Genomic DNA, 47,428 nt, shown 5'->3' with positions numbered 1-47,428 from the left:
GGTAACACGTGGGAGAGTAGGTCGGTGCCAGATCTTAAAAGAGGGAAGGTCCCCGTAGCGGAAACGCTACGGGGACCTTCCTGTTTATGGACTTTTTTTTATTTCTATTTGGATAACATTGGATATACAATGGATTTTATACAGGATGCCCGCCACGATATTGATGTCATCCTGGGCCTTTACGATTCGGCAGCTGTCTGCCAGAGAGAGAAAGGAATGGTCAATCGGCGGGGATTTGAGAGAAGCTTGGTGGTAAAGACGGTAGCCGAAGGTCTCCAGTGGCAGATCGTGATGGATGGGGAGATTGCCTGTGTATCCGGCCTAGCTTTAGGCGACCCATCGATTTGGGGAGAACGGGACGCCCAACCGACAGTCTATATACACCGTATCGCTACAGATGCCAAGTTTAGGGGCAACCACTTTGCAAAACATATCATCGCTTGGTGTGCCGGATATGCGTTAGGCAATGATAGGAACTATAATCAGGTCGGATACCCTTGGCGGCAACGAACAGTTGCACAAGCTTAAGTTGTGGCTTCGCCTATCTTGGGGCCGTTGGGTTAAAAGAAGTAACGGGCCTCCATCCATTACAGGAATGGGGAGTTTGGTTTGTTTGAAATAAAGCTCCGTTAATGCTTGGTTAGTGGTAGCCGGTTATGTAGGTTTGCGACAAGTTTATATTAGGCCTAATCGTTCCTATGACTAGTCGACACAACAACCGAATATATGTTATAAAAGTAGCAGATAATGAAAGTCGTTTACCAATTGCTTAACAGCGGAATTTACTGGAACATTATTATGGAGAATTGCACTTTCTCCAAAAGATAAATTGGAAAATAGTAGTGTACGGAAAAGGCAACCTAACAGCTAATGTTGTCTTATTTCTTATTGGAGCTAAATAAAGCGCTAAACTAAATAGGCAGCCAAAGTAATTTTGGCTGCCTATTTCAGTTTTTCAGAAAAGTTAACGGTTAGTGTTACTCTGCATACTTATTAAAATGATTGGCCACATTGTCTTGAAAGTCTTTTCCTTTTGGAAAAACTTGGTGGCTATTTGCCCACGTTTCCCATTTTTCGTCTAGCTTTTTAACAATGTCTTGATGCTGATGAGCCACATTCGTTCTTTCTGTTCGGTCGTCGGTAAGGTCATATAGTTCCCACGCATCCGCCAAAGCAGGTTTTACAATTTTCCAATTTTTGTATCTTACTGCGCAATGTCCCTCGTGTTCCCAATAGAAATATTCGTGAGTTTTTCCGCTGCCTTCTATAAACGTAGGCAACATGCTTATGCCTTCTGTTGGGGTAATTTTGTTCCCTTTAAAAGTGCTTGGATAAGTTGCGCCTCCTGCATCGCAAACAGTTTTCATTAAATCTATAGTGTGGAAAGGGGTTTTGTTTAGTTTGCCAACTTCTTTTTTTATACGGTCTGGCCAAAAGGCAATTAATGGAGCAGAAATTCCACCTTCGTACGTTTGGTTTTTGTATTTTTTATATATGGCGTGTTCGATACGTTGGTCCATCCCATACCGTACGATATTGGGCCATACTTTAAACCATCATTAATTTCACTCATCCTTCCGCCTCCCAATTCTTGGTAAGGTTCTGCACAGGCACCATTATCAGACATGAAAATGATTAAGGTATTGTCTAACTCGTTTCGTTTCTTTAAGGTGGCCATCAAATCGCCTATCTTCTTATCCATTCTATAAACCATGGCCGCATATACGGTCATTCGGTAGGTCACGTCTTTTTTCTGTTGGTCTGTTAGATCAACCCAATGCCGCATTTCCCGCTCGGCTAGACCCCAATCTTGTTTGGTTAATCCCATTGCCACCTGCTTTTTCATTCGCTCATATCTAACAGAATCCCAGCCTTTTTTGTAAAGGCCTTCCATCAATTTTATGTCTTCTGGCAAAGCTTGCAATGGCCAATGCGGCGCATTAAAAGCCAAGTACATAAAAAATGGTTTGGTATCTTTTTGTTCTGTGATAAACTTAATGGCATTGCCTCCAAAAGCATTTGTGGTGTAATAATTATCTGGAAAATCATACTGCATTGCACCGTTATCAGTCGTTATTCCTCTTGGTGGGAAGGGACGCAAATAGCTGGATGCGCCAGAAAGTATCCCATAATACCTATCGAAACCACGTTGTAAAGGCCATTTCTCTTTGCCATGCATGCCTACATGCCATTTTCCGGTAATGTAGGTGTGATAACCTGCTGTACGCATTACCTCTGCGATGGTTACGGTATTTGGAGTTAAAAAGCCACGGTAGCCTGGCACATGCTCATCATGTATGGTTTTATTTTCGGGGTCTTCTGCCATGTCGCCTATACCCGCTTGGTGCGGATAAAGGCCTGTTAAAAGCGAAGCTCTTGTTGGGCAGCACCTAGAATTGTTGTAAAAGTCTGTTAGCCGAACGCCCTTGTTAGCGAGCATATCTATATTTGGCGTGGGTATTTCGCCGCCGTAGCAACCAATGTCAGAAAAACCCATATCATCGGCTAATATGACTATTACATTAGGTTTTTTGGCTGTTGCCGATGTCTTGTTCTTTGCAAAAGTAGAAAATGCGATAGTTTGCAATAAAAACAACGCTGCGAGCGTAAGCTTAAAGGTTAATTTTTTCATGGTTTAGGAAATATTTTAAATGTTGGTTAGGCAGTGCAAAAAGCACAAAACTTACCACATTAAACGTTTTAGTGCAAGAGAAAAAGGAAAGAAAAACCCCTAAATCCCCACCCCTAAATCCCCACCACTAAATCCCCTAAAGGAGACTTGGATATGTTGGGTAGATAGAGACAGACGGATAAAAATACGGGTTGGGAGTGGGATTATTCTTTATGAGGCAACTAAATTTTACCTTGGTGCAAATCCCAAATTGGGAAACAAAGTTCATAGTCGTTCCAAACAATATCGCCAAACTCCAACGTAAAATTTTGAAATTCGCTCTTATCCAAGTATTTTTTGGACGTAGGGTTCTTAGCCGAATTTAAGAAAGGTTCAAAGTTGACTAACTTGTTGCTACCGTCTGAGAATTCAAAGTTTATTTGATAGTCTTTTATATAATCTGCTTTTATAATTTCTATAACCATGGTTATATTTTTAGTGATTATTTCTGTTTGGATTGGTTTGTTGTACACAAAATACGCTATCCATTTGTTAACGATTTCATTTCTGTAAGCCTCAACGAAAACCTTAAAATTTTTAATGTTCTTCGTATCCAACGGTTTTTTACCTTTTACGTCAGAAATCCGAATCTCTTTAAAAACGCCATCAATAAAGATTATTTCCGCCTTACTTTCCGTTCCTTGGTATTTTCCATGTACATGAATGGGTCATGTTCATTAGAGTAAAAAAGTATAATAAGTCTAAGTATTCATATAATTTTGGCATTAAACAAATATAATTAATAATCGTTAAAGTTTGATAAAGAATCGGCTTAGAAAAACTGTGATTCCATATTTATTGGAGATGTCGCAAATTCCTTTACCGGCAGGATGAATATTAATGCGAACTTAGCAGCTAGAATTGGCAATGGATTTGCGTCTAATATTTGATATACCAATATGTATTACTATTTTAGAACTACCATTTTGGATTCTGATAGTCTCTAAATTGATAAAACTATTTCCAGCTTTGTTTGACTTGAAAAATCTAAACTGTTGAAATAACTAATTAATCTAATGGTAAGCAGCACCCTTGCGAATTATAAATCGATGTTAAAGCATTAAACTATGAGAACGAGAACAACTATTCTTAAATTTATCTTACTGTTTTCACTTAGCGGAATTATGTTAAATACAAATGCACAAGATGCCGTAAAGGCCAACCATGTTGCACTTTATGTAAAGGATTTGGCGAAGAGCGCAGCCTTTTATAAGGATGTGATGAAGTTAAAAGAAATACCGGAGCCCTTTCATGATGGTAAGCATGTGTGGCTAAAAACCGGCCCATATACAAACCTACATTTAATACAAGGTGCAGCCGAAATTACCGAGCACGATATTAACTCGCATTTTGCATATTCGGTTGCAAGCATGGCCGATTTTACAAAACATTTAGACGCATTGCACATTAAATATGGCAACTGGAAACAAGATTCTAAAACACCGCAAGTACGGCCAGATGGCGTAAAGCAGATTTATTTACAAAATCCCGATAATATTTGGATAGAAGTTAATGATGAGAAACTTTAAAATTCGCCCTTATCAGAATATTTTTTAGCCTCTATGTTTATGCGCTCAAATCTTACAGATACATTCGCCGATAACATTGTTGTAAATAAAATTTACGAAATAAGAAGTCACAAAGTGATGCTCGATAGAGATTTGGCAGAACTTTATGGTGTAGAAACTAGGGTTCTAAATCAAGCTGTTAAAAGAAACATCGAAAGGTTTCCTGAAGATTTTATGTTTCAGTTAACTAAAGATGAGTTGGAAAATTGGAAATCACAATTTGTGACATCCAATACTATCAAAATGGGTTTAAGAAAGGCACCTAATGTTTTTACCGAACACGGTGTATTGATGCTTTCTAGCGTTCTAAATAGCCAACAAGCGATACAAGTAAATATTCAAATTGTAAGAATTTTTGTCAAATTAAGAACTCTGTTACAAGATCAATCCGATTTAAAAGTTGAAATAGCTGATATTAAACGGCACCTACAAAACCACGATAAAAACATTGAACTCGTATTTAGCTACCTAGACGAACTTATAGAAAAGAAAGCCGAACCCAGAAAACAGATTGGTTTTAAGCCCGATGATTGGTAGAATTGCAAAATATGCCACCCTTACTTTAGAACAAAATGCAAATTGCGCCAATAAATAACAGCTCAAATACAATCTAAATAATCTATTAAAAATATAAGTGTTATTTTTCGGCCATAGGGTTTTTGGTCGAATTTAAAAAAGATGCAAAATCGATTAAGTTATTGCTATCATCTGAGAATTCGAAGTCTATTTGATAGTCTATTGTATAATCTGCTTTTATAATTTCTGTAACCCTGACTTTTTTTTAGTGCTTAGTTGAAGCCACATTAATTGAGTAATTCTTACATTTGGAGTCAATCTAACTAACTCGATGAATTTAAAATTAAAAAAAATTATCGCAAGGGAATTTATTTTACTAATGATTTGTTTAGTAATAGTATTATTGACTTTTTTAATTTTAAATCTTCTAGATTCCTTTAGCCAAGCTAAGATTAGAACTCAGACTGAAAACATAAATTCGATAGAAAATAAAATTGCAACTCGTAGAAATAATCTAGAAACCCTAACGAGCAGAATGAATCATAGTAACGACCCTCTACTTAAGCTTTATAGAAATGTAACGAATAAGAGAATTGATGTTGGTAGTTTCGATAACTTTAAGAAATCGATGGCAAAAAAGGATATTAGGCAACTGATATACAAAGGCATGGTGGACGGTTACGGTAATGCAGTAAAAAAATATATAGGAAAAGATTTTGATGCATTTAATAATATCTACGATCTAACCAATTATAAACCTACAGCCAATTTTACTAATCTTTATAAGAAGTACACCCAAGAGAAAAAGGAAATTGAAATGCTTAATCGCCAATTGGCCTCCTTTACTCAAAAAACCACTTCCTCATTAGATGAGTCAAAAATTATAATTTGGGAAATATTCATCCTTTTAACCGCTATTTATCTGGTTAGGTATTTATATTACGGTGTGAAATGGAGTAAATATTTTAAAGGAAAACTATTAAGATTTAGTGGTACGCAACTGAAGATTAAATACCTCTGCAGCGTAGTGTAATTTTACAAATTAACTTTCTTGCACAAACCCAAGTTCCTAAACCCGATGTCAGCGGCAGCCCGCCAAGCGCAGGGGTTTGTGGGTGGAGCGGCTACAGTGAACAGCGGGGCTGTTCTTACCGAAGAATTTCTGCAATGACGTTTCCCCTAAATCCCCCACCCCTAAATCCCCTAAAGGGGACTTTGGATATTTTGCTTAAAAGCCCCTTTAGGGGTTGGGGTAGATTGCTTGGTGCTTCGCAAGGATGATTTCAGGCGCTTCGACAGGCTCAGCGTGACAATTGTTCGGGAATACGCTAATCTCGCTTTTACAGAAAGTAGTGCGCTTGCAACTTTCAACACTTAACATTTCTGTTTTCTTCGATTTCGGCTAATCCTCGACCTCGGTCTCAATCTTAGCCTCATCCTAAAAATCTTCGCCCAACTATTTGATAACAAAACTATTTACGCTATCTTTGCAGTCCTTTAAAAAAGAGGGAATTAACAAATAATTAATCAATTAAATAAAAGCAAGTGAATACGTTAAGTTACAAAACTGTCTCTGCCAATGCCAAAACTGTTAACAAACAGTGGGTTGTAGTTGATGCTGAAGGAGAGATTTTGGGGCGCTTGTCATCGAAGATCGCAATGATCATCCGTGGTAAAAACAAGCCAGAGTACACCCCACACGTAGATTGCGGCGATAATGTAATAGTTATCAATGCAGAGAAGGTTAAATTGACTGGAAAGAAGTTTACCGATAAGCGGTACGTTTCTTACACTGGCTATCCAGGCGGTCAGCGTTTTATTTCTCCAAAAGAGTTAATGGACAAACACCCTCGTCGTGTAGTAGAAAAAGCAGTTAGAGGAATGCTACCTAAAACTAAATTAGGCAAAAAATTGTACACCAATCTTTTTGTTTATGCAGGTACAGAGCATCCGCATTCGGCACAATCTCCAACAACCATTAAACTTTAATTAAATGCAAGTTACAAACACTTCGGGAAGAAGAAAAACAGCTGTTGCCCGCATCTACTTAAAAGATGGCGCAGGCGCAATTACCGTTAACGGTAAAGATTACAAAGAATATTTCCCTACACTACCTTTACAGTATATTGTTAACCAAAGTTTAGAAGTTGCTGAGCTAGTTGGTCGTTACGATATCAAAGTAAATTTAGCAGGTGGCGGAATTAAAGGACAAGCAGAAGCTGTTCGTTTGGCTATAGCCAAAGCAATTGTGGAACTTGATGCGGAGAAAAAACCTGCATTGCGCGCCAAAGGGTTAATGACACGTGATAGCCGTATGGTTGAACGTAAGAAACCAGGACGTGCAAAAGCTCGTAAAAAATTCCAATTCAGTAAACGTTAATCAAAGGAGACAAACACAATGGCAAGAACAACATATCAAGATTTATTGGATGCAGGTGTACATTTTGGTCACCTTACCCGTAAATGGAACCCAAAAATGGCTCCATATATTTTCATGGAGCGTAATGGCATCCATATTATAGATTTAAACAAAACTTTATCTAAAACAGAAGAAGCAGCAGCTGCAATCAAGCAGATTGTTAAGTCTGGTAGAAAGATTTTATTTGTATCTACTAAAAAGCAAGCAAAAGGAATTGTGGCAGAACAAGCTGCAAAAGTTAACATGCCTTTCGTAACCGAGCGTTGGTTAGGTGGTATGCTTACCAACTTTGCTACCGTGCGCAAGTCTATCAAAAAGATGGGCAACATAGATAAGATGACCAAAGATGGTACTTACACAATCTTATCTAAAAAAGAACGTCTAATGATTCAGCGCGAGCGTATCAAATTAGAAAGCCTTTTAGGCGGTATTGCAGATTTAAACCGCTTGCCAGCTGCACTTTTCTTGGTAGATGTTAAAAGAGAACACATCGCTGTTACCGAGGCGCTGAAATTAAACATCCCAACTTTTGCGATGGTTGATACAAATTCAGATCCTTCGAACATAGATTTTCCAATTCCATCTAACGATGATGCTACAAAATCTATTACCTTAATTACTGATATTGTGATTAACGCAATCCAAGAAGGTTTAGATGAGCGTAAGCGCGAAAAGGAAGACGAAGCTGAAAAAGAAGCAGTAGCTGCAAAAGCTGCCGCAGACGAGCCAGAGGTTAAAGAGCCTCGTAGAAAAAGAGCTGCAAGTGCAGATGCTGAAGCAGTTGCAAAAACAGAAACTCCTGCTAAAGAAGCAGCCACAGCAACTAAAGAAGCAGCTCCTGTAAAGGAAGAAGTTGCTGCTCCGAAAGCCGCTGCAGAAAAAGCTCCTGAAGCTGAAAAAGCTCCTGAAGCTGAAAAAGCTCCTGAAGCTGAAAAAGCTCCTGAAGCTGAAAAAGCTCCTGAAGCTGAAAAAGCTCCTGTGTTAGAAGAAAGCGCTGCTCCAAAAGCTGCCGTTGAAAAGGCAACTGAAGTAGAAGAAAAAGAAGCTAAAACAGAAAAATAAAGCCCCACCCAACCCTCCCCAGAGGAGAGGGCTTTGAAACTTATTAAGATAAACATCTCGCTCCTCCCCCCATTTGGGGGGAATGAGGGGGGCTAAAATAAAAAGAAATGTCTACAGTACAAATTTCTGCAGCAGATGTAAATAAATTGCGTCAACAAACTGGCGCAGGTATGATGGATTGCAAAAAAGCTTTGGTAGAAGCCAATGGCGATTTTGAAGCCGCGGTAGATTACCTGCGTAAAAAAGGTGCAAAAGTTGCCGCTAGCCGTCAGGATCGCGAAAGCAACGAAGGTGTGGTAATAGCAAAAGCTACTGCCGATGGTAAACGAGGAGTGGTTTTAGAGTTTAATTGCGAAACTGATTTCGTGGCAAAAAATGCCGATTTTGTTGAATTGGCGAACAAGTTTGCAGATTTGGCTATAGAGCAAAATCCTGCAACGTTAGAGGCTCTTCTAGCACTTACTTTAAACGGTGCTTCAGTTGCTGATGTAATTATTGAAAACACCGGAAAAATTGGTGAGAAAATCGGTATTTCGAAATACGAGGTTGTAGAAGGTGAAAAGGTTGTTCCTTACATTCACAGCAATTACCGTTTGGGCGTTTTGGTTGCTTTAAACCAAGATGGATCTGGGGTAGACGAAGCAGGAAAAGATGTGGCCATGCAAATTGCTGCAATGAATCCTGTGGCTTTAGATAAAGCCGATGTTGATCCTCACACCATCGAACGTGAAATAGAGATAGCTAAAGAGCAGATCCGTGCAGAAGGTAAGCCAGAAGCAATGATAGAGAAGATCGCAGCAGGTAAGCTTAATAAATTCTATAAAGACAGCACTTTACTAAACCAAGAGTTTGTAAAGGATAGTTCGAAAAGCGTAAGTAAATTTTTAGACGAAACTTCTAAAGGTTTAACTGTAACTGCTTTTAAACGTGTTCAATTAGGCGCTTAATCAAACCTATTTTAATAGGAAAAGCTTCTCGGTGTTCGAGAAGCTTTTTTTATGCTTTGGTTTTTTGTAATAATCTCTGTTATCTAATCTTAAGAATATTGGCAGTTACTAACTGCGGATACTAGTAAAAAAAGCTTCAATTTAATATCGGTTAAAAATTCTTTAAAATTTTAACTAACGAGTTATGCTTTTTGTCTTTCAGTTTTAACTGTCCACTAAAAAGAACCTGCCTATTTTTTTGTTGTCTTCCAGTAATCATAAGGGTTTGATATAAACTAAGTCTCTGGTTTAATGATGGAATAGCTGACTGCGCAACGAGTTTTTGGAAATTAACATAAAGCATGCAAAAACCGCTGGTGTTTACGCCCATTTGTTTAGCTTTAGCAGAACTACTTGTGGCCAGGTAGAGGTTATCGCTATCGTTTGCTAAAAATATTTTGTATAACGGAAAAGCCTGTCTATTTACCTTGTTGCTATCTAAGTTTAAAAAGCCTTGGTTGGCCAAATAGTTTTTTAAACCTTTGGCGTTTGCTTTTATATTGGCAGTTAAATTCGGAATTTTCTTTTTTTGCAAGGTTAGCTCTTCAATCTTTTCAAAATCATCATTATACCCGTAGGTAATAACACTATCTATTTGCGTTGTTGTGCCCAGCCAATTTAAATTAAAACCACCTCCGTAGTATTTTAACAAACTATCGGTCTGCATGCTTAACTGGCCTAGTTTAAATGTTCTATTTTTTATTTGCTTTACATCGGCATCAAGCCAAGCCGTAATGGTGCTACTATCGTAATTAATGGCATTGTGGTAAGCTGTGTTTGGTACTAGGGCCGGCAAAACAGTAGTGGCTTTAAAAGCAACATTGCCGTTGTTAAAATTAAGTGTGGCAAAGCTTTCATTATCTTGGTAAACAATATCGTCGCTGGCTTTTACCAATTGTTTAAAGTTACTATCGCTTAAAGGTGCAAAATCTTTTTCTGCAATAATATCAGCCAATGCCTGGTTAGAAATATTACGATTTATAGAAAAGGAAATTACTGCGCTCGTTTTCGTATAAAAAACGACGATCTTATTGCTTTTACTCCTCGCTAAATTTTGTGTTGAATCTTTTGTTAAGCCCAGGATTTTGTATAAAAAGTTTTCGAGCAATTTGAAGTTTGTAACTTTAAATTTAGAAAAGTAAACGTCTTGCCGTGCGCCGGTATTAAAAAAGTAAATATTTGCTGGCAATGTTAAACCAATATCTGTTTTTTTGGCAGTTTTAGCGGTATCTTTCTTGCTGTAGTAGCCAACACTGGTAATAATATTTAAACCTATTGTTTTATAAATTTCATCTACACTAATTTTTATAACCGCAGTAGCACGTTTAGGGATATAGATGCGATTTGCTAAATATTGGCGGTATTGCAAGCCCAGTACTAAAAAAAGAAGTAGCGATAAGATTATCGCTACGGTTATTTTTATAAATTTTTTCATACCATAAACTAACTAGCAAAATAGACGTGCTTTTTCGTTGATTTATTACTCAACTATTTTGCTGCATTTTCTATCAAAGCAAACAAATATTTTAATGCATTTTCTTGTCCATCTGGTATGGTGGAGCCTAACTCAAACGAAACCACATTGCCCTTTATCGGGTTAGTTTTTAGGTAAATGTTACTCATTAGGCCTAAGGTTTCATTGTATTTTTTAATGGTTTTGGCATCGCCCAAGTCGGAACCAGTTAGTTTGTTGGCTAGGTTTTTTGCATTAAACAAAAAACTGAAGTTACTTTTTCTAGCTAAATTTTTATCCGCTCTACTTATGTTGCCTTTAAAAGTATTATTGCTGATGCTTTGCAATTCTGACAGAGAATTTCCAAAAAACACGATGCCATCTTTAATCATAAAGTAAATGTCTATCGGGCTTTTGGCTGCTTTTATTTTGTAGATACTATTGTCAACTGTTACATAGTTTTTATCTATACCATATTTGATGAGCTTAGTTATCAAACGGGTATCGTCTGATGAAAACATGAAAAGGAAATCTGGCACAGTCTCTTTTTTGGTCTTGATTACTTCTTTTCTATCGTAATTATCATCATAATCATAGCCAGTATATGTTACATCTTTTACTTTCACATCGTTTACAATAAGAAAAGCATCTCCCTTTATCACCTTACTTACCGCTTCTTCATCTAACAGCAAAGAAAATAAATCTGTAGCTAAATCAATTTCTTCTTTTTTATCTGCTAACAGCATACCGTAAGTGCTTCTCATAAACTTGGGGAATTCTTGTAGGTAAGATTTTGTATCAATGGAGTACCCTATAAACCCAATGGCCTTATCGCTATTTACATATTTTAAAAACTTTTTATTTAACTTTCTGCTGGTAATTCTTTTATAAGCATCAGCCCAATTTTTATCCATTTCAATTCCGGTAGATATCCGTACGCTTTTACCATCCATAAAAAGCTTGGCGTTAAGGCCTTTATAGCCCATGGTAGCGCCCAGTTTTCCCGTTAAACCCTTTGTGCTATATTTGCCATAGGGAAAGTATCTAGGCATCATGTAGTTGTAGGCGTTTTGTAAATTAGACACCCAGAACTGTGCAACTGCCTTATCATCTAAACTGGTTTTGTAACTTTTGTTTGTCTCTATAGATGGGTAATTTGAAGTGAAAACTTGTTCTGCTTGTTCAGCTAGCCAAGTTAAGGCCAAAGCTTTTTTCTTTGATTCTTCTGCGGCTCGTGCCAATTCATATTTCGCATAAGCATCTACGTATGTTGTAGTTGCGTAAGCGGTGTCTGTATTGTTAGCCGGATATGCAGGTGTAATGACAGTTTCGACAACAGCTTCATTGGCTTTTGAATCGTGTTTTTTCTTTTTGCCTTTAGTTGGAGTTATTTTTTTCTGTGTAGATTTTTTTACAGTTGTTTGATGTTTTTCCTTTCGTACTATAGGAGGCGGAATATCCACGGCCATACTATCAATATCCTCTGCACTCATTACCGCATCAGCAGCCTCATCGGCCACTACGGCAACACTATCTGTAACCATATCAACGCCATACTCATTTTGGTAGCGAACCTCTTTAATGCCATACTGCGCAGCTTTTGCAGAGTCTGAGAAGAAATTACTTTTTATAGAGCCGCTTGTAATGTATAGCATTTTTTTGTCCCACTTTAAGATACCGCTACTATCTGGAAAAACCATAGTTTTTACATCGCCGTTAACAGAAATTTTGTTTTGCTTTTGGTTAATTAGCCTTTCAAATTTGTTAGCATCCTTTAAAGGCAATAGAAAACAGTTGTAAGAAATGCTATCGGTAAGTTGATTAAAATAATACATGTTTTTTTCTAAATCCACACCAAAATCTTCTATGCTAGAAAATGGTTTTTCTAGAGATTTAGCGGTTTTTTCTAGAATTTTCTTCCCCACATAAGATTGGTTAAAATCCTTAATCAACATTAATTTGAAGATGTTATTACCTTTAACGGTTGCCACGGCAAAGGCATTTGCAGGTATTTTCTTAACTAAATCTTGTGCCCGGGTTTGTACAGTGGCAAAGAAGAGAAGGGTTGCAATTAGAATTTTTTTCATTTAGATAGCTGTATTTGATTATTGATGTTTATTTTTCCATTGATTAAATCGGTGATGAGACCGCGCAGCATTACGGCCTTTTTAGATTTGGATAGTTTTGATGCAGCATTTGTTTTGTTGGTAACCAACGATTGGAAACGATAAATGCTAGTGTATGTGGCGCCCTTAAAAATAGCTTTATCCTTGCTATTAAGTTTATTAAACTCTGTTTTCGCATTGGCAACTGGCTGATATTTCCTAGTAAAAGTTTTGGTTGCCTTGTTGTAACTGTACGAAGAGTTATTGGTGGCTTTTATTTTATGCTTTATTAAGATGTTTTTCGTCAGGTTATTTATGTTTGCAATATCCTTAAAAGAAAACCCGATGGTTACTATAAAGGTGTTAAAATCGCTGGTGCTTTTAACATTGCTAATTCCTTCGCTCTTCTTTAAGTACGCTACGGCTTCATTTATTTCCTGCTGTAGTTTCTGGCAGCTTGGCACTTTATAACCCTGTACGCTGTCTAAAAGCATTATAGATGCTACCTTGGTTTTACTCTGGCTTAAATTAATGGTAAGTAAAACATCGCCGGTGCCATCGTTTCTAACGTTAATTTCTTCTATTACCTGGAAACAAGAGCTTAGTGAAATTGTGCACAAGAGAAGAAACAGGCACTTAAAAGTTTGTTTAAAGCCCATACTAATACTGTTTTTAGTTTAATGGTGATGATTAAAAAAAATGCTTACCTGAAAGCGCAAACTTAACAATTTAAAATATAGCTTTTGTAACTGTCCAGTAATAGGGTCTAACACACATTAAGATGAGTAAATCAAGAAGTTATAATATGCAGCTGTTAAACTCCAAGCCTTTTAACTGTCATCGCTTTTAAACGCATTCAATTAGGCGCTTAATGTTTCGGCATATTATTAAAAAGTCTCGATAAAAATCGGGACTTTTTTTATACTATTTTTTTGCGAGAGCAAAGATAGTTTTTCATCAGGTACGCGGACTATTCTCTAATTCGATTTTTTTGAAAATTTCTGTTGATATGCTTCTTCTTGTAGCGAGGGCAACGCCTCCTGCGGCCTAGTAGTTCGCCTTACATATACAAGGTCTTTCTGCTTTAATCTTTTTTCCCAAAATACTCCAGCCTCAATTCCTCGCCATCAAAAACGCCGTAAGAATTAAAGCTTAACCATTCGCCTATGTTTATGTATCTGCTGCCTTTGCCCAATTCTATTTCGATTGGTAAATGCCTATGACCAAATATAAAGTAATCGTAATGCGCTTTTTGAAGCTGCTCTCTCGAATAGATGGCTAGCCATTCATGATCAGCACCAAAGAATTTTTCTTCTTTGATACTTGATGCGCGGCTCTCGTTTGCCCAAGCATTTGCCAAGCCTATGCCAAAATTAGGATGCACCCTTTCAAACAACCACTGAGAGAGCTTATTTCTAAAAACTTTGCGTAAAAATTTATACTTCTTATCGCCAGGGCCTAATCCATCGCCATGGTGAAGGAAAAATTTCTTGCCTCCGCGCTCCATTATAAATTCATCGCTGATAATCTGCATGCCCAGCTCTTCTGTAAAATAATCTTTTACCCACATATCGTGGTTGCCCTTAAAAAAGTAGATTTTTATTCCAGCATCTGCCATTTGCGCCACTTTACCCTGAAAACGGATAAATCCTTTGGGGATAACCTTAGCGTATTCGAACCAAAAATCAAAAACGTCACCCATTAGAAAGAGCTCGCTGCAAGTGGGCTCTATATAATCTAGCCATTTAACAATGCGCGCTTCTCGCTCCCTGCTTTTTGCGTAGGTTGGGCTACCTAAATGAAAATCAGACGCAAAATAGATGTTTTTAGTCATAAGATAATGCACAAATGTAACTAAAAAGCTTAAAATCGGAAGGCTTGAAAGCACGGTAGGAAAAACATATCTTAGTAAATAGTTTATTTTGATGATGAGAAAGCCGTTGCCTATTTACTTATTTGTGCTCGGGTTGTTTTCTTGCAAACAAGAAGCTCCCGTAACAAAAATTACGTTGATGAAATATCCAGATACCAGAAAAGATAGTATAAAAGACAATTATTTTGGCACCATCATATCCGATCCATATCGTTGGTTAGAAAACGATAGTTCTGCCGAAACCAATGCCTGGGTAAACGCAGAAAATAAGCTTACACAAAACTACTTGTCGCTGGTTCCATTTAAAGAAGACATAAAGAAGCAGCTTACAGAAATATGGAATTATCCAAAAGAAACAGCACCGTTTAAAATTGGCGATTACTATTTCTTCAGCAAGAATGATGGCCTACAGAATCAAAGTATCTGGTTCGTAAAAATGGGAATAGATGGAGCAGAGGAAGTTTTCTTAGATCCAAACACAATAACCAGCGATGGTACCGCATCGGTATCTCTTCTTGGCTTTTCTAAAAATGATAAATACGTTGCCTATTCTATCGCGCAAAGTGGCTCTGATTGGAGCAATATTTATGTGATGGAAATCGCCACAAAACGTAAGTTACCCGACGAACTAAAATGGACGAAATTTTCTGGTGCAGCTTGGAAAGGCGAAGGGTTTTATTACAGCCGTTTTGATGAGCCTGCAAAGGGAACAAATCTTTCTGCGGCAAATAAATATCAAAAAGTCTATTTCCACAAGTTGGGAGAAGATCAAAAGACAGATCAATTAGTTTTTGAGGATAAGACAAACCCAAACCTTTATTTTGGTGCAGAAACTACAGAGGATGAGCATTTTTTAGTCCTCACCGCTAGTGCAGGCACGTCGGGCAATGCCGTTTATTCTAAAGATTTAACCGATGCAAACGGCAAGATTACTTTGCTTGTACCAGGCTACAAAAATAACCATCAGGTTGTAGATAATATAGGTGGCAAGCTACTGTTAGAAACGGATCTTGATGCTGAAAATAAAAAAGTGGTGCTTATAGACCCAAAGAATCCAGCTGCAAAAAATTGGAAGACCATCATTCCAGAATCTAAGCTTGCCTTAGAAGGCATAAATACAGGCGGCGGATTTTTATGGGCCAGTTATTTGAAAGACGCCAGCAGCAATATTGTACAATTTGACTTATCTGGCAAGGAAATTGGTCCGATAGCATTACCTGCCATTGGCACTGCAACTGGTTTTGGCGCACATAAAAACGACAAGAACTTTTTTTATTCCTTTACTAATTTTACTACTCCGAATACCATCTATCATTATAACATCGCTTCGACAAGTTCTTCTGTTTACCGGGAATCAGAATTTAAGTTAAACACAGATAATTACGAAACCAAGCAAGTTTTTTATCCTTCTAAAGATGGAACAAAAGTACCTATGTTCATTGTACACAAAAAGGGAATTAAGTTAGATGGCAACAATCCGGTTTACCTTTACGGGTACGGTGGTTTTCAAATAAGCTTAACCCCTGGTTTTAGTTTATCGCGTATGTTGTTTTTAGAACATGGGGGCATTTATGTGCAGCCGAGTTTGCGTGGTGGCAGCGAGTATGGCGAAGCTTGGCATAAGGCTGGAATGCTAGAAAAAAAGCAAAATGTGTTTGATGATTTCATCGGTGCTGCTGAATATTTGATTAAAGAAAACTATACCAACCCAAGTAAAATTGCTATTTCTGGCGGATCAAATGGTGGTCTTTTGGTAGGTGCATGTATGATCCAAAGGCCAGACCTTTTTAAGGTTGCACTGCCTGCGGTTGGGGTTCTAGATATGCTTCGCTACCACAAATTTACTGTAGGTTGGGGCTGGGCGGTAGAATATGGCAGCAGCGATAAAAAAGAAGATTTCGATTATTTAATCAGATACTCGCCTTTGCATAACATAAAAAGCAACGTAAATTATCCTGCAACGCTTATTACCACTGCCGATCACGATGATCGAGTAGTGCCTGCGCATTCTTTTAAATTTGCAGCAACTTTGCAAGAAAAATATACAGGGAAAGAACCCATGCTGATACGAATAGACACCCAGGCTGGCCATGGAGCAGGAAAGCCAACCGCAAAACAGATAGATGAAGCGACAGATGTATGGAGTTTTGTGTTCCAGAATTTGGGAATGAAGTGGTAAAAAAATAAAAACTACTAAATTTGTAGATTATTTCACAAAATTGACCATTGACCTGCGGTTTTGAATGGCTTTTTTGTAACTTCGCATCAAAATTTTTTTAAATGATCTCTACTGATATTGCCGTTATTGGTGCTGGCCCGGTTGGGTTATTCGCAATTTTTGAAGCTGGTTTGTTAAAAATGCGTTGCCATTTAATAGATTATTTGCCGCAAGTTGGTGGGCAGCTTTCTGAAATTTATCCTAAGAAACCTATTTACGATATTCCAGGTTATCCATCTGTTTTGGCCCAAGAATTAGTAGATAATTTAATGGAACAAGCAAAGCCGTTTCATCCAACGTTTACCCTTGGCGAACGCATTGAGGGCTTGGAAAAGAGAGCTGAAGGCGATTTTTTGCTCACCACCAATATGGGTACAGAAGTACATGCAAAATGTGTGGTAATAGCCGGTGGACTTGGCTGTTTTGAGCCGCGAAAACCAGCTGTAGAAAACTTAGATAAGTTTGAAAACGGCAAAGGGGTTAATTATATGATTTTGGACCCAGAAAAATACCGCGACCAGAAGATGGTAATTGCCGGGGGAGGAGACTCTGCGCTAGATTGGACGATTTATCTTGCAGAAGTATGTTCTGAACTTACATTGATTCACCGTAGCGAAAGTTTTAGGGGAGCACCAGATTCTGTAGCGAAAGTGATGAGCCTTGCCGAAAGCGGAAAAATAAATTTGGTATTAAACAGCAACCTTCACTCGGTAAACGGTGGCGATAAATTAGAGCAGGTAGAGGTAGTTCAAAACCGAACCATGGAGAAAACCTCCATAGCTGCAGACCATTTGATACCGCTGTTTGGATTAAGCCCAAAACTTGGCCCTATAGAAGCATGGAACCTTAACATTAGCAAAAGTGCAATAGAGGTAAATACCGATGATTACTCGACCAATATACCCGGCATTTATGCAATAGGCGATATAAATACGTATGTAAATAAATTGAAACTCATTTTATGTGGTTTCCACGAAGCTTCTTTAATGAGCCATAGTGCCTACAAATACATCAATCCTGGTGTAAAATACACCATGAAATATACCACGGTAAACGGTGTTGCAGAATTTTAAACGAATAAGCGTTTTTGGCTGCTACACGGTTTTTTTGCGATATTTATTGCCTTAACGATTGAAACGGCATGCTTTTTGGCTTTTTTTGCCAAAAGATATAGTGGAAAGTCCCGCACATGCGGGAGCTAAAAAAATGTATAGATTAATAAATCAGATTTAAGCTTTTAGTAAAAAAGCTGCTATTTATGGAGAATAACATTACCATTTACATGCAAGAGCCAGATGGCTCTGTAACAGAGCACGACGCACCTACAGACATGGGGCTAAGCCTGATGGAGTTTTTAAAAGCATCTGAATATGATATTTTGGCAACCTGCGGTGGAATGGCACTTTGCGCTACCTGTTGCGTAGATGTATTGGCGGGCGAAGAAAAGCTACACGAGATGAGCGACGATGAATATGCCATGCTAGATACTTTGCCCGATCTTTTACCCAATTCTCGTTTAGCCTGCCAGTTGCAGTTAAACAACAATATGGAGGGACTAAAAGTAAAGTTACACTAAAGGTTGCTATCCCGATTTTTGTAGCGTAAAGGCAAACGTGGTTCCTACACCAGGGGTGCTTCGCACAGAAATGGTCTGTTCATGCGCCTCGATAATGTGCTTTACAATTGCTAAGCCCAAACCCGTACCTCCAATTTGCTTGGACCGATGGCTGTCGATGCGATAGAAGCGCTCGAATAAACGGAATAGATGTTTCTCCTCGATCCCGATTCCATTATCTGTAACTTCTATCAGGTATTGTTCATGCAGCTCGAAGATTTTAATCGAAGTATCTCCACTTTTTCTCCCATATTTTATGCTGTTGATAATCAAGTTTATCAGCACTTGTCTTATTTTTTCGCGGTCGGCGATAACAAAGGTAGAGGCAGTGTACTTTTCTTTAAAATGTAATTGGATATTTTTGGTTTTTGCGGTGTCTTCTAAATAATCCATTACCTCTTTCGCCAACAATACGAAATCGAATTTTGCAAATATGATAGGTGCTTCGCCACTTTCTAGTTTAGAAATACTATCCAAATCTTCGATGAGGTAACTTAGGCGCTCTACGTTAGTTTCGGCCTTTTTTAAAAATTTTAATGCTTGCTCTGGATCATCCAACAAACAATCTTGCAATGTTTCTATGTACCCTTGTATGGCAAAAAGGGGTGTTTTAAATTCGTGCGAAACGTTGGAGAGAAATTCTCGACGAAACTGCTCTTGTTTTTTTAACAGATCAATTTCCTTTTTCTTGGCACCTGCCCATTCTTTTACTTCTTGTTCTACATCGTTAATGGGATCTGCGCTAACGTACTCACCAAGTGCGTCTTTTAAATCCTGGCCAAGCTTTAGGTTGTGGATTAACTTATAGATGAGTTTAATTTTGGTATAGATGTATTTTTCGAGGAGGTAATAAAATACCAAAAAGCTGCACAAAAATGATACTCCAAATGAGATAATAAGGTAATACCAACTGTGCTGGAAATAGAAATTAACCATCCCGATGGATAACCCAACGGCTAAGGCGGTAAACAAGACCAACACGCTCAACTTCATGCTGCAATTTAGCGGTTTTATGTTAACAGAATGTTAACTGATAAGATTTTTAAATTGTAAGCGATTCGGCATTTGCAGATTAAAATATTTATAATATAAACTAATAGCGCACTATCGATTCGTAAATAAACAGTTTATTATCAAAATGTTAATTAGAAATTAGACACCCCGGTCTGCGACCACCCCTCTGTAAGTGGGGAATTCCCCCTCATGTTTTTTAATACTTTTGCAATTCTCCTCCTTTAGAGGGGAATTGCAAGGCGGGGTGGTTATTTTTAAGAAATTGATAATGTACCATGGGTTAATATAAGTAATATGGGCGTTTTAACACGCTTTTCATTCTATCTTTTGTCTCGCTGAAAGGCGAAACCAAAAGGATGCCATTTCAATCGTTAACGCGCATTCATGGCGACCCAGTTTTACAATTCAGCAATCAAACAATTTAACAAAATCCTCAGTTGCTTAATTAAACTTTACAGAGCCGTAATTTACCTTGATGTTGATGCTTGCGCTACCACCAATTCCAATTTTCCCCGAGTATTTTTTAGAAGTGCTAGAGCTGTTGCTATCTGATTTTTGCGCAACAACATTCGCCCCATAATTAAAACTTCCGTAATCTACACCTAAATTAAAATCGCCGTTAAAGTTCGCAGCAAAAGCTAAGGAAACATCGGCGTAGCTTGCGCTAAGCTCTATTTTTTTGCAATCATTACTTACATTGTCGACATTTAAGCCGCTGTAAGCTAGTTTTGCAGAGATATATCCAGTTGCTTTTCCAAGTTTTACATCGCTGTATTGAGATTTTATAACCAAATTTTTTGCCATAGTGATTGTTAAACCGCTGCCGTATTGTTGGTCTATAGTAGCTTCTCCGGTAATGGAGCCAATATTTACCTTAGAATATTGTGCACTTAAATCTAGCGTGTTTACTGTTTTTATCGTTAAACCACCTCCATATTGCTGCTTTATCTTGGCTGCGTTAATGTTTCCCAAGGCTGCTTTGCCATACTGAACGCTAATATAATTGTTGGTATTGGATAAGTCTCCAGTTGTTAAATCTCCATATTGAACCTTGAGGTAGGTTGCGCCAGAAAAATTTGGCAGTACAACGTTGCCGTATTGTTGCGTTGCCGTTAGCGAGTTGTTTGCTGGCATATATACGGTATAAAAAATTTTTATCTGGTTACCATTCCTATTTTTTCGCTTAGTTTTGAACTCCTCGATGGTAGTCTTGAAACTCGCCTGATCTCCTTCTTTTAATGCCGTAACGTTTACGTTATCGAGCAGTCGGCTAGCCTCTTCCTCAGAATTGCCAGAAGCTTTGATAGATACATCTACCTTTATCTCTTTTTTGTTCCAAATTTTAACAGTAATGCCCCCAAAAATATTACTTAACAAAACTTTATCGTTTTTATTTAGAGGAAAGCCCTTACTCAATACTTTGCTTTTTTCAACATCAAAATGATTGTGTGCTACAGACAGATTTTCACTGCCACGCAAATTGGTGTTTGCCATGGCTACAGCCTGCACATTGCCATCGGGTTGTATGTTGTTGTTGGCGTAACTGTTAGCCGAAAAAATGGCCATTAGACCGATAAGTATCTTCGTGTTTTTCATTCTTCATTTATTAATATTACGGTCGGTTTACCGCAAAAAGCCTTGCGTTATATCTGATTTACTCGATTATAACTGTCGACTTGGTTAATGATTAAGAGCTGTTGCTTTAACAGTTTAAGCTGAATTTCTCTATTCTTAATCATTGCTTCTAAAATAACAGGTCTATTTGGCGTGCTTTGCAGCTCGTCTTTTAATCGAATGTATTCTTCGTCAAGCTTAAATAAATCGGCGGTAAAACGTCTATACAAATCTGGGTTTGAAGAAGCAAAAATTGCCAAGCTGTCTTTTTTCTCTATAATTAGGCTGCGATATTTGGTTTCCTTATTTGCTATTTCTGAGTTAACGTTACCGCTTGTGCCATCGGCATTTATAAATTTTGGGATGTAGAGCAAGGCCATTGCAGATAAGGTTAATACGGCTGCGATGCCGCCAAGCCAAGTAAGCAAGCGAGTAGATCTTTTTGCTCGTTTTCGCTGGAGGTTTATGGCAATTTTTGCCCATACTTCTCCGCTCGGCTCGCCATCGTTAAAGGCTTTTCTATTCGTTTTAATAAAATTTTCTAACTCATCAATCATGTTGATTCCCCTTTTCGTTTAAAAAAAATCGTAACTTTTGTTTTGCCCTCATGTATTGCGTTCTGCTTGTGTTTTCGCTTATTTTTAAGATATGCGCAATCTCTTCATGGTCGTAACCTTCTAACAGGTATAAACTTAACACCACTCGGTATCCATCGGGCAAACGTTTTATTGCATCTTTAACCTCTTCAATTCGCAATGTTGGGGCATTGTCATCTCCAGCTTGTTCTGGCACAATCTCTACAAATTCATCTACGGGTACAAATTCCAGCTTTCGTTTTCGCAGGTAATTGATAGATTTATTTATTACAATCTGCTTAAGCCACAGCCCGAAGGTGCTTTCCTGTCTAAAATCTGCAATCCGCGTAAAGGCGTCTAAAAAAGCTTCCTGTAGAATGTCCTCAGCTTCTTCCTCAACATTAACAATGCGGAGCGCAATATTGTACATGGCTTTGCAATAGCACTTATACAATTCGAATTGCGCGGTGCTACTTCCCTGCATACATTGCTTAACCAACTGTAAGTTTTTGTCTAAGTAAGCTGTTTCCAAATTTTTAAAGGTTCTTGGTATAAGACATTTGTTTTTTCATACTGTTGCACCAAAAGAAAAAAATAATTTTTGGTGAGGGAAGTCGGTTATCGGAAGTTAGAAATTGGCTTCTAGCGCTTCCAAAAAAAGGCAACTGGTTAAAGCGAACGATTCACGCAGATTCGAAAATCCGAATTTTTAATCTTCGAGAGGTGTAATTGCTCTTCCTCCGTAAAGCACTTCAAATCGAAAATTACGACAGCAAAGAAATAGTTTATCGCCTTTTGCCAAAAACCTGACGTTCTTTAATCGCCGGTATAATCTGTTTGTTTTGAATAGGAAGTTCCATCTTCCATTTTATAGAATATATTACCGCCATCAATTATCATAACTTCACCAAATCGAGCCATTATTTTATGTCCTTCTAAAAAATCTGTCTCTTTAGCAAATAGAAATGGCTCTATTAATTTCCTAAAGTGTCTTTTGCTTTTTTTAGAAATCTTAAGGTCAATCGCCGTTGAAAGCCTGCTGTTTTCTATAATTACCATTCGACCATTGATATAGGTGTAGAAGATTGGAAACCTAGCGTCATCGTCATCAAAATTAGTAAATCTCTTATCGAAAAAACACTTTGAAAGCACTTTTCTATCTGGCGTTGGGCGATAATTGACCACAAGCCATATATACCCTTTTCTATTAAATAGTGTATCGTTCTTTGTTTGGCGTGCGATATAGGAATACAGCGCATCTACCAAGGCCGTGTCTTTTAACGTAACTTCGGTAATATTAAAAAGTTCTTTTTTGCCTTTCGAGGACTGAGCATTTGAATAATTGAACGTTGCAACTAATATCAGGATAAAAGATAGGTGCCTAACCAATTTCGATAGAATGTTCATTGGTTTCGGGCTGATACATTATTATATACAGAAGTTTTTAATTAGCCGCCCGAGAAAGTGTAACTAATTGTGCCATCCTTATTTTTGGGCACTTTACTGTCTTTCAGGTTTAGTCTAAAGTTTTTAACGTCTTTTTTGCCATTTTTAAAGCTATCTCCCGATGTCCACCAATAATTAAGGTCATAATGAATAATCGCACCGTTAAAGCCTTTTACGACTTTATTTTTTTCATTCAAAATTAGTTTGGTCAAGTTTTTATTCACATCATAATCTAACCCAAAAAACTCCACTATCTGACCAGAAATAATTACTTTGTTATTCATGTCAAAGAGGAATAACTTTCTCATTGTAACGTTTTTAGTCTCTACTCTGCCTTCTATAGTCGGAACTACTAAATACTCCTCTTCGCTAGTTTTAACTACGGTCCAAGCATCTTTCCACTGAGGTGCGAGAATGACAAAACCGGGTATTTTGAGTTTCATCTCTTTGTCTTTATTAACTACAGCAGCATTAAATACTTTCGCAGCCTCTATTTTGTATGCATCCACGCTGTTGTTTTTTACCTCATTGGGTGCAGTTATTTCCTTATTACAAGAAAAAAGTATTGTGCCAACAAAAATGTATGCTATGCCTAAAAATAATTGATTTCTTCTTTTCATGTCGGGCGCATTTTTTAGATTTGACCTGTTGATCAGTTGTGGTAATTTGAGTTCTATCTTTTGATTACGCATAAATTACAATTAAATTCTTAAAGAACAAAACACCGACGGTTTTTACAGCCTGAAAACATTTTGAGGAGTTACATACCAGACACCCAAATATTTATATAAAAGCCGGAAGCAAATGTAGAGCTAAACGCCTATATTACAGGGTACCACATTGGTAATTTGTAAGATTAATGAATTCCATGTAAAGCCGTAATTGCTAAGATCAATTCTACGGAATATTAAGATGCAATAGGCGCAGTCCATCAGCTTATCCTCCACCTATCTACGGGCCAATCCTATCCACTCTTTAAAAAGCATGGGCCAGGTATTCAGTGCCGCAGCGCTTGGAATGATGAAGTCACTAAAATCAAAAGATGTTTTTCCTGCAAAATCGGTAGGATAATAAGTCAGCTTCTTTTTAAATGCCTTATCGAATATTAATTCTGCTCGCCGAATATGCCAAGCACTTGTAATTACAAGAATTTTTGGACTTTTATAAGCATTCGAAATAAACCTTGCACTATTTTTTGCATTTTCGATGGTATTTCTACTGTTGTTTTCTATAAGTATAGCGCTATCTGGAATATCGATATCTTTTAGGTAAGCGGAAGCCAAATCTGCTTCCCTAATTTTGTGGTCTATTAGATTGGCGCTTCCGCTTGCTATTAAAATTTTGTGGATGACTCCTCTTTTATACAGTTTTATGGCTTGGAACAACCTGTCGCCAGAACCGTTAAACTCAATGCTGTTGTTTCGTGCGTTAATGTCCGAGAAGCCACCCAATACAATGCCAACATCATATTTTTCTAGCTTTGGGTACGATGTCTCGTAAGCGTTTAGAACGCTGCCCGAGAAAAAGCCGTTTGAAAAAACGAACAATGCGATTAACGAAATCCAGACCAGCTGTTTTTTACGCTTTTGGTTATTGCAAAAAACGGCGCAAAGCAGCAAAACACATATCCATAAAATTGGACTTATTAAAAAAGCAAGAATTTTTGAAAGGAAGTACATCATGTTGGTTGTGAAGCAAAACTAAACATTTATAGGCCATTGTTTAGGCTAAAGCCCAAGGGTATTTCTCGGCCTCGAAAATTGCAACCATAATTAAACAAATAGAGGTAAACGGATAAAAAAAAGAATGCCTTCGGGAACCACTCCGAAGGCACAATCAACCTAAACCTAAACTAAAACTATGAAAAAAATCTTTATCTTCTATTTCTTAAAAATGCCATCTGACATTTACATAAATCAAGCTAAATTTTTCTCTTGATTTGATGGTGCAAAAGTAAATATAATTTTTGTTATAACTAATCTTTTTTTCAAAAAAAAATATTAATACAATTCGATGATATTTCGGTAAAAGTGTGGTAAATAAATTAATTTTCAAATAACTTATAGTCAGATACTTGTATCTTTTTTGAACAAAAATTATATTCGTGTTCTTGATTAGATCCAACGATGATTATTTTGTCTTTTGAAAAATTTTCTGTCAGTTCGTTATACCAAGCTAGGCCTTGAGCGTCTAAATTGCTAGTTGGTTCGTCTAAAAATAATATTGAGGTAGCCGCACAGAATGCCAATGCCAACTTAGTTCGCTGCTTCATTCCAGAAGAAAAATACCTAATTTCCTTATGTGCCGAGCTTTCTAGGCCAAGCAGCCTAATCAACTTCGAGGCGTTCATCCCAGAAGAAAATTCTTTAAATTTGAAATGAAAATTTATAAGCTCCTTCAAGGTAAACGTTTCTACCAACTCTAGGTATGGAGCGGCAAGACTAATTTCTTTATACACGTCAGAAACGTCGATAGTCGATTGCTTGTCGCTGTAGGTTATCTGACCTTCAGAGGGGGTTAAACTACCGTTTAGAACGCTGATGAGCGTAGATTTTCCAGACCCATTAGCCCCAAGTATTGCATAGCTGTTTCCAGAGGTAAACTCGTATTCGATATGCCTAAATATCCAATCTCGGTTAAACCGTCTACCAATATTAGTTAAGGTAATTTTCATGCGAGGTATTTCCTATCGGGGAGGATTTAACTTTTAAGACGCTTTGCCATACAAACACTGTTGCTAACATTGATGTATGGGCCATAATTCGAAATTATTTGATAACCAGATTTTTTATAAAGTGCAATGGCATCTGGCTGTCTTTTGCCGGTTTCTAAAATACATTCAGCGAATTCGAGATCAAGTGCCCAGTTTTCCAATTCGTTTATAATTTTACTGCCAATACCCTGATTTCTAAAATTATCGTGAACAAACATTCTTTTAACCTCGACTGCTTTTCTGGAAAAAGGTTTTATCGCACCACATCCCACCGGAGTTTCGTTGTGGTAAGCGATAACCACTTCTTTTATGGTGTCAATTTTATTAAAATGAGCATAAAACTCATGTTCATTACCATCTATTATGGCAAGTTCTTTGTCTAACAAACCAACCAGCGTTTTAAAATCAGCGCTATTTGAATCAGTTCTTAAGAGCGCTATTTCATTCATTTCTTAATTTTAGGCGATTTGCACCTTCTACCTTCAACCTTTCTTTATCTTTGTTCTGTGCTCGACCTTAGTCTCAACCTGAGGTCAACTAGCTTCCCATTCCAAAACCCTTCATCACTCCTCTATTGGAGTTTCTGATGAAGTCTACAATCTCGTCTCTAATCTCGGTCGGCTTAAATTCTGCCTCGATAATATCTAACGCTTTGGTAACATTGTTGTGCTTTACAAAAAGCACCCGATAGATTTCTTGTATCTCATCAATTTTCTCATTAGAAAAGCCTTTTCTCCTTAATCCTACAGAGTTTATGCCTGCGTAAGAAAGGGGCTCTCTAGCTGCTTTAACGTATGGGGGAACATCTTTTCTAACCAACGAGCCACCAGTAATAAATGCAAATGAACCTACTTTAACAAATTGATGTATGGCTACTAAACCTGCAAGTACAACATTGTTTCCAATGATAATGTGTCCCGCCAACGTCGTGCTGTTCGAGAAAATACAGTTATCGCCCACATGGCAATCGTGTGCAATATGTGAGTAGGCTTGAATCAGGCAGTTTTTACCAATTACCGTTTTCCATCTATCTTTGGTGCCTCTGTTGATGGTAACGCATTCTCTAATGGTGGTGTTGTCGCCAATTTCTGCAGTAGTAACCTCTCCCTCAAACTTTAGGTCTTGTGGCTCGCCAGAAATAACAGCGCCTGGAAAAATCCTACAATTTTTGCCAATGCGGGCACCATCCATAATGGTTACATTAGATCCAATCCACGTACCTTCTTCTATCACAACATCTTTGTGAATCACCACGAAAGGCTCAATTACTACATTTTCTGCAATTTTGGCTTGTGGGTGTATATATGCTAGGGGCTGGATCATATTTTAAGAAGCTTCTACTACTTGTTTAACTTTGGATATTTGGGCCATCATTTCTGCTTCTACCACAACCTTATCGCCCACCATACCCACACCTTTCATCTGGGCTATCCCTCTTCTTATCGGCTCTAATAAATCGCAGCGGAATACAAGTGTATCACCAGGCAGCACCTGTGCTCTGAAACGTACCTTGTCTATTTTTAAAAAATAGGTTAAATAATTGTGCGGATCTGGCACGGTACTTAACACCAAAATGCCACCCACTTGCGCCATAGACTCAATTTGGATAACCCCTGGCAAAACGGGTGCGCCTGGAAAATGGCCTTTAAAAAATTCTTCGTTCATGGTTACGTTCTTTACGCCAACCACATGATTTTTAGACAGTTCTAAGATTTTATCGACAAAAAGAAATGGCGCCCTATGTGGCAAAATCTCCATTATCTTCACAACGTCGTATAAAGCCGGGCTGGCTGGATCGTAAACTTTTTGCAGTTTTTTGCTTTTTTCTTTCTTAATAGCTGCTTTTATTTTTTTTGCAAATGCAATATTGGCCGCATGCCCAGGTCTAGCTGCCATAATATGGCCTTTTAAATGCATGCCCACCAAGGCCAAATCGCCAATCATATCTAATAACTTATGTCTGGCAGGCTCGTTCTGGTAGCGGAGTTCCATGTTGTTTAGAATCCCTTGCGGGGCCACATTAATGTCTTTTCGATTAAAAAGCTTGGCCAAATTATCAAGCTCTTCTCTATCAACCTCTTTGTCTACGATAACGATAGCATTATTTAAATCGCCGCCCTTTATTAAATTGTGTTTTAATTGGTACTCCAATTCATGCAAGAAACAGAATGTGCGGCAAGAGGCAATCTCTTTTTTAAACTCTGCAATGGTGTTGATACCAGCATGTTGGCTGCCTAAAACCGGCGAGTTGTAATCAATCATGCAAGTAAAACGATAATCGTCTAAAGGCATTGCCACTATTTCTACCCTTCTATCTTCTTCTGTATAGGTAATGTTATGTGGGATAACAAAATACTCTCGATAGGCATTTTGCTCTATCGTGCCAGCTTGCTCCAATAAATCTACAAATTGTATACTACTCCCATCTAAAATGGGTGTTTCTGGCCCGTCTAGTTTAATTAAAATATTATCTAAATCCATGCCCACCAACGATGCGAGAACATGTTCTACGGTGCTAACGGTTGCTCCGTGTTGACTAAGAGTAGTTCCTCTGCTTGTATCACTAACAAGATCGGCATCGGCATTTATTATTGGTTGTCCGACTATATCAATACGTTGAAATTTAAAGCCATGGTTTTCTGGTGCTGGGCAAAAAGTTAAGTTTACATTTTTACCAGTATGCAATCCTACGCCATATACAGATACTTCTTTGCTTATCGTCTTTTGTCTAACGTTCATTTTGGTAAAGTGTTCCTTTCTAGTTCTGAAGTGAGTCTTTTTATTTCTTGTTCGAGTAGGTCAATTCGTTTTTTGATGTCGGGCAAATGCTTAAAAATTACCGAAGAGCGCATCCAGTTACGTAAAGGCTGAGCAGGGCTGCCATGCCATTGCTTGTTTTCTTCTGAAATATTAAAATTGACCCCAGCCTGAGCGCCAATTTGCGTTCCCTTTGCCAAATTAAGATGTCCGGCAATGCCAACTTGGCCACCAACCACACTATTTGGGCCAATTTTGGTGCTGCCAGATACGCCAGACTGGGCTGCAAGGACGGTATTTTGTCCAATTTCTACATTGTGTGCCAGCTGGATAAGGTTGTCTATTTTTGCCCCTTTCCTAACAATGGTAGCACCTAATGTAGCTCTATCTATTGCTGTATTTGCGCCAATCTCTACGTTATCTTCTATAATTACATTGCCTATTTGAGGTATTTTATTGTAAGTGCCATCTGGCTGAGGCGCAAAGCCAAAACCATCGCTACCGATAACGGTGTTTGCGTGAACGATCACTTTGTTGCCAATAATGCAGTTGTGGTAAATTTTTACGCCCGGGTGAAAAATGCACCCCTCGCCAACTTTAGTATTCTGGCCAATGTACGTTTGCGGATATATTTTAACATTATCGCCAATTTCTACTTGCTCTGCAACATAACTAAATGCCGCGATAAACACATTTTTGCCGATTTTAGCCGTTGGATGAATAAATGCAGATTGCTCTACACCTTGTTCGTTAGTCTTGGCATTTATCCGTTCATTGTACTTGTCTAATAAAACGGTAAAGGCGCTATAAGGGTTATCTACTCTAATAAGGGTTGGTTTATAAGGATGCGCTGGCTTAAAATCTTTGGAGACTAAAACAACCGAAGCTTGTGTGCCATACAAAAACGATTCGTACTTGGGGTTAGATAAGAACGAAAGGGAACCTTCTTTTCCATCCTCAATTTTAGAAAGCTCGCCCACCAAAACTTCGGCATCGCCTTCTATAGAGCCATTTAAAAAGTCACTAATCGTTTGTGCAGTAAATTGCATCGTACAAAGTTAAATGTTAAATTGATATGACCAAAAAAACCTCAAAAGGTGTTCAAGGGATAATTTACACAATGATAAGATTTTAAATACAACAGAAAATTAATTTTTAGTTAAAAAAGCCTAAATACCTCGGGGATAGCAGAGGATAAATTTCTCTACAGTCTTTTGTAAAGATTCTAAGTTAGAAAGATCAGATGCTTTAGCAATATCCAGTACGTCGTTATTTTTCATCAAAATTTTAACGTTTCCAACGCCAGGATGGTATGCGCGGTTCTTGATTACGTCAGTAAAAACGAAATATCCAATATCTTTTTTAGCAATTCCCAACAAAGCTACGGCATCATCCTTTAGCATCTCAATTCTATCTGCACTTGTTAAATTTGTGCTAATTTCTACCTTATACAAATGTCTGTTTACCAACATGTGCGATAGCTTAGACAAAATTTTATCGCCATGGTTTACCCACACCTTTAAAGATGTGTGTATGTCTTGGTCGTCTAAATTTGTAAAATGTTTTAAACTTTCTTCGTTTTCGAAAAAATTTAGCTCATCAATATTGTTCTGTAAGAAATAATTTAAAGATGGTGGAGCGAACAGCTCATCGCCCATAGCCGCTAAATACTTAGCCCTTGCCAAAATTTTTACCAAGAGCATTTCTCCGGCAATAACCGTTTTATGCAGGTAAACCTGCCAATACATCAGCCGGCGGGCAATTAGAAATTTCTCTACAGAATAAATTCCTTTTTCTTCTAGAACGAGATTATCATCGCTTACGTTTAACATTTTGATAATCCTGTCAAAGCTGATTACCCCTTCACTTACGCCGGTAAAAAAGCTATCTCTATTCAAGTAGTCCATCCTGTCTAAATCTAGCTGGCCAGATATAAGCTGATTTAAGAATTTTTTAGAATAAGTGCCCCTAAAAATGTCGATGGCCATATCTAATTTCCCTTCAAAGTGAACGTTTAAATCCTGCATCAACTTCAGAGAAATATCTTCGTGCTTTATTCCCGTAACCAAAGAATGCTCTAGCGCGTGAGAAAATGGCCCGTGTCCAATATCATGCAATAAAATCGCTAGTAAGGCCGCTTGTTCTTCTGCATCGGTAATGTTATTTCCTTTACTGCGCAATAATGTAATGGCAAGCGACATGAGATGCATGGCGCCGAGCGCATGATGAAACCTGGTATGCAGGGCGCCAGGGTAGACCAAATGTGTCATTCCTAATTGCTTAATGTAGCGTAAACGCTGAAAATATGGATGCGAAATGACATCGTAAACCAATGCTGATGGAATGCTGATAAAGCCGTAAACTGGGTCGTTTATTATTTTTTTCTTATTCAATAGTTAAAAAGAGTTAAATAGGTAGATGCGGTACAAAAATTGCTATTTTTATTTATACTTTGAATCAACTCATTTAAATTAAACGGAAAATTTAATTATTATTACATTAACATGCTAGAAACCAAAATATTATGGGCAGATGACGAAATCAACCTGCTTAAACCCCATATTCTGTTATTAAACGATAAAGGTTATGATGTTACCACGTTTACCAACGGGAACGACGCCTTGGAAGCATTTAGAAATGGACAGTTTGACTTGGTTTTTTTAGATGAGAACATGCCGGGAATGAGCGGGTTAGAAACACTATCAGCCATTAAAAACATCGATCCGGATGTGCCAGTAGTACTCATTACAAAAAGCGAAGAAGAAAATTTAATGGAAGATGCCATTGGCAGCAAAATAGACGATTACCTCATAAAACCAGTCAACCCTAAACAGGTATTGTTAACCATTAAAAAACTTATAGACAATAAGCGCCTCATTAATGAAAAAACGTCAATGGCTTACCAGCAAGATTTTAGGCGACTGGGCATGACTCTTGGCGACAAGCTGAGTTACGAGGAGTGGGTAGATGTATACAAAAAGATAGTGTTTTGGGAGTTGGAACTAGAAAAATTAGACGACCCACAAATGCACGAAATTTTGACGATGCAAAAACAAGAGGCCAATACCCAGTTTACAAAATTTATACAACAGCACTACCTTGCTTGGATGAAAGACCGCAATACAGCGCCGTTGATGAGTAATGAACTTTTAAAGAAAAAGGCTTTTCCGCTTTTGGAAGACAATACCTCTGTGTTCTTTATTTTGATAGATAATTTGCGCTACGACCAATGGCGGGTAATCCATCCGCTTATTTCAGAATACTTTAGAATAGACGATGAAGATATGTACACCAGTATCTTGCCAACGGCCACGCAATATGCCAGAAACTCTATTTTCTCTGGCCTAATGCCGTTAGATATGGAAAAACGTATGCCTAAATTGTGGCAGAACGACGATGAGGAAGGTGGCAAGAATTTGTATGAAGAAGAGTTTTTAGCTGATAATTTAAAACGCAGTTTGCATAAAGATTGTAAGTTTAGCTACCATAAAATTTTAACCTTTGAGCAAGGAAAGGATTTGGTAGACAACACAAATAATTTATTAAAGAATGATTTTAATGCCGTTGTTTTTAATTTTGTAGACATGTTAAGCCATGCCCGTACAGATATGCAAATGATTAAAGAATTAGCAAATGATGATGCGGCATATAGGTCTTTAACTCTTTCTTGGTTTGAGCACTCGCCGTTATTTGATTTGTTGAAGAAGCTTGCACAACAAAAAACTAAGGTGGTGTTAACTACAGATCACGGTACCATAAGGGTTAAAAAGCCAGTAAAAGTAGTTGGCGATAGAAGCACAAACTCTAATCTTCGTTACAAACAAGGACGTAATTTGAGCTTTAACGAAAAAGATGTTTTTCTTATAAAAAACCCTCACGAAGCCATGCTGCCAAAAATAAACATCAGCAGCAGCTATATTTTTGCGCAAAATGACAATTACTTTGTTTACCCAAACAACTATAACCAGTTTGTAAATTACTACAACGAAACTTTTCAACATGGAGGTGTTTCGTTAGAAGAAATGATTATTCCGGTGGTAACCTATTCGCCTAGGTAGTGGTGATTATTTTGGTTGATAATGGCTGCGCCAGAAAAATTCATCAGGCGCAGCCAAAAAAATAGTTTAAAAAATCCTGTTTGTGTCAATCCTCCCAAGTTTTGGCGATCAACTGCCTGTTAATAGACTTTGCGGCTTTTTCGCCATAGTTTTAATTTTGTCTTTAAGCAATAACGGCGACATCGCTATCTAACAGATTTTCCTTGTGACAAGTAATAATTTAAAATGCTATTAGCTTTTTGAGCGATAAATTAGGCGTTGAAGTTTCTCTGAGCTGCTAAAGTAAAAATACCTTTGTAATTATTTTATGCATTTCAAAAGAATTGTAACTTGCATTTTTTAATAGAAACTAATAGCGATGAGCAAGAGCAAGACTAAGAAACAAGACGCTTTAGATTACCATTCAACTGGCCGGCCAGGCAAAATAGAAGTTATTCCTACCAAGCCGACAAATTCTCAGAGAGATCTAACGTTGGCTTACTCGCCGGGAGTTGCAGAACCCTGTCTTAAAATTGCAGAAAATAAAGAAGATGTTTATAAATACACGGCCAAGGGAAATTTAGTTGCGGTAATTAGCAATGGAACTGCCGTTTTGGGGCTTGGAGATATTGGCGCTGAAGCCAGCAAACCAGTAATGGAAGGAAAGGGCTTGCTTTTTAAAATCTATGCAGACATCGATGTATTTGACCTCGAATTAGATTGTAAAAACGTTGATGATTTTGTTAAAATAGTGAAGGCCTTAGAGCCAACATTTGGGGGTATAAATTTAGAGGACGTAAAAGCACCAGAATGTTTTGAGATTGAGCGTAGGTTAAAGGAGGAGATGACTATTCCTGTTATGCATGATGATCAGCACGGAACAGCCATTATTTCTGGTGCAGCATTAATAAATGCTTGCGAAATACAGAAAAAGAAATTAGATAAAATTAAAATGGTGGTAAGCGGGGCCGGCGCGGCTGCCGTTTCTTGTTCAAAAATGTACCTCTCGCTTGGAGTAAAAAAAGAAAACTTGGTTATGTTGGATATCAACGGACTGATTACTCCAGACAGAACCGATTTAGATGACACGCGTTTGGTTTTTGCGACTAACCGAAATGACATTAAAAATTTGGCAGACGCATTAAAAAATGCTGACGTTTTTGTTGGCTTATCTGCTGAGAATATTGTTAGACCAGAAATGTTGAAAACAATGGCCAAAAACCCCATCGTTTTCGCGATGGCAAACCCAAATCCAGAAATTTCTTATGAACTTGCAACAAAAACCCGTACCGATGTAATTATGGCTACCGGGCGTTCAGATTATCCCAACCAAGTAAATAATGTATTGGGTTTTCCGTACATATTTAGGGGCGCACTAGATGTTAGAGCTACCGCGATAAATGAGGAAATGAAAATTGCAGCAGTGCACGCGATAGCACAGTTGGCCAAACAATCTGTTCCAGAGGCGGTAAATTTGGCATATAATTCCAGAAATTTAAAATTTGGCAAAGATTACATCATACCAAAGCCCGTAGATTCTAGGTTGATTACAGAAGTTTCTATCGCGGTAGCAAAAGCAGCGATAGAAAGCGGCGTAGCTAGAAAAGCCATAACCAATTGGGAAAAGTATGCCGAAGAACTGAGAACGCGTTTAGGCTTAGACGATGCCATTATGCGCTCGGTAACCATCCACGCTAAAGCAAATCCAAAAAAAGTTGTGTTTGCTGAAGCAGATAATTATAAAATTTTAAAGGCGGCTCAGATTGTGAGGGAAGAAAACATTGCAATTCCCATCCTTTTAGGAAACAAGCAAAAGATCCAGGAAATAATAAATGCAAACGCCCTAGAGCTTGACGACGTAGAAATTATAGATCCGGCATTGGAGCCGGAAAAAAGCCAGCTTTATGCAGATGCGCTTTATAAAAAACGAGAAAGAAGCGGCGTAACCTATACAGATGCCATAAAATCTTTGAGAGATAGAAACTATTTTGGCGCGAGCATGGTAGAATTTGGCGAAGCAGATGCGATGATTTCTGGTTTGACGAAAAATTATGCGTCAACCATTAAACCAGCACTACAAATTATTGGTGTAGAGCCAGGAATTAGGCGGGTTGCAGGTATGTATATGATGATGACCAAAAAAGGCCCTGTTTTTTTTGGAGACACCACAGTAAACGTAAACCCTACGGCAGAAGAGTTGGTAGACATAACGTTGTTGATTAATCGGTCTGTTAAACAGTTTAACATCACCCCTAGAACTGCGCTCCTTTCTTATTCTAATTTTGGTTCTAATGATGGAGAAACGCCAGAAAAGGTTAGGGCAGCAGTAAAAATATTACATAGAGACCATCCAGAGGTTTTGGTAGATGGCGAGATGCAAGGAAACTTTGCCATGAACAGTAGTTTGCTAGAAGAGAATTTTCCATTTAGTCGTTTGGTAAATGCACCCGCAAACACATTAATATTTCCAAATTTAGAAGCAGGAAATATTGCGTATAAATTATTGCAAGAGTTGGGCGAGGCAGAAGCGGTTGGCCCCATTTTGCTTGGCTTAAACAAGTCAGTACACATTGTGCAGCTTGGTAGTTCGGTACGCGAAATTGTAAATATGGTTACCATAGCGGTAGTAGATGCACAAGCAAAGGAGCGCTTGGCCAAAAACTCCCCAAAAAAAGGTAGATTTACGAAATAAATAGTTAACAATATTTTTATGTTCGCTTACATAGACGGAAGACTTACTTTCAAGAATCCTGCGTATGTAGTTATAGAGGCTGGAGGCGTAGGTTACCACATCAACATTTCTTTAAATACCTACAGCAGCCTGCCAACAACGGAGCGGTGCAAATTGTTTACATGGCTGCACGTTAAAGAAGACGGCCACACGCTTTACGGCTTTGCCGATGAAGGGGAGCGCAGGCTATTTTTGCACTTAATTTCTGTTTCTGGTATCGGCCCCAACACGGGTCGGATGATTTTGTCATCTATAACGCCAATAGAAATCCAAGCCGCAATAGTACAAGCCGACTATCCGCTTATACAGCGGATAAAAGGTTTAGGTGCAAAAACGGCGCAACGGCTAGTTTTAGAATTGCAAGATAAGTTGAAAAAAGAGGGCTCAGACTCGCTTATTTCTATGCCTCAGCACAATACCGTAAAAGATGAGGCATTATCTGCACTAGTAATGCTGGGCTTTGCAAAGCTAACCGCAGAAAAAACATTAGACCAAATATTAAAAGTTTCTGAGCCAACACTTACGGTTGAGGAACTGATAAAACAAGCATTGAAAAAATTATAATTCCCTGTTTTTTTGAAGAAAATCTCTACTCAGTTTTTTTCTCTCTTTCTTATTATTTGTTGTGCAGTATCAACTTCTGCGCAGGTGGTACCGAACAAGCCAGACAGTTCTAAAATTAAGCAAAATAATTTTTCGTTAAAAGAGCGACAACTGCTTGGTTTAAGCCCAACTACCAATTCATTCTTCCCGCAGCCGGGCAATATGAAAACGGTGGTAGAGTATGATGCGAAAAGTAAACGTTATGTTGTAAAAGAACTTATTGGAGATACCTACGTTACCCAAACAAAGTATTTAACCATTGATGAATATCAGAAATATTTAAACAGCGAGATTACCCGTTTTAACTTTAGAAAAAATTCTGATGCAGAAGTTAACGAGGTTAGAACTACTGGCATAATTCCTCCAATTGAAGTTAGGAGCAAGGGGTTTGAGAAATTATTTGGCAGCGGCCTAATAGACATCCAGCCCCGTGGTGAAGCAGAACTTACTTTTTTGGTACGGAGAAACAAGAACGAAAACCCCTTGTTTAACCAACGACAAAGGGTGCAAACAAATTTCGATTTCAACCAAAGGATTCAAATGGATCTTGTGGGCAACATTGGCACCAAGCTAAAAATTGCAAGCAACTACAATACAGAAGCACAGTTCGACTTCGAAAACCAGATAAAATTAGACTACACCGGAGGACAGGACGAAATTATTAAAAAAATTGAAGCCGGTAACGTAAGCTTACCTCTAAATACAACATTAATTAGCGGAACGCAGGCATTGTTTGGGGTAAAAACACAACTCCAGTTTGGCAAGCTTAATGTTACCAGCGTTTACACCCAACAAAAATCGCAGTCGAAAGAAATTAGGATTACAAACGGTGCACAACAAAATGAATTTAGAGTAAGCGCCGACAGTTATGAATCTAACAGACATTACTTTTTAGCGCAGTATTTTAGGAATAACTACAATAAATTTCTTGCAAATGCACCCATTATTACTTCGCCGATACGGATTACGCGCATAGAAGTTTGGATCACAAATAAATCTGGTAGTACAACAGACAGCAGAGATGTGCTGGGTTTTTTAGATCTGGGCGAAAACCAGCCCTATAATACCGCATTGATTACTGGCGGTACCTCGGCGCTTCCTGCTGGTACAACTGCTGCCGGCTTTCCTCAACAATCTAACTCCTTGCTTAGAAATTTACCCCAAGGCGCGCGACTTACAAATAACAACGATGTTATTGCCTACTTTCAGGGCAATGGCGCAACAGATAATTACGGAAAAGTTGTCTATGCAAGGCGGTTGTCTGATAAAGAATTTACTTTCCAACCGCAGCTCGGCTATATTTCCTTAAACAATCCTTTAAATAGTGATGAGGTATTGTCTGTAGCGTATCAGTACACCTATAACGGCCAAGCATACCAAGTTGGAGAATTCTCTACAGATATTCCTTTTGATCCGACAAACCCTAAGGTACTTTACACAAAACTTCTTAAAAATGAAACGACAAAAATAAAATTGCCAACTTGGGATCTGATGATGAAAAACATCTATTCAATAGGTGGTTATCAGATTAGTCCAGATAATTTTGTTTTTAATATTTTTAGAATCGACAACCAAACCGGCGTAGAAAGCCCCGTAATTACAGAGGGGCAAAATACGAACAACCAACAATGGATTCGGCTCGCCGAGTTAGATAGATTAAACCAACAAAATGAGCGCAAGCCAGATGGCGTATTTGATTTCGTTTCATCAAACAACGCATTTGGAACCTATTCTGGAGGTGGTACCAGTGCTTATGATGCGAACGCCACCAATAATCCATTCGGCTCCAACTTATCAAATGCAAATGCTGCGGCTTCGCTTTTTAACACCAACAATGGGTACGTAACCATCGATCCGGCAAACGGTCGGATCATCTTTCCGGTTATTGAACCTTTCGGGAAGGATTTGGCTTCAAAATTTTTACCTAGCGAGCAAGCGTTGATAAACAAATATACCTTTACGGCATTATACGATTCTACGCAAACCATCGCTAAACAACTGTTTCAGAACCAAAACCGCTACATTTTTAAAGGCAGTTATCAATCTACTGTATCTTCAGATTTTAGCCTGAATGCTTTTAACATACCACCAGGCTCTGTAAAAGTTTTTGCTGGCTCTACACCACTGGTAGAAGGGGTAGATTTTACCGTGGATTATCAAGGAGGAAGGGTTAGCATCATCAACCAAGCACTACTGCTTTCTGGGCAGCCTATACGGATTACCACAGAAAACAACGAACTTTTTGGTTTGCAACAACGTTCGTTATTTGGTACTCGGTTAGATTATCGTGTAAACAACAAACTAAATATTGGCGGAACCATTATGAACTTGACGGAAAAGCCGCTTACCCAAAAAGTAAACATTGGCGACGAACCTGTATCTAACACCATTTGGGGTGCCGACCTTAATTACAGTGCTTCCTCTAGGTTTCTAACAAAATTGGTCGACAAGATTCCGTTAATCTCTACCAAGGCACCTTCTAGCGTTACTTTTTATGGCGAGTTCGCCAACCTGATTCCCGGCCACCCAAGGTCTTTAAATTTTGCGGGCAGTAATAGAGGCGTGAGTTATTTGGATGATTTTGAAGCCTCGCGCTCGGTTGTCGATTTAAAAGGCGCGGTTGCCTGGCAAATTTCTGGAACGCCACAGCTTTTTCCAGAATCGCAATTGGTCGATAACCTAGCTTATGGTTACAACCGGGCCAGAATGGCGTTCTACAACATCGATCCAACTTTTTATAACAATTCTACTTCTTTAATCGGAAACATTGCCAATCGCAAAAACGAACTTTCTAACCCGTATGTTAGGCAAGTAATAGAGCAAGAAGTGTTTCCATTTAAACAAACGGCTGTCGGTCAGCCGTTAAATATTACCACCTTAGATGTAGCTTATTATCCAACGGTACGTGGCCCATACAATTTTAGCACATCTGGCTTTGCTAGCGATGGTTCGCTGCTTAGCCCAAGAAGTAGGTGGGCAGGATTTCAGAGAAAAATAGAAACCAACGATTTCGAGGCGCTTAATGTGGGATATATAGAAGTTTGGATGATGGATCCGTTTATCAACAAGCCAAATTCAACCGGTGGAGATTTGTATTTTAACCTCGGTAACATTTCAGAAGACATTTTAAAAGACGGCAGAAAATCGTTAGAAAATGGATTGCCAGCGACAGACGATCCTACCAAGTACGATGAAACCAACTGGGGTCGCGTGCCTAAATTGCAACCCGTAGTTCAGGCTTTCGACAACAATCCAGACACGAGAAAAGCCCAAGATGTGGGCTTGGATGGGCTATCTGATCAAAATGAGCGTTTAAAATTTGCTCCCGCGATAAACTCCATAAAACCTCAACTAAACCCAACTGCCGCTGCAGGTTTAGAAGCCGATCCATCTTCTGATGATTACGGCTATTACCGTGGGCCAGCCTTAGATCAGATCGGAGCGGGCATTTTGAAACGCTATGAGCGCTATAACGGTACCGATGGGAATTCGAAAACCGCGCAACAATCGCAGGCCGAGTTGGGATTAGAAAATTCTGCCGCTACATCTTTGCCAGATGGAGAGGACATTAACAGAGACAACAACATGACGCAAAGCGATGAATATTTTCAATACAAAATATCGCTAAAGCCCGCAGATATGATTGTTGGGAAAAACTTCATCACCGATAAGGTAACCACCCAGACTAAACTTTTAAATGGGAATACGCAGGCCATTACTTGGTATCAACTTCGCATTCCCATAGATCAATACCAAGATCGGGTCGGCGACATACAAGATTTTAAATCTATCAGATTTTTTAGGTTATTTATGACAAATTTTGCAGATACAACCATTTTGCGATTTGCGGCACTCCAACTAGTTCGTGGCGATTGGCGCGCATATAACGCTACAAATGTGGCAGACCAAGTGATTGTAGACCCATCTTTACCTATACTTACCCCTGACAATTCTACGATAGAAGTAGCTACTGTAAATATAGAGGAGAACGGCAAGAGACAACCCATTCCTTATGTAACGCCGCCTGGAATTGTTAGGGAGCGGGATTATAGCAACTTTAATGGCGATACACGTTTAAACGAGCAGTCGCTATCGGTTACCATTAAAAATTTAAGAGACGGTTATGGTAGGGCAGCCTTTAAAACGGCATTTAGCGATTTCCGTTCTTACAAACGATTGCAAATGTTTATCCACGCCGAAGCGGTAGACAATTTGGTGTTGAACGATAGAGATGTTGCAGCATTTTTAAGAATTGGTACGGATAACCAAGACAATTATTACGAATATTCCATTCCGCTGAGAGTTACGCAACCGGGTACAAGCGACCCAGACAAAATATGGCCTGCAGAAAATGAGATGGACATTGATTTATCACTTTTTCAGAAAGCGAAACTCGCCAGAAATGCCGCCCGTTTGTCTAATGGCCAACCTTGGCCAATAAATGTTCCTTTTAGCTTTTCGGACGGGCTGCACACCATAACGATTAAAGGGCAGCCAGATATGAGCAAAGTGCGGGTGTACATGCTTGGTGCAAAAAATCAGTTACGTGCCGCAGGCGATGTAGAAGGCGATAATTTAGATAAAAGTGTGTTGCTTTGGTTTAACGAATTGCGTTTAACCGAGTTTGACGAACGTGGCGGATGGGCGGCAACCGTCCGCTTAAATTTGAAACTGGCCGATTTTGCAGAGGTAAACGTTTCGGGAAGCAAATCTACCATTGGTTTTGGTACTTTGGATTCAAAAGTTGGGGAAAGAAACCGATCGGATAATACCCTGTTAGACGTTTCGACATCGGTAGAGCTTGGGAAATTTCTGCCGCAAAAATCTGGAGTGAAGATCCCGATGTTTATAAATTACACGGCACAAATCGCTACCCCGCAGTACAATCCTAGTACGCCAGATATTGAATTGAAAACGGCACTAAATGGTGTAAGCAAAACACAAAAAGACTCTATTTTAAACTTTGCACAAGATTACACCGAACGCCGAGGAATTAATTTTACAAACGTGCATAAAGAGCGTAGCCAAAACAGCAAGCCGGCTCAACTTTGGGATTTAGAAAATTTTGCGCTTAGTTATGCCTTTACCAAATATAGCCATCGTGATTTTATCACCCAAGATAATTCACAAAATGTATATCGCGGCTCGTTGCAGTATTCGTACGCCAGGGAGGCAAAGAATTACGCCCCTTTTGATAAAGTAATAAAATCTAACTTATTGCGGGTACTAAAAGATTTTAACTTTAGCCTGTTTCCAAGTGCCATAAATTTTAGGATAGAAGTAAATAGGTTATATGCAGAAAATACGTTGAGAAACAACGACCCAAACAATAGCATTCCGATTTTTCAAAATGGATACCCAACTACTTTTAACAAGAATTTTAACATCAATAGAATTTACGGTATTTCTTGGAATTTAACCAAATCGCTTCAATTAGATTTTAACGCGACCAATTATTCTATTATAGACGAACCAGACGGGCGAATTGATGGTTTAAAAAGAGATACAGTTTGGGAAAACCTAAAGAAATTGGGCCGCACTACAGATTACAACCATAACCTAAACCTTACCTATGCCGTGCCTATAAATAAATTACCAGGGTTAGACTGGGTTGTGATGCAGGCCAGGTACGGAACCAACTTTAACTGGCAAACCGAGCCCTTGGCCACCTTGCAAGATCCTAATATAAATTTGGGAAACACCGTTCAAAACAGTCGCACCGTGCAGCTTAACCCAACCTTTAATTTTTCTTCTTTGTACAACAAATTTGGGTTTTTGCGTAGTACAGAATCAACAGGTGGTAAGGGGTTTTTTATAAATTTATTAACGAGCATTAAGAACGTAAACGCAGCTTACACCCAAACCAAAGGAACGTTTTTACCAGGCTACCTGCCAAAAACCACTTATTTTGGAATTGATAAGGTAACGGGAGCGCCAGGATTGGGCTTTGCATTTGGCAGCCAGAGAGATATTAGAGAGATGGCGCTTGGAAATGGTTGGCTCACTACAGATACGCTGCAAAATCAACTTTACGTAAACACGCTACACGAAGATCTTAGCTTAACGAGCCAAATAGAGCCTATAAAAGATTTGAGGATTACGCTTCGTGCAAATAAAGCACAAACCAGAAACTACTCAAGCAATTTTAGGTACCTCGCAGCTACCAATGCATTTGAAAACTTAAATGGGATTACCAGTGGCGACTACAGCATATCTTACATAGCCTTCAAAACTGCATTTAAAGAGAACAACTCAAGCATCGTTTCTACCTTGTTTAATCAGTTCATGGCAAATCGCATCATCATCTCCCGAAGATTAGGTGCACAGAACCCAAACTCTAGCGGAACAACTGATGGCTATGCAGATGGTTACGACAAACAAAGTCAAGATGTGTTAATCTCGGCCTTTTTAGCAGCCTATTCTGGTAAAGACGCAAACAAAGTAAAGACAAATTCTTTTCCAAATATTCCTTTGCCAAACTGGAATTTAACGTATAGTGGCTTGACGAAGATTCCGTTTTTTGCAGAAAGATTTTCTTCCATAGACATTAGGCATGGCTATAGATCAGCTTACAACATAAATGGGTTTAACACTTTGTTAAACTACGGAGAGCACAGCGGTTTTGTAAATAGTCGAGATGCAAGTAGTAATTTCTTGCCAAAGTATCAATTTGCCCAAGTAACTATCTCAGAATATTTTTCGCCTTTAATAGGGATTGATGCAAGATTTAAAAGTAGTTTGACCGCTTCTGTAGAGTTCAACAAATCGCGCCTACTTGGACTTAGCTTGGCTAACAGCCAGCTGGCCCAACTATCAGAAAATAACATTGTGGTGGGCATTGGGTACCGCACCAATAAATTTCGTTTTCCATTTGGCTGGTTTTCTAACTTAAAACTAGATAACAACATGGATTTTAAATTAGATGTGGCCATTAGAGATAACAAAACGGTGATCTACAGGGCCGATGTTAAAGACGCAGAAGTATCTTCGGGAGCAAAAAACATAACTTTTAGGCCGACGGTGGATTACGTAATCAATCAGAAATTTAACGTAAAAGTGTTTTACGATTCCAACATCACCAAACCCTATACCTCGCAAACCTTCAATACCTCTTTTAGTAATTTTGGGTTTAGTTTGAGGTTTATTTTTAATTGATTAATCGGTTATTAAATTGTTTAGTGTTACCAATAACAAAGAAAACAAAAAATGTATATTTGCTTAAGTGGATAAAATAGGTGACATAGAAATTAGGGTTGTAGGAAAATCAGGGAATTTAGATTTAAGTCCCGAAAACTATGATATTAAGCATATTGCGAGTATTCTACAAAATGTAGAAGACTTGCTGTATCCTAACAACAAGAAAGATCGGCCGTTAATAAGTTATGATATTAAAGAAGGTTCTGTAAGACATATTTTTAAAACCCCAATCCAGTATATAATTGGTTTTAGCGCAATTTTAGGGCAGATCCAACAATCCAATTCGATTGATTTTCTCGATTTGAAAACTGCCAGAGCAATTGAAAGCATACAACATCTTTCACAGTAAAAGAACTATGAATTTTGGTTTATAACTTCGGTAAAAAAGGATATAGAACTTTCTATAAGTCCAACTACCAAGTTTTTTAGAACCGCGACTATTTGGGCGGATGCAGAACTATATTTTTATGGAATATTAAAAGATGCAGGCGGCAAAACTAAAGCAAATATTCATTTGGATACAGAAGACTTTGGGTATTTGGCAATAGAGACAGGGCAAGACTTTTTAATGGAACAAGAAGAAAACCTGCTGTATAAAAAATTTGGTGTTCGTGCCAAGGGAAAACAAAACCTTGAAATTGGTGAAATTGATACAAAAACTTTAAAACTTGTAGAGTTAGTTAACTATAGTCCAAAATATGATTCAGATTATCTAACTAATCTAATTAACAAAGCGAAGAAAAGCTGGAAAGGGGTCGACACAAATGAATGGCTGATAAATATTAGAGGAGGATATGAAGCTTAGCGTGTTTTTAGATACCAGCTTCTTTGTCCGTTTACTTAACGACGAGGATCCGTTGCATGGCAATGCTAAAGATTACTTTAGATATTTTCTCGAAAATGAAATAGTTTTAAAGGTTTCTACAATTTCAATTGCCGAGTATTGTGTTAGAGGAAAAATTGATGAGCTTCCGCTAAGGCACATCTAAATAGTTCCTTTTAACTTAGACCATGCAAAAAGAACAGGAGCATTTGGCTATGCTATTTTTGAAGAAAATAAAATCAATACCGATAAACTCTCTCCTCGGGCAATCATTCCAAATGATTCAAAGTTATTTGCTCAAGCAAATCTTGATATATCGGTTTGCCACTTTGTTACTTCGGACAGCAGGTCGAAAAGCACCTAGTCGTCACTTAGGAGACACATAAACCCAAATTTTGAAATCATTGATATTTTAACACCCTACAATGAAACGTTTGGAGTTTTAGATTTATAATCACAAAATATAATCAAGTTTATAATTGATTGTTGTGAAGCGTAACTAGGATTTTGACCAAACTAATTTCTAATCATTAACTTAACTGCTTCATCTCTTTTGAACGCAGTAAAAAAATCTTGCGAAAAGGTAATCGATTCTGTGAGCAAATCTTATTTGTGAGACGTTTGGTACCTCGATGTGACGGCGGATTTCCTTAAGTTAACGATTGCTAACTCCCCTCAAAAACGCTAGTTCCCTTGTGCCCTAAACCCGATTGCCGTGGAAATATTTACCCCTAATTTCCCTTCAGGGGATTTAGGGGTAAGATTGAAACAGAAAGCGGGGCTGCAATTGCCGATGATTACTTGCTTCTCGTTTTCGAAAAGCCTTATTTGTAACAATAAAATTGCCTCTGCGTCTCGTAATCAAATACTTCTTAATATTTCAGTTTTATAATTAACTTTGTACAAAAATTTGTAGACGTATGGACTTCCCTATAGAATTTAAGTATACCAAAGACCACGAGTGGATTAAAATAGATGGTAACGTAGCCACCATTGGCATAACAGAGTTTGCGCAGAGCGAGCTTGGCGACATTGTGTATGTGGATATAAACGCGGTTGGTTCTACGATAGAAAAAGACGAAGTTTTTGGAACGGTAGAGGCGGTAAAAACGGTGTCTGATTTATTTATGCCGGTTGCTGGGACAATTGCAGAAATTAACCCTGCGTTAAATGACGGTCCAGAATTGGTTAACTCTGATCCTTATGGACAGGGCTGGATGGTAAAAGTAACCGTTACGAATCAAAAGGATATAGACGAGTTACTCTCTGCCGAGTCTTATAAAGACTTGGTTGGCGCATAAGAAGAAAATATGCAGATTTTAAGAAACCAGAAATGGGCAATTTTCTGGGCAATTTTTATCTTGATTCTTTGCAACATCCGCATGCCAGATACTGGCAGTAGCGGTTTCTTTTTTAAAGGTTTTGACAAAATGACCCATTTGGGGTTTTTCTTTGTACTTTCGGTATTGCTGCTTTACGGAAAAATTAAATACCAGCATAGTTTTGCGTTTAGAAAGTTAACAATAGTTAAAATCCTGATCATCAACATTGCGCTTGGTGGAGGAATAGAGCTTTTGCAATGGAAAGTATTTACCTATCGTTCTGCAGAATGGTGGGATTTTGGAAGTGATATGATTGGCTGCTTAATGGCAATCTTTAGCTACGTATTGCTTCATCACTTAAATCCTCAAACAGCTACATTGAAGAATGAGGAGTTTTTGAAAGAATGATGAAATTAAAAATAGTTTTGGGTTGCTTGCTTTTTACTACCCTAGTAAGTGGGTGTGGCATTTTTAAAAAAGGCTGCGGTTGCCCTACTGTATATCAAAAAACCTTTTCAGAGCCGCGCCACAACTAGTTTTCGAGTCTTTTTTTTTGTGTATTTAAATTGTTACCCTCATGGTGTTTTTTCTAATGAAACCTTTAGCACTTCTTGGAGTCTGAAAGGGTAATTTAAAAACACCATCTAAATTAATGAAATCACTACTTCGTGTAACAATAATGGTATTTGTGGTTGCGATATGCAGCCACACAGCCAACGCTCAAAATGCCCCTAGCGTTAGTGGCAAGGTGATTAACGCAAAAGATAAAACTCCTGTGGAGCTAGCCTCGGTAGCGATACGAAGTTTAAAGGACTCTAGCATTGTAGCTACGGGCCAGACAGATGCCAATGGTGTTTTTAAACTAAAAGCATTGCCTCCAGGCAAATACCGAATCTATACAGCTTATCTTGGTCTAAAGCCTTTAAACAAAGATTTCGAGCTTACAGACAAGCCTATAAATCTTGGCGATTTAGCCTTGTTAGATGATGGTTTAGATTTAAATACTGTTGATGTAACTGCCACCATACCAGTTGTGGTTAAGCAAGATACCATAGAATTTGATGCCAAATCTATAAAGACCAGAGAAAATGCAGTAGTAGAAGATGTGCTGAAAAAACTGCCAGGAGTAGAGGTTGCAAAAGATGGCAGCATTAAAGCACAAGGCGAGACCATTACAAAGGTAAAAGTAGACGGAAAGGAGTTTTTTGGGAGCGATCCACTTTTGGCCACTAAAAACTTGCCTGCAGATATGGTAGATAAGATTCAGATCATCGACGAACAATCTGAACAGGCAAAATTTTCTGGCGTGGATGACGGCGCAAGAAGTAAAATCTTAAACATTACCACTAAAAGTAGCATGAAGAAAGGCTACTTTGGCAACAGTAGCTTGGGTTATGGCACCAATGATAGGTACGATGGGAATATAAATGTTAACAAATTCGATAACGACCAACAAATTAGCTTTATCGGGCAATTTAACAACGTAAACAAACAAAATTTTGGTGGCGGCGGAGGCCGTGGAAACCGATTTGGTGGTGGCGGTGGAAGCGGAAGCGGCGGCATTACCACCACAAATGCAGCGGGCTTAAACTTTGGAGATACCTATAAAGATGGCACACAGATTCAGGGAAGCTACTTTTTTAACAAATCTTCTGCGCTGAACAACCAAAACAGCTTTACACAAAACCTATTGGGCAATACCATTACCACGGTTGCAAACAACTCTAACAACAACACCAATACAACCAATAATAGGTTTAATTTTATGGTGGATACCAAATTGGGCGAAACAGCATCGTTAAAAATCCAACCGAACATTAGCTACACAGAGAACGATGGCGTAAACCAAAGTACTTATGATAGAAACCTTTTGCAGGGCCACACAATAGGTTTACAGAATTACAATACAAAAGCAACCACTCCTAATGTTAGCAACAACTTATTGTTGCGCAAAAAGTTTAAGCGGCGTGGCAGAACAATTTCGTTAAACGTTAACACCTCTATTGGAGATAATGACAGTAAAAATAAAAATTATATTTTTGAAAACATAAGCACCCCAAAAAACGACACCACCAAACTTACAAACCAACTAAATAATTTAGGTAATAAT

General features: G+C 38.3%; 40 protein-coding genes and 1 pseudogene (1 of these 41 running past the window's edge). 21 read left to right on the top strand and 20 right to left on the bottom strand.

Annotated elements, in window-relative coordinates; translation table 11 throughout:
• Nucleotides 1–216: 216 nt before the first annotated feature.
• Nucleotides 217–528 (top strand): hypothetical protein, encoded by a 312-nt coding sequence (locus tag ABIB40_RS16125; protein ID WP_354360417.1) that lies wholly within the window; start codon nucleotides 217–219, stop codon nucleotides 526–528.
• Between the two features lie 449 nt (nucleotides 529–977).
• Here the strand turns inward: ABIB40_RS16125 and ABIB40_RS16120 are convergent, their stop codons facing one another.
• The 3 genes from ABIB40_RS16120 to ABIB40_RS16110 form a co-directional block, all read right to left on the bottom strand.
• Entirely contained in the window at nucleotides 978–1,520 is a 543-nt protein-coding gene (locus tag ABIB40_RS16120; RefSeq protein ID WP_354360416.1) for a sulfatase family protein, read from the bottom strand.
• Nucleotides 1,442–2,632, bottom strand: coding sequence for a sulfatase-like hydrolase/transferase (locus ABIB40_RS16115; RefSeq protein ID WP_354360415.1), 1,191 nt, complete (start codon nucleotides 2,630–2,632; stop codon nucleotides 1,442–1,444). The genes ABIB40_RS16120 and ABIB40_RS16115 overlap by 79 nt, the downstream gene beginning before the upstream one ends.
• 221 nt (nucleotides 2,633–2,853) lie before the next feature.
• Nucleotides 2,854–3,228, bottom strand: coding sequence for a DUF2442 domain-containing protein (locus tag ABIB40_RS16110; protein WP_502931065.1), 375 nt, complete (start codon nucleotides 3,226–3,228; stop codon nucleotides 2,854–2,856).
• A 510-nt stretch (nucleotides 3,229–3,738) separates the two neighbouring features.
• Here ABIB40_RS16110 and ABIB40_RS16105 point away from each other — a divergent pair.
• From ABIB40_RS16105 to tsf, 7 genes and pseudogenes are all read left to right on the top strand, one after another.
• A complete protein-coding gene (locus tag ABIB40_RS16105; RefSeq protein WP_354360414.1) occupies nucleotides 3,739–4,200 on the top strand; it encodes a VOC family protein in 462 nt (153 codons plus the stop codon).
• A 39-nt stretch (nucleotides 4,201–4,239) separates the two neighbouring features.
• Entirely contained in the window at nucleotides 4,240–4,776 is a 537-nt protein-coding gene (locus ABIB40_RS16100) for an ORF6N domain-containing protein (RefSeq protein ID WP_354360413.1), read from the top strand.
• Nucleotides 4,777–5,290: 514 nt separating this feature from the next.
• Entirely contained in the window at nucleotides 5,291–5,788 is a 498-nt protein-coding gene (locus ABIB40_RS16095) for a hypothetical protein (protein ID WP_354360412.1), read from the top strand.
• 512 nt (nucleotides 5,789–6,300) lie between these two features.
• Nucleotides 6,301–6,744, top strand: a complete 444-nt coding sequence (gene rplM, locus ABIB40_RS16090; RefSeq protein WP_354360411.1) for a 50S ribosomal protein L13 — start codon at nucleotides 6,301–6,303, stop codon at nucleotides 6,742–6,744.
• 4 nt (nucleotides 6,745–6,748) lie between these two features.
• Nucleotides 6,749–7,135, top strand: coding sequence for a 30S ribosomal protein S9 (rpsI, locus tag ABIB40_RS16085; protein WP_354360410.1), 387 nt, complete (start codon nucleotides 6,749–6,751; stop codon nucleotides 7,133–7,135).
• An 18-nt stretch (nucleotides 7,136–7,153) separates the two neighbouring features.
• Nucleotides 7,154–7,963: pseudogene (gene rpsB / locus ABIB40_RS16080) on the top strand (30S ribosomal protein S2); the annotation flags it as partial.
• Between the two features lie 380 nt (nucleotides 7,964–8,343).
• Nucleotides 8,344–9,183: a translation elongation factor Ts gene (gene tsf / locus ABIB40_RS16075; protein WP_354360409.1), complete on the top strand. Its 840-nt coding sequence runs from the start codon at nucleotides 8,344–8,346 to the stop codon at nucleotides 9,181–9,183.
• 151 nt (nucleotides 9,184–9,334) lie between these two features.
• On the opposite strand, the gene ABIB40_RS16070 is transcribed toward tsf, so the two are convergent.
• The 4 genes from ABIB40_RS16070 to ABIB40_RS16055 all read right to left on the bottom strand — a co-directional run bounded on the left by ABIB40_RS16070 (nucleotide 9,335) and on the right by ABIB40_RS16055 (nucleotide 14,614).
• Entirely contained in the window at nucleotides 9,335–10,657 is a 1,323-nt protein-coding gene (locus ABIB40_RS16070; RefSeq protein ID WP_354360408.1) for a hypothetical protein, read from the bottom strand.
• 53 nt (nucleotides 10,658–10,710) lie between these two features.
• Entirely contained in the window at nucleotides 10,711–12,762 is a 2,052-nt protein-coding gene (locus ABIB40_RS16065) for a hypothetical protein (protein WP_354360407.1), read from the bottom strand.
• Nucleotides 12,759–13,439, bottom strand: coding sequence for a hypothetical protein (locus tag ABIB40_RS16060; protein WP_354360406.1), 681 nt, complete (start codon nucleotides 13,437–13,439; stop codon nucleotides 12,759–12,761). Before ABIB40_RS16060 ends, ABIB40_RS16065 begins: the two co-directional genes overlap by 4 nt.
• A 425-nt stretch (nucleotides 13,440–13,864) precedes the next feature.
• Entirely contained in the window at nucleotides 13,865–14,614 is a 750-nt protein-coding gene (locus ABIB40_RS16055) for a UDP-2,3-diacylglucosamine diphosphatase (protein WP_354360405.1), read from the bottom strand.
• 91 nt (nucleotides 14,615–14,705) lie between these two features.
• Here ABIB40_RS16055 and ABIB40_RS16050 point away from each other — a divergent pair, with 91 nt between their 5' ends.
• The 3 genes from ABIB40_RS16050 (at nucleotide 14,706) to ABIB40_RS16040 (ending at nucleotide 18,447) form a co-directional block, all read left to right on the top strand.
• Complete coding sequence (locus ABIB40_RS16050) at nucleotides 14,706–16,832, top strand: prolyl oligopeptidase family serine peptidase (protein ID WP_354360404.1); 2,127 nt, start codon at nucleotides 14,706–14,708, stop codon at nucleotides 16,830–16,832.
• 101 nt (nucleotides 16,833–16,933) lie between these two features.
• Nucleotides 16,934–17,944 (top strand): NAD(P)/FAD-dependent oxidoreductase, encoded by a 1,011-nt coding sequence (locus tag ABIB40_RS16045; protein WP_354360403.1) that lies wholly within the window; start codon nucleotides 16,934–16,936, stop codon nucleotides 17,942–17,944.
• Between the two features lie 185 nt (nucleotides 17,945–18,129).
• Nucleotides 18,130–18,447, top strand: coding sequence for a 2Fe-2S iron-sulfur cluster-binding protein (locus ABIB40_RS16040; protein ID WP_354360402.1), 318 nt, complete (start codon nucleotides 18,130–18,132; stop codon nucleotides 18,445–18,447).
• Nucleotides 18,448–18,453: 6 nt separating this feature from the next.
• Here the strand turns inward: ABIB40_RS16040 and ABIB40_RS16035 are convergent, their stop codons facing one another.
• The 13 genes from ABIB40_RS16035 to ABIB40_RS15975 all read right to left on the bottom strand — a co-directional run bounded on the left by ABIB40_RS16035 (nucleotide 18,454) and on the right by ABIB40_RS15975 (nucleotide 30,998).
• The gene (locus tag ABIB40_RS16035) at nucleotides 18,454–19,479 is read right to left on the bottom strand and encodes a sensor histidine kinase (RefSeq protein ID WP_354360401.1); all 1,026 of its coding nucleotides are present in this window, start codon (nucleotides 19,477–19,479) and stop codon (nucleotides 18,454–18,456) included.
• 462 nt (nucleotides 19,480–19,941) lie between these two features.
• Complete coding sequence (locus tag ABIB40_RS16030; RefSeq protein ID WP_354360400.1) at nucleotides 19,942–21,096, bottom strand: hypothetical protein; 1,155 nt, start codon at nucleotides 21,094–21,096, stop codon at nucleotides 19,942–19,944.
• A 47-nt stretch (nucleotides 21,097–21,143) separates the two neighbouring features.
• The gene (locus ABIB40_RS16025; RefSeq protein WP_354360399.1) at nucleotides 21,144–21,671 is read right to left on the bottom strand and encodes a hypothetical protein; all 528 of its coding nucleotides are present in this window, start codon (nucleotides 21,669–21,671) and stop codon (nucleotides 21,144–21,146) included.
• A complete protein-coding gene (locus ABIB40_RS16020) occupies nucleotides 21,664–22,221 on the bottom strand; it encodes an RNA polymerase sigma factor (protein WP_354360398.1) in 558 nt (185 codons plus the stop codon). Before ABIB40_RS16020 ends, ABIB40_RS16025 begins: the two co-directional genes overlap by 8 nt.
• Before the next feature lie 284 nt (nucleotides 22,222–22,505).
• Nucleotides 22,506–23,096: a hypothetical protein gene (locus ABIB40_RS16015; protein ID WP_354360397.1), complete on the bottom strand. Its 591-nt coding sequence runs from the start codon at nucleotides 23,094–23,096 to the stop codon at nucleotides 22,506–22,508.
• A gap of 41 nt (nucleotides 23,097–23,137) precedes the next feature.
• Nucleotides 23,138–23,827 carry a hypothetical protein gene (locus tag ABIB40_RS16010; protein ID WP_354360396.1) on the bottom strand — a complete coding sequence of 230 codons (690 nt, stop codon included), beginning with the start codon at nucleotides 23,825–23,827 and terminating at the stop codon, nucleotides 23,138–23,140.
• 255 nt (nucleotides 23,828–24,082) lie between these two features.
• A complete protein-coding gene (locus tag ABIB40_RS16005) occupies nucleotides 24,083–24,817 on the bottom strand; it encodes a YdcF family protein (RefSeq protein ID WP_354360395.1) in 735 nt (244 codons plus the stop codon).
• Nucleotides 24,818–25,179: 362 nt separating this feature from the next.
• The gene (locus ABIB40_RS16000) at nucleotides 25,180–25,809 is read right to left on the bottom strand and encodes an ABC transporter ATP-binding protein (protein ID WP_354360394.1); all 630 of its coding nucleotides are present in this window, start codon (nucleotides 25,807–25,809) and stop codon (nucleotides 25,180–25,182) included.
• 26 nt (nucleotides 25,810–25,835) lie between these two features.
• Nucleotides 25,836–26,297: a GNAT family N-acetyltransferase gene (locus tag ABIB40_RS15995; RefSeq protein WP_354360393.1), complete on the bottom strand. Its 462-nt coding sequence runs from the start codon at nucleotides 26,295–26,297 to the stop codon at nucleotides 25,836–25,838.
• Between the two features lie 88 nt (nucleotides 26,298–26,385).
• On the bottom strand, nucleotides 26,386–27,171 hold the full coding sequence (gene lpxA / locus ABIB40_RS15990) for an acyl-ACP--UDP-N-acetylglucosamine O-acyltransferase (protein ID WP_354360392.1): 786 nt from the start codon (nucleotides 27,169–27,171) through the stop codon (nucleotides 26,386–26,388).
• Between the two features lie 3 nt (nucleotides 27,172–27,174).
• A complete protein-coding gene (locus tag ABIB40_RS15985; RefSeq protein WP_354360391.1) occupies nucleotides 27,175–28,587 on the bottom strand; it encodes a bifunctional UDP-3-O-[3-hydroxymyristoyl] N-acetylglucosamine deacetylase/3-hydroxyacyl-ACP dehydratase in 1,413 nt (470 codons plus the stop codon).
• Complete coding sequence (gene lpxD, locus ABIB40_RS15980; RefSeq protein ID WP_354360390.1) at nucleotides 28,584–29,654, bottom strand: UDP-3-O-(3-hydroxymyristoyl)glucosamine N-acyltransferase; 1,071 nt, start codon at nucleotides 29,652–29,654, stop codon at nucleotides 28,584–28,586. Before lpxD ends, ABIB40_RS15985 begins: the two co-directional genes overlap by 4 nt.
• 120 nt (nucleotides 29,655–29,774) lie before the next feature.
• On the bottom strand, nucleotides 29,775–30,998 hold the full coding sequence (locus ABIB40_RS15975) for an HD domain-containing protein (RefSeq protein WP_354360389.1): 1,224 nt from the start codon (nucleotides 30,996–30,998) through the stop codon (nucleotides 29,775–29,777).
• A 111-nt stretch (nucleotides 30,999–31,109) separates the two neighbouring features.
• Between ABIB40_RS15975 and porX the strand changes: the two genes are divergently transcribed.
• The 10 genes from porX to ABIB40_RS15925 all read left to right on the top strand — a co-directional run.
• Nucleotides 31,110–32,663 carry a T9SS response regulator signal transducer PorX gene (porX, locus tag ABIB40_RS15970; RefSeq protein ID WP_354360388.1) on the top strand — a complete coding sequence of 518 codons (1,554 nt, stop codon included), beginning with the start codon at nucleotides 31,110–31,112 and terminating at the stop codon, nucleotides 32,661–32,663.
• A 358-nt stretch (nucleotides 32,664–33,021) separates the two neighbouring features.
• Entirely contained in the window at nucleotides 33,022–35,334 is a 2,313-nt protein-coding gene (locus tag ABIB40_RS15965; RefSeq protein WP_354360387.1) for an NADP-dependent malic enzyme, read from the top strand.
• An 18-nt stretch (nucleotides 35,335–35,352) separates the two neighbouring features.
• The gene (ruvA, locus tag ABIB40_RS15960; RefSeq protein ID WP_354360386.1) at nucleotides 35,353–35,937 is read left to right on the top strand and encodes a Holliday junction branch migration protein RuvA; all 585 of its coding nucleotides are present in this window, start codon (nucleotides 35,353–35,355) and stop codon (nucleotides 35,935–35,937) included.
• Between the two features lie 12 nt (nucleotides 35,938–35,949).
• Nucleotides 35,950–43,131: a T9SS outer membrane translocon Sov/SprA gene (gene sov, locus ABIB40_RS15955; protein ID WP_354360385.1), complete on the top strand. Its 7,182-nt coding sequence runs from the start codon at nucleotides 35,950–35,952 to the stop codon at nucleotides 43,129–43,131.
• Nucleotides 43,132–43,198: 67 nt separating this feature from the next.
• Nucleotides 43,199–43,522, top strand: coding sequence for a hypothetical protein (locus ABIB40_RS15950; protein WP_354360384.1), 324 nt, complete (start codon nucleotides 43,199–43,201; stop codon nucleotides 43,520–43,522).
• Between the two features lie 165 nt (nucleotides 43,523–43,687).
• Complete coding sequence (locus tag ABIB40_RS15945) at nucleotides 43,688–43,978, top strand: hypothetical protein (RefSeq protein WP_354360383.1); 291 nt, start codon at nucleotides 43,688–43,690, stop codon at nucleotides 43,976–43,978.
• A complete protein-coding gene (locus ABIB40_RS15940) occupies nucleotides 43,968–44,162 on the top strand; it encodes a hypothetical protein (protein WP_354360382.1) in 195 nt (64 codons plus the stop codon). Before ABIB40_RS15945 ends, ABIB40_RS15940 begins: the two co-directional genes overlap by 11 nt.
• 754 nt (nucleotides 44,163–44,916) lie before the next feature.
• Nucleotides 44,917–45,297 carry a glycine cleavage system protein GcvH gene (gene gcvH / locus ABIB40_RS15935; RefSeq protein WP_354360381.1) on the top strand — a complete coding sequence of 127 codons (381 nt, stop codon included), beginning with the start codon at nucleotides 44,917–44,919 and terminating at the stop codon, nucleotides 45,295–45,297.
• A 9-nt stretch (nucleotides 45,298–45,306) separates the two neighbouring features.
• Nucleotides 45,307–45,726: a VanZ family protein gene (locus ABIB40_RS15930; protein WP_354360380.1), complete on the top strand. Its 420-nt coding sequence runs from the start codon at nucleotides 45,307–45,309 to the stop codon at nucleotides 45,724–45,726.
• Nucleotides 45,727–45,970: 244 nt separating this feature from the next.
• A protein-coding gene (locus tag ABIB40_RS15925) for a TonB-dependent receptor (RefSeq protein WP_354360379.1) crosses the window boundary here: on the top strand, nucleotides 45,971–47,428 show its 5' portion. It continues 1,302 nt past the right edge of the window; only the first 1,458 of its 2,760 coding nucleotides appear in the window; it begins with the start codon at nucleotides 45,971–45,973; the stop codon falls past the right edge of the window.

It is taken from the genome of Pedobacter sp. UYP30, from assembly GCF_040547165.1.
Classification (GTDB): Bacteria; Bacteroidota; Bacteroidia; order Sphingobacteriales; family Sphingobacteriaceae; genus Pedobacter.
The sequence above is the reverse complement of the archived record's forward strand: the minus strand, read 5'-3'. Positions and strand labels throughout refer to the sequence as shown.

Coding starts and splice junctions, on each gene's coding strand:
- ABIB40_RS16125 (WP_354360417.1), top strand. CDS start 217: ATGGTCAATCGGCGGGGATTTGAGAGAAGCTTGGTGGTAAAGACGGTA.
- ABIB40_RS16120 (WP_354360416.1), bottom strand. CDS start 1,520: ATGGACCAACGTATCGAACACGCCATATATAAAAAATACAAAAACCAA.
- ABIB40_RS16115 (WP_354360415.1), bottom strand. CDS start 2,632: ATGAAAAAATTAACCTTTAAGCTTACGCTCGCAGCGTTGTTTTTATTG.
- ABIB40_RS16105 (WP_354360414.1), top strand. CDS start 3,739: ATGAGAACGAGAACAACTATTCTTAAATTTATCTTACTGTTTTCACTT.
- ABIB40_RS16100 (WP_354360413.1), top strand. CDS start 4,240: ATGCGCTCAAATCTTACAGATACATTCGCCGATAACATTGTTGTAAAT.
- ABIB40_RS16095 (WP_354360412.1), top strand. CDS start 5,291: ATGAATCATAGTAACGACCCTCTACTTAAGCTTTATAGAAATGTAACG.
- rpsI (WP_354360410.1), top strand. CDS start 6,749: ATGCAAGTTACAAACACTTCGGGAAGAAGAAAAACAGCTGTTGCCCGC.
- tsf (WP_354360409.1), top strand. CDS start 8,344: ATGTCTACAGTACAAATTTCTGCAGCAGATGTAAATAAATTGCGTCAA.
- ABIB40_RS16070 (WP_354360408.1), bottom strand. CDS start 10,657: ATGAAAAAATTTATAAAAATAACCGTAGCGATAATCTTATCGCTACTT.
- ABIB40_RS16065 (WP_354360407.1), bottom strand. CDS start 12,762: ATGAAAAAAATTCTAATTGCAACCCTTCTCTTCTTTGCCACTGTACAA.
- ABIB40_RS16060 (WP_354360406.1), bottom strand. CDS start 13,439: ATGGGCTTTAAACAAACTTTTAAGTGCCTGTTTCTTCTCTTGTGCACA.
- ABIB40_RS16055 (WP_354360405.1), bottom strand. CDS start 14,614: ATGACTAAAAACATCTATTTTGCGTCTGATTTTCATTTAGGTAGCCCA.
- ABIB40_RS16050 (WP_354360404.1), top strand. CDS start 14,706: ATGATGAGAAAGCCGTTGCCTATTTACTTATTTGTGCTCGGGTTGTTT.
- ABIB40_RS16045 (WP_354360403.1), top strand. CDS start 16,934: ATGATCTCTACTGATATTGCCGTTATTGGTGCTGGCCCGGTTGGGTTA.
- ABIB40_RS16040 (WP_354360402.1), top strand. CDS start 18,130: ATGGAGAATAACATTACCATTTACATGCAAGAGCCAGATGGCTCTGTA.
- ABIB40_RS16035 (WP_354360401.1), bottom strand. CDS start 19,479: ATGAAGTTGAGCGTGTTGGTCTTGTTTACCGCCTTAGCCGTTGGGTTA.
- ABIB40_RS16030 (WP_354360400.1), bottom strand. CDS start 21,096: ATGAAAAACACGAAGATACTTATCGGTCTAATGGCCATTTTTTCGGCT.
- ABIB40_RS16025 (WP_354360399.1), bottom strand. CDS start 21,671: ATGATTGATGAGTTAGAAAATTTTATTAAAACGAATAGAAAAGCCTTT.
- ABIB40_RS16015 (WP_354360397.1), bottom strand. CDS start 23,096: ATGAACATTCTATCGAAATTGGTTAGGCACCTATCTTTTATCCTGATA.
- ABIB40_RS16010 (WP_354360396.1), bottom strand. CDS start 23,827: ATGCGTAATCAAAAGATAGAACTCAAATTACCACAACTGATCAACAGG.
- ABIB40_RS16005 (WP_354360395.1), bottom strand. CDS start 24,817: ATGATGTACTTCCTTTCAAAAATTCTTGCTTTTTTAATAAGTCCAATT.
- ABIB40_RS16000 (WP_354360394.1), bottom strand. CDS start 25,809: ATGAAAATTACCTTAACTAATATTGGTAGACGGTTTAACCGAGATTGG.
- ABIB40_RS15995 (WP_354360393.1), bottom strand. CDS start 26,297: ATGAATGAAATAGCGCTCTTAAGAACTGATTCAAATAGCGCTGATTTT.
- lpxA (WP_354360392.1), bottom strand. CDS start 27,171: ATGATCCAGCCCCTAGCATATATACACCCACAAGCCAAAATTGCAGAA.
- ABIB40_RS15985 (WP_354360391.1), bottom strand. CDS start 28,587: ATGAACGTTAGACAAAAGACGATAAGCAAAGAAGTATCTGTATATGGC.
- lpxD (WP_354360390.1), bottom strand. CDS start 29,654: ATGCAATTTACTGCACAAACGATTAGTGACTTTTTAAATGGCTCTATA.
- porX (WP_354360388.1), top strand. CDS start 31,110: ATGCTAGAAACCAAAATATTATGGGCAGATGACGAAATCAACCTGCTT.
- ABIB40_RS15965 (WP_354360387.1), top strand. CDS start 33,022: ATGAGCAAGAGCAAGACTAAGAAACAAGACGCTTTAGATTACCATTCA.
- ruvA (WP_354360386.1), top strand. CDS start 35,353: ATGTTCGCTTACATAGACGGAAGACTTACTTTCAAGAATCCTGCGTAT.
- ABIB40_RS15940 (WP_354360382.1), top strand. CDS start 43,968: ATGAAGCTTAGCGTGTTTTTAGATACCAGCTTCTTTGTCCGTTTACTT.
- gcvH (WP_354360381.1), top strand. CDS start 44,917: ATGGACTTCCCTATAGAATTTAAGTATACCAAAGACCACGAGTGGATT.
- ABIB40_RS15930 (WP_354360380.1), top strand. CDS start 45,307: ATGCAGATTTTAAGAAACCAGAAATGGGCAATTTTCTGGGCAATTTTT.